The sequence below is a fragment of the Citrobacter sp. RHBSTW-00570 genome, assembly GCF_013739755.1.
Lineage (GTDB): Bacteria > Pseudomonadota > Gammaproteobacteria > Enterobacterales > Enterobacteriaceae > Citrobacter > Citrobacter braakii.
On sequence record NZ_CP056399.1, the window covers coordinates 1,497,776 to 1,555,253 of the forward strand.

General features: G+C 54.4%; 56 protein-coding genes (2 of these 56 cut by a window edge). 40 read left to right on the forward strand and 16 right to left on the reverse strand.

Annotated features, from left to right (window positions below; all coding sequences use genetic code 11):
• From ppx to purM, 4 genes are all read right to left on the reverse strand, one after another.
• Positions 1-31, reverse strand: partial view of an exopolyphosphatase gene (gene ppx, locus HV237_RS07025; protein WP_047358231.1) — the 5' end (the start) only. 1,511 nt of this gene lie to the left of the window's left edge; 31 of the gene's 1,542 nt are visible here — the first part of the coding sequence; its start codon is at positions 29-31; its stop codon lies beyond the left edge, outside the window.
• Positions 32-35: 4 nt separating this feature from the next.
• Positions 36-2,102 carry a polyphosphate kinase 1 gene (ppk1, locus tag HV237_RS07030; RefSeq protein ID WP_003835119.1) on the reverse strand — a complete coding sequence of 689 codons (2,067 nt, stop codon included), beginning with the start codon at positions 2,100-2,102 and terminating at the stop codon, positions 36-38.
• Between the two features lie 213 nt (positions 2,103-2,315).
• Complete coding sequence (purN, locus tag HV237_RS07035) at positions 2,316-2,957, reverse strand: phosphoribosylglycinamide formyltransferase (RefSeq protein WP_047358230.1); 642 nt, start codon at positions 2,955-2,957, stop codon at positions 2,316-2,318.
• A complete protein-coding gene (purM, locus tag HV237_RS07040; RefSeq protein ID WP_019077369.1) occupies positions 2,954-3,991 on the reverse strand; it encodes a phosphoribosylformylglycinamidine cyclo-ligase in 1,038 nt (345 codons plus the stop codon). The genes purN and purM overlap by 4 nt, the downstream gene beginning before the upstream one ends.
• Before the next feature lie 295 nt (positions 3,992-4,286).
• On the opposite strand from purM, the gene HV237_RS07045 reads away from it, so the two are divergent.
• From HV237_RS07045 to HV237_RS07060, 4 genes are all read left to right on the forward strand, one after another.
• A complete protein-coding gene (locus HV237_RS07045; protein ID WP_047358229.1) occupies positions 4,287-5,717 on the forward strand; it encodes a 6-phospho-beta-glucosidase in 1,431 nt (476 codons plus the stop codon).
• 182 nt (positions 5,718-5,899) lie between these two features.
• Positions 5,900-6,526, forward strand: coding sequence for a uracil phosphoribosyltransferase (gene upp, locus HV237_RS07050; protein ID WP_003835110.1), 627 nt, complete (start codon positions 5,900-5,902; stop codon positions 6,524-6,526).
• Positions 6,527-6,621: 95 nt separating this feature from the next.
• On the forward strand, positions 6,622-7,911 hold the full coding sequence (gene uraA, locus HV237_RS07055; protein ID WP_047358228.1) for a uracil permease: 1,290 nt from the start codon (positions 6,622-6,624) through the stop codon (positions 7,909-7,911).
• 95 nt (positions 7,912-8,006) lie between these two features.
• Positions 8,007-8,708, forward strand: coding sequence for a DnaA inactivator Hda (locus HV237_RS07060; protein ID WP_200049399.1), 702 nt, complete (start codon positions 8,007-8,009; stop codon positions 8,706-8,708).
• Positions 8,709-8,743: 35 nt separating this feature from the next.
• Here the strand turns inward: HV237_RS07060 and arsC are convergent, their stop codons facing one another.
• Positions 8,744-9,103 carry an arsenate reductase (glutaredoxin) gene (gene arsC, locus HV237_RS07065; RefSeq protein WP_046275209.1) on the reverse strand — a complete coding sequence of 120 codons (360 nt, stop codon included), beginning with the start codon at positions 9,101-9,103 and terminating at the stop codon, positions 8,744-8,746.
• A gap of 87 nt (positions 9,104-9,190) precedes the next feature.
• A complete protein-coding gene (gene bepA / locus HV237_RS07070) occupies positions 9,191-10,654 on the reverse strand; it encodes a beta-barrel assembly-enhancing protease (RefSeq protein WP_016157117.1) in 1,464 nt (487 codons plus the stop codon).
• A gap of 226 nt (positions 10,655-10,880) precedes the next feature.
• Here bepA and HV237_RS07075 point away from each other — a divergent pair, with 226 nt between their 5' ends.
• From HV237_RS07075 to iadA, 4 genes are all read left to right on the forward strand, one after another.
• Positions 10,881-11,945: an AI-2E family transporter gene (locus tag HV237_RS07075; RefSeq protein ID WP_016153975.1), complete on the forward strand. Its 1,065-nt coding sequence runs from the start codon at positions 10,881-10,883 to the stop codon at positions 11,943-11,945.
• A gap of 166 nt (positions 11,946-12,111) precedes the next feature.
• Entirely contained in the window at positions 12,112-12,771 is a 660-nt protein-coding gene (locus HV237_RS07080; RefSeq protein ID WP_019077365.1) for a nucleoside recognition domain-containing protein, read from the forward strand.
• Position 12,772: 1 nt separating this feature from the next.
• The gene (locus tag HV237_RS07085; RefSeq protein ID WP_003037948.1) at positions 12,773-13,234 is read left to right on the forward strand and encodes a YjiG family protein; all 462 of its coding nucleotides are present in this window, start codon (positions 12,773-12,775) and stop codon (positions 13,232-13,234) included.
• Between the two features lie 11 nt (positions 13,235-13,245).
• Complete coding sequence (iadA, locus tag HV237_RS07090; protein WP_047358227.1) at positions 13,246-14,409, forward strand: beta-aspartyl-peptidase; 1,164 nt, start codon at positions 13,246-13,248, stop codon at positions 14,407-14,409.
• A 115-nt stretch (positions 14,410-14,524) separates the two neighbouring features.
• Here iadA and bcp read toward each other — a convergent pair whose 3' ends face one another.
• Positions 14,525-14,995: a thioredoxin-dependent thiol peroxidase gene (gene bcp / locus HV237_RS07095; protein WP_003835095.1), complete on the reverse strand. Its 471-nt coding sequence runs from the start codon at positions 14,993-14,995 to the stop codon at positions 14,525-14,527.
• On the reverse strand, positions 14,995-15,567 hold the full coding sequence (locus HV237_RS07100; RefSeq protein ID WP_019077363.1) for a glycine cleavage system transcriptional repressor: 573 nt from the start codon (positions 15,565-15,567) through the stop codon (positions 14,995-14,997). Before HV237_RS07100 ends, bcp begins: the two co-directional genes overlap by 1 nt.
• 145 nt (positions 15,568-15,712) lie before the next feature.
• On the opposite strand from HV237_RS07100, the gene dapA reads away from it, so the two are divergent.
• From dapA to ypfH, 6 genes are all read left to right on the forward strand, one after another.
• The gene (gene dapA / locus HV237_RS07105; RefSeq protein WP_016153972.1) at positions 15,713-16,591 is read left to right on the forward strand and encodes a 4-hydroxy-tetrahydrodipicolinate synthase; all 879 of its coding nucleotides are present in this window, start codon (positions 15,713-15,715) and stop codon (positions 16,589-16,591) included.
• A 16-nt stretch (positions 16,592-16,607) separates the two neighbouring features.
• Positions 16,608-17,642, forward strand: a complete 1,035-nt coding sequence (gene bamC / locus HV237_RS07110; RefSeq protein ID WP_047358226.1) for an outer membrane protein assembly factor BamC — start codon at positions 16,608-16,610, stop codon at positions 17,640-17,642.
• A gap of 111 nt (positions 17,643-17,753) precedes the next feature.
• The gene (gene purC / locus HV237_RS07115) at positions 17,754-18,467 is read left to right on the forward strand and encodes a phosphoribosylaminoimidazolesuccinocarboxamide synthase (RefSeq protein WP_047358225.1); all 714 of its coding nucleotides are present in this window, start codon (positions 17,754-17,756) and stop codon (positions 18,465-18,467) included.
• A gap of 128 nt (positions 18,468-18,595) precedes the next feature.
• A complete protein-coding gene (locus tag HV237_RS07120) occupies positions 18,596-19,462 on the forward strand; it encodes a neutral zinc metallopeptidase (protein WP_016153970.1) in 867 nt (288 codons plus the stop codon).
• 15 nt (positions 19,463-19,477) lie between these two features.
• Entirely contained in the window at positions 19,478-21,493 is a 2,016-nt protein-coding gene (locus HV237_RS07125; RefSeq protein WP_047358224.1) for a GNAT family N-acetyltransferase, read from the forward strand.
• 73 nt (positions 21,494-21,566) lie between these two features.
• Entirely contained in the window at positions 21,567-22,265 is a 699-nt protein-coding gene (ypfH, locus tag HV237_RS07130) for an esterase (protein WP_047358223.1), read from the forward strand.
• A gap of 48 nt (positions 22,266-22,313) precedes the next feature.
• On the opposite strand, the gene HV237_RS07135 is transcribed toward ypfH, so the two are convergent.
• The 3 genes from HV237_RS07135 to HV237_RS07145 are packed head-to-tail and all read right to left on the reverse strand — an operon-like array spanning position 22,314 to position 24,029.
• Complete coding sequence (locus HV237_RS07135; RefSeq protein WP_003835080.1) at positions 22,314-22,514, reverse strand: YpfN family protein; 201 nt, start codon at positions 22,512-22,514, stop codon at positions 22,314-22,316.
• A 27-nt stretch (positions 22,515-22,541) separates the two neighbouring features.
• Positions 22,542-23,669, reverse strand: a complete 1,128-nt coding sequence (gene dapE, locus HV237_RS07140; RefSeq protein WP_016153967.1) for a succinyl-diaminopimelate desuccinylase — start codon at positions 23,667-23,669, stop codon at positions 22,542-22,544.
• A gap of 3 nt (positions 23,670-23,672) precedes the next feature.
• Positions 23,673-24,029 (reverse strand): ArsC family reductase, encoded by a 357-nt coding sequence (locus tag HV237_RS07145; protein ID WP_016153966.1) that lies wholly within the window; start codon positions 24,027-24,029, stop codon positions 23,673-23,675.
• A gap of 389 nt (positions 24,030-24,418) precedes the next feature.
• On the opposite strand from HV237_RS07145, the gene ypfM reads away from it, so the two are divergent.
• The gene (ypfM, locus tag HV237_RS07150) at positions 24,419-24,478 is read left to right on the forward strand and encodes a protein YpfM (RefSeq protein ID WP_001386977.1); all 60 of its coding nucleotides are present in this window, start codon (positions 24,419-24,421) and stop codon (positions 24,476-24,478) included.
• A 75-nt stretch (positions 24,479-24,553) separates the two neighbouring features.
• Here the strand turns inward: ypfM and acrD are convergent, their stop codons facing one another.
• Both acrD and narQ read right to left on the reverse strand, forming a co-directional pair.
• Positions 24,554-27,667, reverse strand: coding sequence for a multidrug efflux RND transporter permease AcrD (gene acrD, locus HV237_RS07155; RefSeq protein ID WP_016153965.1), 3,114 nt, complete (start codon positions 27,665-27,667; stop codon positions 24,554-24,556).
• Positions 27,668-27,851: 184 nt separating this feature from the next.
• Positions 27,852-29,549, reverse strand: coding sequence for a nitrate/nitrite two-component system sensor histidine kinase NarQ (gene narQ, locus HV237_RS07160; protein WP_016157109.1), 1,698 nt, complete (start codon positions 29,547-29,549; stop codon positions 27,852-27,854).
• Between the two features lie 263 nt (positions 29,550-29,812).
• Here narQ and aegA point away from each other — a divergent pair, with 263 nt between their 5' ends.
• From aegA to HV237_RS07175, 3 genes are all read left to right on the forward strand, one after another.
• Positions 29,813-31,792, forward strand: coding sequence for a formate-dependent uric acid utilization protein AegA (aegA, locus tag HV237_RS07165; RefSeq protein WP_016157108.1), 1,980 nt, complete (start codon positions 29,813-29,815; stop codon positions 31,790-31,792).
• A gap of 157 nt (positions 31,793-31,949) precedes the next feature.
• Complete coding sequence (gene nudK / locus HV237_RS07170; RefSeq protein WP_016157107.1) at positions 31,950-32,525, forward strand: GDP-mannose pyrophosphatase NudK; 576 nt, start codon at positions 31,950-31,952, stop codon at positions 32,523-32,525.
• A 123-nt stretch (positions 32,526-32,648) separates the two neighbouring features.
• Positions 32,649-33,692 carry a DUF1176 domain-containing protein gene (locus tag HV237_RS07175; protein WP_047358261.1) on the forward strand — a complete coding sequence of 348 codons (1,044 nt, stop codon included), beginning with the start codon at positions 32,649-32,651 and terminating at the stop codon, positions 33,690-33,692.
• On the opposite strand, the gene tkt is transcribed toward HV237_RS07175, so the two are convergent.
• Positions 33,682-35,676: a transketolase gene (gene tkt, locus HV237_RS07180; protein ID WP_047358222.1), complete on the reverse strand. Its 1,995-nt coding sequence runs from the start codon at positions 35,674-35,676 to the stop codon at positions 33,682-33,684. The two genes, HV237_RS07175 and tkt, sit on opposite strands and share 11 nt — an antisense overlap.
• A 280-nt stretch (positions 35,677-35,956) precedes the next feature.
• Here tkt and maeB point away from each other — a divergent pair, with 280 nt between their 5' ends.
• From maeB to eutR, 18 genes are all read left to right on the forward strand, one after another.
• On the forward strand, positions 35,957-38,236 hold the full coding sequence (maeB, locus tag HV237_RS07185) for an NADP-dependent oxaloacetate-decarboxylating malate dehydrogenase (protein ID WP_016153959.1): 2,280 nt from the start codon (positions 35,957-35,959) through the stop codon (positions 38,234-38,236).
• A gap of 160 nt (positions 38,237-38,396) precedes the next feature.
• Complete coding sequence (eutS, locus tag HV237_RS07190; protein ID WP_003037995.1) at positions 38,397-38,732, forward strand: ethanolamine utilization microcompartment protein EutS; 336 nt, start codon at positions 38,397-38,399, stop codon at positions 38,730-38,732.
• Between the two features lie 12 nt (positions 38,733-38,744).
• The gene (gene eutP, locus HV237_RS07195) at positions 38,745-39,224 is read left to right on the forward strand and encodes an ethanolamine utilization acetate kinase EutP (protein ID WP_016153958.1); all 480 of its coding nucleotides are present in this window, start codon (positions 38,745-38,747) and stop codon (positions 39,222-39,224) included.
• Entirely contained in the window at positions 39,202-39,906 is a 705-nt protein-coding gene (eutQ, locus tag HV237_RS07200) for an ethanolamine utilization acetate kinase EutQ (protein WP_047358221.1), read from the forward strand. Before eutP ends, eutQ begins: the two co-directional genes overlap by 23 nt.
• 9 nt (positions 39,907-39,915) lie before the next feature.
• Positions 39,916-40,719, forward strand: coding sequence for an ethanolamine utilization cob(I)yrinic acid a,c-diamide adenosyltransferase EutT (gene eutT, locus HV237_RS07205; protein ID WP_047358220.1), 804 nt, complete (start codon positions 39,916-39,918; stop codon positions 40,717-40,719).
• Entirely contained in the window at positions 40,716-41,732 is a 1,017-nt protein-coding gene (pta, locus tag HV237_RS07210) for a phosphate acetyltransferase (protein ID WP_016153955.1), read from the forward strand. Before eutT ends, pta begins: the two co-directional genes overlap by 4 nt.
• A gap of 36 nt (positions 41,733-41,768) precedes the next feature.
• A complete protein-coding gene (eutM, locus tag HV237_RS07215; RefSeq protein WP_003835054.1) occupies positions 41,769-42,062 on the forward strand; it encodes an ethanolamine utilization microcompartment protein EutM in 294 nt (97 codons plus the stop codon).
• Positions 42,063-42,176: 114 nt separating this feature from the next.
• A complete protein-coding gene (gene eutN, locus HV237_RS07220) occupies positions 42,177-42,464 on the forward strand; it encodes an ethanolamine utilization microcompartment protein EutN (protein ID WP_016153954.1) in 288 nt (95 codons plus the stop codon).
• An 11-nt stretch (positions 42,465-42,475) separates the two neighbouring features.
• Entirely contained in the window at positions 42,476-43,879 is a 1,404-nt protein-coding gene (locus HV237_RS07225) for an aldehyde dehydrogenase family protein (RefSeq protein ID WP_016153953.1), read from the forward strand.
• Between the two features lie 12 nt (positions 43,880-43,891).
• Complete coding sequence (gene eutJ / locus HV237_RS07230) at positions 43,892-44,731, forward strand: ethanolamine utilization protein EutJ (RefSeq protein ID WP_016153952.1); 840 nt, start codon at positions 43,892-43,894, stop codon at positions 44,729-44,731.
• On the forward strand, positions 44,721-45,908 hold the full coding sequence (eutG, locus tag HV237_RS07235) for an ethanolamine utilization ethanol dehydrogenase EutG (protein ID WP_016153951.1): 1,188 nt from the start codon (positions 44,721-44,723) through the stop codon (positions 45,906-45,908). The genes eutJ and eutG overlap by 11 nt, the downstream gene beginning before the upstream one ends.
• A 27-nt stretch (positions 45,909-45,935) precedes the next feature.
• On the forward strand, positions 45,936-47,168 hold the full coding sequence (gene eutH / locus HV237_RS07240) for an ethanolamine utilization protein EutH (protein ID WP_016153950.1): 1,233 nt from the start codon (positions 45,936-45,938) through the stop codon (positions 47,166-47,168).
• Positions 47,165-48,568: an ethanolamine ammonia-lyase reactivating factor EutA gene (gene eutA / locus HV237_RS07245; RefSeq protein ID WP_046275198.1), complete on the forward strand. Its 1,404-nt coding sequence runs from the start codon at positions 47,165-47,167 to the stop codon at positions 48,566-48,568. The genes eutH and eutA overlap by 4 nt, the downstream gene beginning before the upstream one ends.
• An 11-nt stretch (positions 48,569-48,579) precedes the next feature.
• The gene (gene eutB, locus HV237_RS07250; RefSeq protein WP_003038029.1) at positions 48,580-49,941 is read left to right on the forward strand and encodes an ethanolamine ammonia-lyase subunit alpha; all 1,362 of its coding nucleotides are present in this window, start codon (positions 48,580-48,582) and stop codon (positions 49,939-49,941) included.
• A 20-nt stretch (positions 49,942-49,961) separates the two neighbouring features.
• On the forward strand, positions 49,962-50,858 hold the full coding sequence (eutC, locus tag HV237_RS07255) for an ethanolamine ammonia-lyase subunit EutC (RefSeq protein WP_016153947.1): 897 nt from the start codon (positions 49,962-49,964) through the stop codon (positions 50,856-50,858).
• A 9-nt stretch (positions 50,859-50,867) separates the two neighbouring features.
• On the forward strand, positions 50,868-51,527 hold the full coding sequence (gene eutL / locus HV237_RS07260) for an ethanolamine utilization microcompartment protein EutL (RefSeq protein ID WP_016153946.1): 660 nt from the start codon (positions 50,868-50,870) through the stop codon (positions 51,525-51,527).
• 11 nt (positions 51,528-51,538) lie between these two features.
• Positions 51,539-52,069 (forward strand): ethanolamine utilization microcompartment protein EutK, encoded by a 531-nt coding sequence (gene eutK / locus HV237_RS07265; RefSeq protein WP_016157100.1) that lies wholly within the window; start codon positions 51,539-51,541, stop codon positions 52,067-52,069.
• 48 nt (positions 52,070-52,117) lie between these two features.
• Positions 52,118-53,170, forward strand: a complete 1,053-nt coding sequence (eutR, locus tag HV237_RS07270) for an HTH-type transcriptional regulator EutR (RefSeq protein ID WP_181541759.1) — start codon at positions 52,118-52,120, stop codon at positions 53,168-53,170.
• A 67-nt stretch (positions 53,171-53,237) separates the two neighbouring features.
• On the opposite strand, the gene hemF is transcribed toward eutR, so the two are convergent.
• Positions 53,238-54,137, reverse strand: coding sequence for an oxygen-dependent coproporphyrinogen oxidase (gene hemF / locus HV237_RS07275; protein ID WP_047358219.1), 900 nt, complete (start codon positions 54,135-54,137; stop codon positions 53,238-53,240).
• A gap of 2 nt (positions 54,138-54,139) precedes the next feature.
• On the reverse strand, positions 54,140-55,009 hold the full coding sequence (gene amiA / locus HV237_RS07280; RefSeq protein WP_016153942.1) for an N-acetylmuramoyl-L-alanine amidase AmiA: 870 nt from the start codon (positions 55,007-55,009) through the stop codon (positions 54,140-54,142).
• A gap of 211 nt (positions 55,010-55,220) precedes the next feature.
• Here amiA and HV237_RS07285 point away from each other — a divergent pair, with 211 nt between their 5' ends.
• The 4 genes from HV237_RS07285 to yfeX all read left to right on the forward strand — a co-directional run.
• Positions 55,221-55,646, forward strand: a complete 426-nt coding sequence (locus HV237_RS07285) for a GNAT family acetyltransferase (protein ID WP_003038048.1) — start codon at positions 55,221-55,223, stop codon at positions 55,644-55,646.
• Positions 55,633-56,082, forward strand: a complete 450-nt coding sequence (locus tag HV237_RS07290) for a DUF2919 domain-containing protein (protein WP_016157098.1) — start codon at positions 55,633-55,635, stop codon at positions 56,080-56,082. The genes HV237_RS07285 and HV237_RS07290 overlap by 14 nt, the downstream gene beginning before the upstream one ends.
• Positions 56,083-56,141: 59 nt before the next feature.
• Positions 56,142-56,717, forward strand: coding sequence for an RpoE-regulated lipoprotein (locus HV237_RS07295; protein ID WP_016153940.1), 576 nt, complete (start codon positions 56,142-56,144; stop codon positions 56,715-56,717).
• A gap of 94 nt (positions 56,718-56,811) precedes the next feature.
• Positions 56,812-57,478, forward strand: partial view of a porphyrinogen peroxidase gene (gene yfeX / locus HV237_RS07300; protein ID WP_047358218.1) — the 5' portion only. The gene runs 233 nt beyond the window's last position; the window shows 667 of its 900 coding nt (coding positions 1-667); the start codon lies at positions 56,812-56,814; its stop codon lies off the right edge, out of view.

Here is a 57,478-nt window from a genome sequence, read left to right on the forward strand (position 1 = left end):
GCGGTCGTGGAGTCTTGTCGTGTATTGGCATAGCGTTAGTCAGGTTGCTCGAGTGATTTGATGTAGTCGTATATCGCCAATTGTGACTGAACCTTACGGCGGTTTCCGCGCGGTACGTAGCGATTACTGAGTTCTTTATCGATGAAGCGAGCCTTCACCGTGTCGCTGAACAGGATATCGATAATATCCAGCACCCGTTGCTTAAGACGCGGGTCCAGCAGCGGTGTGGCGACTTCGATGCGATAGTCGATATTCCTGGTCATCCAGTCTGCGGAGGAGAGGTATACCTGCTTGTCGCCACCGTTTTCGAAGATATAAACCCGGTCGTGTTCAAGGTAGCGGTCAACTATGCTTATCACGCGAATATTGTCGCTAATGCCTTCCAGATTCGGAATCAAAGAGCACATACCGCGAATCAATAAATTGACTGGCACGCCTGAGCTTGAGGCCGCATAGAGACGATCAACCAGGCCTTTATCGACCAGGTTATTCAGTTTTAGGGTGATACCGGAAGGCTGTCCTTGCTGCGCGTTGGCGATTTCTTTGTCAATCATCGCGTACAGTAAACGGCGCGAGTTCTGCGGAGAAACCAGCAGATAATCGAACGTCACCGGACGATACGGGTTCTCGATGAAGTTGAACACCCGACGAACCTCGTTGGTAATGCGTGAGTCGGCGGTAAGTAACGAGTAGTCGGTATAGAGACGCGCCGTTTTTTCGTTGAAGTTCCCCGTCCCGATATGTGCATAGCGCACAACTTCATCACCTTCTTTACGCGAGATAAGGAACAATTTGGCGTGAATTTTCAGGCCCGGCGCGGAGAAGATGACGTGAACGCCAGCCTCGGTAAGACGCTTGGCCCAATGAATGTTGGCTTCTTCATCAAAGCGAGCCTGCAACTCCACCACCACGGTGACTTTCTTACCGTTGTGCGCAGCATGGATCATCGAATCAATGATGCGCGAGTCTTTGGCCACACGGTAGATGTTGATTTTTATCGCCAGCACGCTCGGGTCGAAAGAGGCCTGGCGCAACAGTTCAAGAACGTGCTCAAAAGTGTGATACGGATAATATAGCAGCACGTCGCGTTCGCGAACGGCGTCAAAGCCGTTACGAAACTTCTCGTTATCGAACCAGATATGGCGCAAACGCGGTAGCGGTTTGTTCACCAGGTTAGCTTTGCCAACGTTGGGGAAATTAATAAAGTCTTTGAAGTTATGGTAACGCCCGCCAGGAACAATCGAGTCGTAGCGAGAAATCGTCAGCTTTTCACGCAGTACCTCGACCAGCGCATTGGGCATGTCGCGCTGATAGACAAAACGTACAGGCTCTGCGGTCAGACGCTGTTTCAGACTGGACGACATCAGCTCCATCAGGCTCGATTCCATCTCGTGCACCAAATCGTATTCGGCGTCGCGAGTCATTTTCATCGAATAGGCGTTCAGCGCATCGTAATCAAAGAACCCTTTGAAAATGTCGTCAAGGCAGTAGCGTAAGATGTTGTCCAGCAGGATCATCGGTTTGCGACGGCGCGGGGTTTCCGGCGGTAGATTCACAAAACGGGGAACCTTGTCGGAAGGGATTTCCAGCAGCGCGTAGCGGATCGTATCGCCGCGGATAATTTCCACCGCCAGATAGGTGTAGTCATCTTTCAGAAACTGAACTAAATCCGTCTCGCGGTTGATCAGGATCGGTGTAATGTGCTGGCGAAGATATTGTTTGAAGTAGTGGCGTAACCAGCTCTGTTGATTGACCGACAACTGACGTTCATTGATAAGGAAAATCTGGTTGCGCGCCATCTCCAGCAGCAACTCGTTGTACAGGCCGTCAAATTCCTGATCGGCTTTTAATACGCGGGCCTGGATTTTACCTAACAGATGGCGGGAGTGAGAGTTTGAACCCTGTTCTTCGCTAATAATGATTCGGCGCTTCAGTTCGGCAAAACGAACCTTATAAAACTCGTCGAGATTATTGGAATAGATGCCTAAGAAACGCATCCGTTCGATCAACGGGTTTGACTTATCAGCAGCTTCCTGGAGTACACGTTCGTTGAACGCTAACCAACTGAGTTCTTTCTCGATGTATAGCTTTTCCTGACCCATTACCACTTTTACTCCGTTTCATTCACGGGACACTACCGATTTATTATGGCGAGCATTGCTCTCAGATGTCCAACAGTGCCAGAAAAATATGACAATAAACCGTCTGATAGCAAAGAGAAAGGGGGAGCGTAGATGAATACCGGAGATGTTAACCGGAAAAGGTATTTATGCCTGTAAACCGGATGATGAGATCCGGTTTACAGGTTGATTTTATTATTCGTCGGCGGCGTAGCCTTGTGGCGGCAGACGAACGCCGTCCAGCCATGCTGCGTTATCACGCATCTTCAGGCGACCATCAGTAAACCAGCTTACCACCAGCGGGTAAATGGTATGTTCCTGGGCCTGGACTCGTGCCGTGACATCATCTTCGCTGTCGCCTTCAAATACCGGAACCTTGGCCTGGAGAATAACCGGTCCGCCGTCCAGTTCATCGGTGACGAAATGGACGGAGGTGCCATGCTCTTCATCGCCGTTTTCCAGAACCTGACGGTGCGTGTGCAGGCCAGGATACTTCGGCAATAAAGACGGGTGGATATTCAGCAATCGTTCAGAATAGTGAGCAACAAACGCCGGACTTAGAATGCGCATATAACCGGCCAGCACCACGACATCGGGGGTATAAGCGTCGATCTCTTGTATCAGTTGCTGGTCGAATGCTTCGCGACTGGCAAACTGGGCGGCTTCCAGCGAGTGTGCAGGAATATTCGCTTCGCGTGCGCGCTCAAGGCCGAACGCATCGGCCTTGTTACTGAATACTGCACGTATGGTGCCATTGATTTTATTCTGTTCGCAGGCAGCTATTATCGCCTGCAAATTGCTTCCGTTGCCGGAAATGAGCACCACAATGTTTTTCATTCAATGACCACACGCTGTTCGGAATCAGAAGCTTTGATGATACCGATTTTCCATGCGTTTTCACCTTTCTCATTGAGCAAAGCAAGGGCTTTGTCCACTTCAGAAGCTGGCAGGGCGATAACCATGCCTACGCCGCAGTTAAAGGTGCGATACATCTCATGCTGGCTGACGTTACCCGCCGTTTGCAGCCAGTTGAAGACGGCTGGCCACTGCCATGAAGATTCGTCGATCACAGCCTGCGTGTTGTCTGGCAGAACGCGTGGAATATTTTCCCAGAAACCACCGCCGGTCAGGTGGGCAATGGCATGCACATCAACCTTCTCAATCAATTCCAGAATGGATTTGACATAAATGCGGGTCGGGGCCAGTAAGTGATCGGCCAGCGGCTTGCCTTCAAGCTCGGTGGTTTCCGGGTCACAACCGCTGACTTCAACAATTTTGCGCACCAGAGAGTAGCCGTTGGAGTGCGGACCGCTGGAGCCGAGTGCAATCAGTACGTCGCCGTCAGCCACTTTTGAACCGTCGATGATCTCTGATTTTTCGACGACGCCAACGCAGAAGCCTGCCACGTCGTAATCTTCGCCGTGGTACATCCCCGGCATTTCAGCCGTTTCCCCGCCGACAAGCGCACAGCCAGACTGCAGACAGCCTTCGGCAATACCGTTAATGACGCTGGCTGCGGTATCCACATCCAGTTTGCCGGTAGCATAGTAGTCGAGGAAAAACAGCGGCTCAGCGCCCTGAACCACGAGGTCGTTGACGCACATTGCAACGAGGTCAATGCCGATAGTGTCGTGGCGTTTCAGATCCATCGCCAGACGCAGTTTTGTGCCGACGCCATCAGTGCCGGAAACCAGTACCGGTTCACGATATTTTTGCGGCAATGCGCACAGCGCACCGAAGCCACCCAGACCACCCATAACTTCCGGACGACGAGTTTTCTTTACTACGCCTTTGATTCGATCAACCAGAGCATTACCTGCATCAATATCAACACCGGCATCTTTGTAGCTAAGAGAGGTTTTATCGGTCACTGCCTGCTTCCCCACATGTTTACTTGCAGTAAAAGTTAAATTCGGCGCAATTCTAACAGGGAAAGCAAACGTTTGCGAGCCTGCTCTGCATCAAGTTTTATGTGCTGATTTTTTCAGCATTTTACAATCATTTATCTATTTGTTTGAACTGCGCCACGAAAATGAAACCGGGTACAGTCTTGTGCTTGAAACCTGTCTGCTGAATACACAGTATCGTACTGAAACCGGTTTCTGTTTTCTGTTGCGGACTTCATCAACAGCGTTTTGCACAGAGTAATCACGATAGGGGAAGGGTATGTCAGGATTTAAAGCAGATTTCATGTGGGGTGGTGCCGTAGCCGCTCATCAACTGGAAGGTGGCTGGCAGGAAGGTGGAAAAGGAATTAGCGTTGCCGATGTCATGACGGCGGGGGCGCATGGCGTGGCGCGTGAAATCACTGACGGTGTGATTGCCGGTAAAAACTACCCTAACCACGACGCCATCGATTTTTATCACCGCTATAAAGACGACATTAAACTGTTTGCCGAAATGGGGTTTAAATGTTTTCGTACTTCGATTGCCTGGACGCGTATTTTCCCTTTAGGCGACGAAGCGCAACCCAATGAGGCTGGCCTGCAGTTCTATGATGACCTGTTTGACGAATGCCTGAAATATGGCATTGAACCGGTGATTACGTTGTCGCATTTCGAGATGCCATACCATCTGGTGACGGAATATGGCGGCTGGCGCAACCGCAAACTTATCGATTTCTTTGTCCGTTTTGCCGCAGTGGTTTTTACCCGTTACCAGCACAAAGTGAAGTACTGGATGACGTTTAATGAAATTAACAACCAGGCAAATTATCACGAAGACTTCGCGCCTTTTACTAACTCTGGCCTGAAATACCAGCCCGGTGAAGACCGCGAGCCGGTTATGTACCAGGCGGCGCACTATGAACTGGTGGCAAGCGCACTGGCGGTAAAGGCTGCGCGTGAGATTAACCCGGCATTGCAGATAGGGTGCATGATTGCCATGTGTCCTATCTATCCACTGACCTGCGCGCCGGACGATATGATGATGGCGATGAACGCCATGCACCGGCGTTACTGGTTTACCGATGTCCATGTGCGCGGCAAATACCCGCAGCATCTTCTCAACTACTTTGCCCGGCGTGGCTTTGATCTTGATATCACCGAGGAAGACCGTCAGGCGCTGACCGAGGGTTGTGTCGATTACATCGGCTTTAGCTACTATATGTCTTTCGCAACGCAGGCCACGGCAGACAACCCACAGCTGGACTACGACGAGTCGAAAAGCCTGGTTTCCAACCCGTACGTGCAGAAATCGGACTGGGGCTGGCAGATTGATCCCGTTGGTCTGCGCTATTCGCTGAACTGGTTCTGGGATCATTACCAACTGCCGCTGTTTATCGTCGAAAACGGCTTTGGTGCGATTGACGTGCAGCAGGCCGACGGCTCGGTAGATGATTCCTATCGTATTGACTATATGGCCGCACATATCAGCGAAATGAAAAAAGCGGTAGTGGAAGATGGCGTGGACCTGATGGGCTATACCCCGTGGGGCTGCATTGATTTAGTCTCGGCCGGGACGGGGGAGATGAAAAAACGCTACGGCTTTATCTATGTTGATAAAAATAATGACGGAAGCGGAACGTTAGCACGCTCGCCGAAGAAATCTTTTTCATGGTATCAAAACGTTATCCAGACCAATGCTGAATATCTATAAAATTCATAGTATTGACAGCCAGCCCCGCCAATAATGCGGGGCTTGTTTTATACTCATCATCCAGACGCAAACGACTTTGGTTGATCCATATCAAGCGTATCCAGTGTTGCGCCAGAGACGAAAAGCGGTATAATCCGGCGATTTTTTTGTGGTTGCCACTCGTCTGAGGAAAGGAGAAGAGTATGAAGATCGTGGAAGTCAAACACCCACTCGTCAAACACAAGCTGGGACTGATGCGTGAAAACGACATCAGCACTAAACGCTTTCGTGAACTCGCCTCGGAAGTTGGCAGCCTGCTGACTTATGAAGCAACCGCTGGTCTGGAAACCGAAAAGGTGACCATTGAAGGCTGGAACGGTCCGGTTGAAGTTGACCAAATCAAAGGTAAAAAAATCACCGTTGTGCCAATCCTGCGTGCGGGCCTGGGCATGATGGAAGGCGTACTGGAAAACGTTCCGAGCGCGCGTATCAGCGTGGTTGGTATGTACCGTAACGAAGAAACGCTGGAGCCGGTTCCGTACTTCCAGAAGCTGGTATCTAACATCGATGAGCGTATGGCGCTGATCGTTGACCCGATGCTGGCAACCGGCGGTTCCGTTATCGCCACCATCGACCTGCTGAAAAATGCAGGCTGCACCAGCATTAAAGTGCTGGTCCTGGTTGCGGCACCGGAAGGTATCGCGGCACTGGAAAAAGCGCACCCGGATGTTGAGCTGTACACGGCCTCCATCGATCAGGGGTTGAACGAGCACGGATACATTATTCCGGGGCTCGGCGATGCCGGCGATAAGATTTTTGGTACCAAGTAAACGAATAAGTGAAAAGAAGCCGACTTTAAGAGTCGGCTTTTTTTTGAATATAACAACCCAAGGCTAATAACAAACAACACTCAGAGGAAAACACTATGACGCGCCGTGCTATCGGGGTGAGTGAAAGACCGCCGCTTTTACAGACAATCCCGCTTAGTTTGCAGCACCTGTTCGCCATGTTTGGCGCAACGGTACTGGTGCCAGTCCTGTTCCACATCAACCCGGCTACCGTTCTGCTGTTTAACGGCATTGGTACGTTGCTGTATCTCTTTATCTGTAAAGGTAAAATTCCTGCGTATCTGGGTTCCAGCTTCGCATTTATTTCCCCGGTACTGCTGTTGCTGCCGTTAGGGTATGAAGTGGCGCTGGGTGGTTTCATTATGTGCGGCGTTCTGTTCTGCCTGGTTTCTTTCATCGTTAAGAAAGCAGGAACCGGCTGGCTGGATGTCATGTTCCCTCCTGCGGCGATGGGAGCAATCGTTGCCGTCATCGGTCTGGAGCTGGCTGGCGTCGCTGCGGGCATGGCGGGGTTACTGCCAGCAGAGGGGCAATTACCGGATTCAAAAACCATCATCATCTCAATGGTGACGCTGGCGGTTACGGTATTTGGCTCTGTACTGTTCCGCGGTTTTATGGCGATTATCCCGATTCTGATTGGGGTGCTGGCCGGCTACGCGCTCTCCTTCGTGATGGGGGTCGTGGACACCACGCCGATTGCGCAGGCCCACTGGTTTGCTCTGCCAACGTTCTACACGCCGCGCTTTGAATGGGTTGCCATTCTGACCATCCTGCCGGCGGCGCTGGTGGTCATCGCTGAACACGTTGGACACCTGGTGGTAACGGCGAATATCGTGAAAAAAGATTTGATTCGCGATCCTGGCCTGCATCGTTCTATGTTTGCCAACGGCCTGTCTACGGTTATCTCTGGTTTCTTCGGCTCTACGCCGAACACCACGTACGGCGAAAACATTGGCGTAATGGCGATTACCCGTGTTTACAGTACCTGGGTTATCGGCGGCGCGGCAATTTTTGCCATTCTGCTCTCCTGTGTGGGCAAACTGGCTGCGGCGATCCAAATCATTCCACTGCCGGTCATGGGTGGCGTATCGCTGCTGCTGTACGGCGTGATTGGTGCTTCTGGTATTCGCGTACTGATCGAGTCAAAAGTTGACTACAACAAAGCGCAAAACCTGATCCTGACCTCGGTTATTTTGATCATCGGCGTGAGTGGTGCGAAAGTTCACATTGGCGCCGCTGAGCTGAAAGGCATGGCGCTGGCGACCATTGTTGGCGTTTGTCTGAGCCTGATTTTCAAAGTTATCAGCCTGCTGCGTCCGGAAGAAGTCGTGCTTGACGCGGAAGATGCCGACAGTACGCAACAGTAAATCTCTTACCGGGTGGCGATGCTGCCCGGTTCTATCACGACGTATTTCTGTGTTAAACTCAACGCGATTTTATGAAATCCTGGGTTGAGGTATCTCTGAACACACCGGCACAGCTCTCTTTGCCACTTTATCTTCCTGACGACGAAACTTTCGCAAGTTTCTGGCCGGGGGATAACTCCTCTTTACTGGCTGCACTGCAAAACGTGCTGCGTCAGGACCATAGCGGGTATATTTATCTCTGGTCGCGTGAAGGCGCTGGCCGTAGTCATTTGCTGCATGCAGCCTGTGCGGAACTGTCCGCGCGCGGCGATGCGGTAGGCTATGTGCCGCTCGACAAGCGTACCTGGTTCGTCCCCGAGGTGCTCGACGGTATGGAGCATTTATCGCTGGTATGCATCGATAACATCGAATGTGTGGCCGGGGATTCACTGTGGGAAATGGCGATCTTTGATCTCTACAACCGCATCCTGGAGTCGGGGAAAACGCGTCTGCTGATCACCGGCGATCGCCCGCCAAGACAGCTGAATCTGGGGTTGCCGGATCTCGCCTCGCGCCTGGACTGGGGACAAATCTACAAGCTGCAGCCGCTTTCCGATGAAGATAAGCTGCAGGCGTTGCAATTACGCGCCAGACTTCGTGGGTTTGAACTGCCGGAAGATGTGGGACGCTTCCTGCTCAAGCGTCTGGATCGAGAAATGCGTACGCTGTTTATGACGTTGGATCAGCTTGATCATGCATCGATCACCGCCCAGCGTAAGCTGACCATTCCATTCGTAAAAGAGATACTGAAGCTGTAAGCGCCGCAGCCGAAGAGACTGCGGCAGGTTTCAGGTTAACCGATGATTTCCAGTACCTGCTCCGGCGGGCGTCCAATTCGCGCCTGGCCTTTGGCAACCACAATCGGGCGCTCCATCAATTTCGGGTTTTCCACCATTGCCTGAATCAGCGCATCTTCACTCAGATTTACGTCCGCCAGATTAAGTGACTTATAGAGATCTTCTTTCTGGCGCATCAGCTCGCGCGCGCTGGACATGCCCAGCATCTGCAGCAATTCACGCAGGGTTGTGGCGTCAGCCGGGGTTTCCAGATACAACACCACTTCCGGGTCCACACCGTTAGACTTCAGTAACTCCAGCGTTTCACGGCTCTTGGAGCAGCGTGGGTTATGGTAGATTTTAATCGCGTCTGACATGACTTCTCCTTGCATAACAATCCTGCCGGATGGCGACCAAAAGACCTTATCTGGCCTACATATCGCCATCCGGCAAGGGTTCGATAATTACATTTTCGTATACGGTTTAAAGCGCTCTTGCAGTTGGCGTAGCTGGTCGATACGGGCATCGTATCTGGCCTGCTGCTGGCTACCCAGCTTGACTTGTGAGCTTGCGCTGCTGAGCATCGAAATCGCCTGATCCAGACGTCCTGCGAGGGCATATCCTTCCGCGCGGGCTGCCAGTTCCTGATCACGGTTGTTCAGGTTGGCTTCCGTTTGCGCTAACAGATCCCAGCCGTTAGGGTCGTCCTTATGGTTAAACGTATAGCGATTCAGGATGGTCGCCGCCTCTTTGGCTTGCCCGGCCTGTAAATACGCATTTGCCAGGTTGAGCTGCAGTACCGGGTTGGTGCGCAGGTCGCGGGCGTTTTTCAACCGATTAATGGCATCGCTGGTTTTCTTCTGGCCGAGATCGATATCCGTTGCCAGGTCGAGATACCAGGCATTGTTAGCATCTGCCGCCAGCAGTGGTTGCAGTGCTTTACGTGCCTCGTCATATTTACTGGCCTCCATTGCCTGCAATGCCCGGCCATACTGCGCCGCACGTTGCTCACGTATGTTGCCTTTTGACCAGTTACTCAGCAGGTCATCGGTCAGCTGGTTGCGACCAGAGTTGTACATGCCTAAGGTGCGTGCCTTGGCCAGATAAAAATCTTCTGAAGACTGGACGACAGCCGGACGCATTTGGTTGGCGCGGTTACGGGCATCCGACAGACGGCTTTCTGGCAGGGGGTGAGTCAGCAAAATTTCTGGTGGACGCGAAGAGTAACGGGCCTGATCGAGCAATTTTTCCAGAAACGTCGGCATGGCCTGGGGATCGAATCCCGAGCGTTGCAGTACCTGAATACCGATGCGGTCTGCTTCCTGTTCGTTTTGCTGCGTAAAGCTAATCATCCCCTGACGTGTACCCGCCAGCGTACCGGTCAGCGCCGCCATACCCGCCTGCGGGCTGGCCATCGCCAATAAAATTGACCCTAACGCACCCACCCACGTTAGCGGCGCGCTGCGTTTCTGGTCTTCCATTGCACGCGCCAGGTGACGCTGCGTAACGTGGGAAATTTCGTGCGCCATAACCGATGCCAGTTGGCTTTCGTTATCGGAATAGCGGAACAGTGCGGAGTGCAAAACAACGTTGCCGCCAAAGAAAGCAAAGGCGTTGATTTCATCGTTGTTAATCAAAAAGAAGGTGAAGGGCGTTTTTACCGAGTCGGCGTGCGAGACCAGACGCATCCCCAGCGCATTAATGTATTGCGTCAGCAACGGATCGTTAATTAATGGCGCACTGCCGCGCAGCTGGCGTACATAATAATCGCCCATCTGCATTTCCTGTCCTATGGAAAGCGTACTCCCTGCCGAGGTTCCCATATCAGGCAGGGTGTCCGCGGTTTCGGCAAATGCGGGCGCAACCTGACCGATGGTCAGTGCAGCAATGAGGGTAGCAACCAGGTTTTTTTTCAACTGCCTGAACATAACCTCTGTCCTGTATTCTTTTTTGAGATAGCCATTTGACCAATGCCGTGAAGTTTCGTTCACACTCCGCAAGCTTAGGGAGTGTAACTGCGAAACCTGACGATGAACACCCAGGAAAAATGACTTTTCACTTTGCGTAATCCGCTATAAAAAGCGAAGTCTTTTTTGTGACATTTCGATACAATTCGGGATCGCAATCCCGCTATTGGATTCATGGAAGGGTTTTATGCTCGAAATGTTGATGCAATGGTATCGCCGCCGCTTTAGCGACCCCGAAGCCATCGCCTTGCTGATTATTCTGGTTGCCGGTTTTGGCATCCTGTTCTTTTTTAGCGGTCTTTTGGCGCCGCTGCTGGTCGCCATTGTGCTGGCGTACCTGCTCGAATGGCCGACAGTACGGCTGGAACATATTGGTTGTTCACGGCGTTGGGCGACATCGATTGTGTTGGTGGTGTTTGTCGGTATTTTGCTGCTGATGGCGTTTGTGGTAATGCCCGTTGCATGGCAACAGGGGATCTACCTGATCCGCGATATGCCCGGCATGCTCAATAAATTGTCTGATTTTGCCGCCACCTTACCGCGGCGTTATCCGGCGCTGATGGATGCGGGCATTATTGATGCGATGGCGGAGAATATGCGCTCGCGAATGCTCACCATGGGCGATTCGGTGGTGAAATATTCGCTAGCTTCACTGGTCGGATTGCTGACGCTGGCGGTCTATCTGATTCTCGTCCCGTTGATGGTGTTCTTCCTGATCAAAGATAAAGGACAAATGCTGAACGCTGTGCGTCGGGTGCTGCCGCGTAATCGCGGACTGGCGGGGCAGGTGTGGAAAGAGATGAACCAGCAAATCACCAACTATATCCGCGGCAAGGTGCTGGAAATGGTGGTGGTTGGCGTGGCGACCTGGCTCGGCTTCCTGCTGTTTGGCCTCAACTATTCGCTGCTGCTGGCGGTGCTGGTAGGCTTCTCCGTGCTGATCCCGTATATCGGCGCTTTCGTGGTCACTATTCCGGTGGTCGGTGTGGCATTGTTCCAGTTCGGGCTTGGCACCGAGTTCTGGAGCTGTTTTGCCGTATACCTGATAATCCAGGCGCTGGACGGTAATTTGCTGGTGCCGGTGCTGTTCTCCGAGGCGGTAAATCTGCATCCGCTGGTGATTATTCTCTCAGTGGTGATATTCGGCGGCCTGTGGGGATTCTGGGGCGTATTCTTTGCGATTCCTCTGGCGACGTTAATCAAAGCGGTAATGCATGCCTGGCCGGATGGTCAGGTCGTTGATGAACCCTAATCTGTTTGCTCCGGCGATGCAATGTCGCCGGAGCCGAACTTGTCTGACCTCTATCCACACATTCTGAATAATCTCCTCTGGTGTCGTTTTTCTCTGCGTTTGTCTTTAACTTGACCCGCGTGATGTCTTTAAGTCACGCAAGGAATAAGGCCAACAGGAGAACAAAATGGGTCACAACACACACACGCAGCAGAAGGTGGAATGGGGCGGTTATCTCGCTTTTTTTATTACTATTATTCTTTTTTCCGGCATGTTTGCGAAAAGTACCGAATGGTGGCGAGTCTTTGATTTCACCGTTCTCAACGGTGCGTTTGGGCAGATTAATGCGGCGGGGGACACGGCGGTCTCTTTTCGCGGCACGGGCGGTATGGGCGCAAAAGACGGCTTCTTATTCGCGCTTGAGCTGGCGCCTTCCGTCATTCTTTCACTCGGGATAATTTCCGTCACCGAAGGGCTGGGAGGGTTGCGTGCGGCACAGCAACTGATGACGCCAGTCCTGCGCCCGTTACTCGGTATTCCGGGTATTTGCTCGCTGGCGCTGATTGCGAATTTGCAAAATACCGATGCTGCGGCAGGGATGACTAAAGAAATGGCGGAAGAGGGCATTATCACTGAACAGGAACGTGCCATTTTTGCCTGCTGGCAAACCAGCGGCAGTGCGTGTATTACCAACTATTTTTCTTCGGGTGCCGCGTTGTTTACGATGGTTACCGTTCCGGTGATTACGCCGCTGGCGGTGATCCTTGTCTTCAAATTTGTGGGTGCGAACCTGCTGCGTTTGTGGATTGCGCAGCTGGAAAATCGCCGTACGCAGCAGGAGGCGTGAGATGACAACGCAAGTACGTAAAAACGTCATGGATATGTTTATCGATGGCGCACGGCGCGGATTCACTATTGCAACAACCAGCCTGTTGCCTAACGTGGTAATGGCGTTTGTGATTATTCAGGCGCTGAAGGTGACGGGACTGCTCGAGATTGTCGGGCGGGTATGTGAGCCGGTAATGGCGCTGTGGGGACTGCCGGGGGAATCTGCTACCGTACTGCTGGCGGCGGTGATGAGTATGGGAGGCGGCGTCGGTGTTTGCGCCAGCCTGGTTGTCGCCGGTACGCTTTCGGGACATGATGCTACGGTGCTGTTACCGGCTATCTACCTGATGGGCAATCCGGTGCAAAATGTGGGACGCTGTCTGGGTACCGCGGGAGTCCATCCCCGTTATTACCCGCTTATTATTGCGGTATGCGTAATTAATGCGCTGCTCTCTATTTGGGTTATGCAGGTTATTGCCTGACAAGGAAGGTTATGAACTGTTCCATTCTTAATTTGACGTTGTTCCTGCAGGGACACGTGTACGCGCCGGAAGATTTAGGACGCCAGGATATACTGGTGTCTGACAGCAAAATTGTTGCCATCGCGCCGTCGATTTCCCCTGACGATTTTCCTGGCTGCGAGTGTATCAATCTTAACGGTGCGATTGTGTGCCCAGGATTTATCGATCAACACGTCCATCTGATTGGCGGCGGTGGAGAAGCGGGGCCGCACACCCGCACGCCGGAAGTGCGCTTGTCGCGGCTGGTTGAAGCTGGCGTCACCTCGGTGGTGGGATTGCTGGGGACAGATGGTATTACCCGTCACCCTGAATCGCTGCTGGCGAAAACCCGCGCGCTGGAATTTGAAGGCATCAGCGCATGGATGCTGACCGGGGCGTATTCTCTGCCTTCTCCGACCATCACCGGCAGTATCGATCGCGATGTGGCGCTGATCGATAAAATCATTGGCGTGAAATGTGCTGTTTCGGACCATCGTTCTTCAGCCCCGGACACCTCGGCGCTGGCAAACATGGCGGCGCAGTCGCGCGTTGGCGGATTGTTAGGGCACAAGCCGGGGATTAGCGTCTTCCATATGGGCGACAGCCCGCGCATGCTGGAGCCGTTGCATCAGATCCTCGACAGCTGCGATGTACCGATTACCAAGCTGCTGCCCACACACGTCAATCGTGCGGAACCGCTGTTTCAGTCGGCGCTGGAGTATGCCCGCAAAGGCGGTTATATCGACATTACCAGCAGCATTGATGAACCCGTCGACCCGGCCACGGCTATCGCCACGGCGCTACGCCAGAACGTGCCGCTGTCGCGTATTACCTTGAGTTCGGATGGCAACGGTAGCCAGCCGGAATTTGATGACTACGGTAATCTTACCGGCATCGGTGTCGCAGGGTTTGAATCACTGGCTGAAACAGTGCGCCAGTTGGTGAAGGTTCATGCCATACCGCTGGAACTGGCGCTGTGTCCGCTGACGCGAACGGTCGCAGAATTTTTGGGACTGGAGCATAAAGGGCGTCTGGCGGTGGGATGCGATGCCGACATTCTGGTGCTCAATGATGCGCTTGAAGTTCATCACCTGTGGGCGAAGGGAAAAGTCGTCGTCAGAGAGAAAAAAGCCTGTGTAAAAGGGACGTTTGAATAAACGACGTTGATGCCGGATGGCGGCGTAAACGCCTTATCCGGCTACGGAGTTATGCGGATGGTGGCCTGATAAGACGCGTGGCGTCACCATCAGGCGCTATCCGGCAAAATGTAAATCAGGCGTTCTCTTTCAGCCAGTTCATTACCACGTCGTGGTGGTTGCTGGTTTTGAAGTCATCAAACACATGCTCAATTTTCCCTTCAGCATCAATCAGGAAGCTGATGCGGTGGATGCCATCATAGGTTTTGCCCATAAATGACTTCTCACCCCAGACGCCGAACTGCTCGCAAACCTGGTGATCTTCGTCGGACAGGAGCGTGAAGTTAAGGACTTCTTTCTCCGCGAATCGGGAAAGCTTCTCTGGTTTATCGGTGCTGATTCCCAGCACTTCAACACCTGCTTTTTTTAACTCATCCATGTTATCGCGCAGGCCGCAGGCCTGTACGGTACAGCCGGGTGTCATGGCTTTCGGGTAAAAATAAACCAGAACACGCTGTCCCTGGAAGTCGGTTAAATTTACTTGTTCTCCGTCTTGATCCGGCAAGCTAAATTTCGGTGCGATATCACCGGCTTTCAGTGGGTTCATTACTTAACTCCATCCTGTTCATCATGCTGTGAGTAATTGACGACGTTAATACTGCCTTGCGCATTGAGTTCTGTACAGAGTGCTTTAAACGCATCTTCAATATTTGCCGAATCATGTGACGCAGGACTATGTGCGGTAATTTGAATAAACAGCTGTGCCGCCTTTTCGTTCTCAGCCGGTTGCGTGCGTGAAACCAGTTCCGCAATATTCATTTGGTGGCTGTCAAACAGGGCGGTAAAGCGTTCAATCAAATGCGGAGAATCAGGAACATCGACCTGCACCCATACCGTAGCGGGCATCGCCGGACGGGGGCGTGCGGTCGTGCGCTTCATCACAATCAGTAAATCCAGCTCTGCACCTTTCAACGGCAAGGTTGATTCAATTAGGGTTATGGCATTCCAGGTGCCCGACAGCAACATGATAAACGTGAACTCGTCACCCAGCATGGCCAGTCGGCTGTCTTCGATATTACAGCCGCAACTGCTGACATGACGTGTGATGGTGTTCACAATTCCCGGGCGGTCAGCACCCAGCGCAGTAATGACCAGATAGTGTTGCGATGACGATGTCAAACCTGTTCTTCCTTTGAGCGGTGAGGTAATCATAAGGAAAGCATAAAAAAAACATGCATACAACAATCAGAACGGCTCTGGTCGCTTGCTTTTATTGTCGTACCAAACGTACCATTGAGACACTTGTTTGCACAGAGGATGGCCCATGTTCACGGGAAGTATTGTCGCGCTTGTTACGCCGATGGATGAGAAAGGTAAAGTCTGCCGGTCGAGCCTGAAAAAACTGATTGATTATCATGTCGCCAGCGGCACCTCGGCGATCGTTTCGGTTGGCACCACCGGTGAGTCTGCCACCCTGAGTCATGATGAGCATGGCGATGTGGTGATGATGACCCTGGAGCTGGCCGACGGGCGTATTCCGGTGATTGCCGGAACCGGCGCTAATGCGACCGCGGAAGCCATTAGTCTGACGCAGCGTTTCAACGACAGTGGTGTTGTCGGCTGCCTGACGGTGACGCCTTACTACAACCGCCCAACCCAGGAAGGTTTGTTCCAGCATTTCAAAGCCATCGCTGAACATACTGACCTGCCGCAAATTCTGTATAATGTACCGTCCCGTACCGGCTGCGATATGTTGCCGGAAACCGTTGGTCGCCTGGCGAAAGTAAAAAATATTATCGCTATTAAAGAGGCCACGGGGAACTTAAGTCGCGTTCACCAGATCAAAGAGCTGGTTTCAGACGACTTTATTCTGCTCAGTGGTGATGACGCGACCGGACTGGATTTTATGCAGCTCGGTGGTCATGGTGTGATTTCCGTGACGTCTAACGTTGCGGCACGCGATATGGCCGAAATGTGCAAACTGGCGGCAGCCGGGAACTTTGCCGAGGCGCGGGTGATTAACCAGCGTCTGATGCCGTTACACAACAAACTATTTGTCGAACCCAATCCTATCCCAGTGAAATGGGCGTGTAAGGAGTTGGGACTTGTGGCGACCGATACGCTACGTCTGCCGATGACGCCAATCACGGATAATGCTCGTGAAATCGTCAAAGCGGCGCTTAAGCATGCCGGTTTGCTGTAAAGTTTAGGGAGATTTGATGGCTTACTCAGTACAAAAGTCGCGCCTGGCCAAGGTTGCGGGTGTTTCGCTTGTTATGTTGCTCGCGGCCTGTAGTTCTGACTCGCGTTATAAGCGCCAGGTGAGCGGTGATGAATCCTATCTGGAGGCCGCACCGCTTGCTGAGCTTCACGCTCCAGCTGGGATGATTCTGCCGGTTATGTCGGGTGACTATAATATCCCGGTCACCAACGGCAGCGGTGCCGTTGGTAAAGCGCTGGACATTCGCCCGCCGGCTCAGCCGTTAGCATTAGTCACCGGCGCTCGCACTCAGATCGCGGGTGATACGTCGACATTGCTGGTGGAAAATGGTCGTGGCAACACGCTGTGGCCACAGGTCGTTAGCGTCATTCAGTCTAAAAACTACACGATCACCAAACGTGATGATGCCAGCCAGACGTTGACCACCGACTGGGTTAACTGGAACCGTCTGGATGAAGACGAGCAGTACCGTGGACGTTATCAAATCTCGGTTAAACCGCAGGGTTATCAGCAAGCGGTAACGGTGAAACTGATTAACCTCGAGCAGGCGGGTAAACCCGTAGCTGATCCAGCATCAATGCAGCGTTACAGCGCTGAGATGATAAACGTTATCTCCGCAGGTCTGGATAAGAACGCCACTGATGCCGCGAATGCCGCGCAGAACCGCTCTGCCGCCACCATGGATGTTCAGAGTGCTGCCGATGACACCGGTTTACCGATGCTGGTGGTACGTGGACCGTTCAACGTGGTATGGCAGCGTCTGCCGGCAGCGCTTGAGAAAGTGGGGATGAAAGTGACCGACAGCACCCGTTCTCAGGGCAGCATCGCCGTGACCTACAAACCACTGTCTGATAGTAACTGGCAGGAGCTGGGCGCAAGCGATCCGGGTCTGGTATCCGGCGACTATAAACTGCAGGTCGGTGATTTAGACAACCGCAGTAGCTTGCAGTTTATCGATCCGAAGGGGCATACCCTGACGCAAAGCCAGAACGACGCGCTGGTCGCCGTCTTCCAGGCAGCGTTCAGTAAGTAAAAATAAAGGGCTGGATAACTCCAGCCCTTTTTTTCTGATATGATACGCAAACGTGTGCGTCGGCAGAAAAACGCAATATTTATCGTTAATTCACACCCAGGAGTAATAAAGATGCAAAAGCAAGCTGAGTTGTATCGTGGTAAAGCGAAGACCGTATACAGCACGGAAAACCCGGACCTGTTGGTGCTCGAATTCCGCAATGATACGTCAGCAGGGGATGGCGCGCGCATTGAACAGTTTGATCGTAAAGGCATGGTGAACAACAAGTTCAACCATTTCATTATGATTAAACTGCAAGAAGCGGGCATTCCTACCCAGATGGAGCGACTGCTTTCCGATACTGAATGTCTGGTGAAAAAACTGGAGATGGTACCGGTTGAATGTGTGGTTCGTAACCGCGCAGCAGGCTCCCTGGTTAAGCGTTTAGGCGTTGAGGAAGGTATTGAACTGAATCCGCCGCTGTTTGATCTGTTCCTGAAAAACGATGCTATGCACGATCCAATGATTAACGATTCCTATTGTGAAACTTTTGGTTGGGTGAGCAAAGAGAATCTGGCGCGTATGAAAGAGCTGACCTACAAAGCCAACGACGTGCTGAAAAAGATGTTTGATGATGCCGGTCTGATTCTGGTCGACTTCAAACTTGAGTTTGGTTTGTATAAAGGTGAAGTGGTCCTGGGCGATGAGTTCTCACCGGACGGTAGCCGTCTGTGGGACAAAGAAACGCTGGATAAAATGGACAAAGATCGCTTCCGCCAGAGCCTGGGCGGCCTGATCGAAGCCTATGAAGCCGTCGCGCATCGTCTGGGTGTGAAGTTAGACTAACCCTCCCCTGAGCCGGCGATCGCTCTCCGGCTCATCAATCCCGCCGATTTTGATTACTGTTTCTTATGGTAATCCTGTTCCGAACCGCCTACGATCATCATCATAATGAATAAAAAGTTGAGGTGATTATGCGCTGGCAAGGGCGTCGTGAAAGTGACAATGTGGAAGACAGACGAAATAGCTCCGGTGGCGGCCCTTCTATAGGCGGCCCTGGTTTTCGTTTGCCCAGTGGTAAAGGCGGCATCATCCTGCTGATTGTGGTGCTGGTGGCGGGATATTATGGCGTGGATCTCACCGGATTAATGACCGGCCAGCCAGTTTCCCAACAGCAATCATCACACTCCATCAGCCCAAATGATGATGAAGCAGCAAAATTTACCTCGGTGATTCTGGCCACCACGGAAGATACCTGGGGGCAGCAGTTTGAAAAAATGGGCCGGACCTACCAACAGCCGAAGCTGGTAATGTATCGCGGAGCGACGCGTACCGGCTGTGGCGCAGGTCAGTCGGTGATGGGGCCGTTTTACTGCCCGGCGGATGGTACCGTGTATATCGACCTCTCATTTTATGATGACATGAAAAATAAGCTGGGCGCCGATGGTGATTTTGCTCAGGGCTATGTTATCGCCCATGAAGTGGGCCACCACGTGCAGAAACTGCTGGGTATTGAACCGAAAGTTCGCCAGATGCAGCAGAATGCCTCACAGGCTGAGGTGAACCGTCTTTCCGTACGTATGGAACTGCAGGCGGACTGCTTTGCCGGCGTCTGGGGCAACAGTATGCAGCAGCAGGGCGTGCTGGAGTCCGGCGACCTGGCTGAAGCGCTGAACGCCGCTCAGGCTATTGGCGACGATCGCCTGCAGCAGCAGGGACAAGGACGCGTTGTGCCGGACAGCTTTACCCACGGCACTTCTGAGCAGCGGCTTAGCTGGTTCAAACGCGGTTTTGACAGCGGCGATCCGGGACAATGTAATACTTTTGGTAAAGGCATTTAAGCTACTGAGGCAGGGATGTCTGATAACACGGCGCTGAGCGCGTTAACCGAACAGATGGCCCGCGAAGGGATCCGTCGTCTGCTGATTATCAGTGGTGAGGGGAACTGGTGTCAGGAGCGGGCTTTAGCGCTACGCGACACGTTACCCGGCGACTGGTTATGGGTGGGCGCACAAGCCCCTGCTGAGCCGAACTGTACGCCACAGGCGCTGCAAACATTATTAGGCCGCGAGTTTCGTCATGCGGTTTTTGACGCCGGGCAGGGATTTGACGCTGCGGCGTTTGCCGCCTTAAGCGGAACGCTGATCGCCGGGAGCTGGCTGGTTTTGCTGACTCCCCCCTGGCATACCTGGCACACGCATCCGGACGTGGATTCACTGCGCTGGAGCGACTGTGCTGAACCTATCCCAACACCACACTTTGTTGAACATGTCAAACGGGTGATTTCCCGTGACGGACAGGCTCTGCACTGGCAGCAGCATCACGCAGTTTCCAGCCCGTGTTTTCCTGTTCGTGCAGTCTGGCACGCGGCAACCGGTGATCCTCAGCCTGAACAGGCGATGATTTTAACCCAGTTGCTGGATATGCCTCCCGGCGTGGCTGCGGTCACAGCTGCACGTGGCCGGGGCAAATCGGCTCTGGCAGGGCAACTGATAGCACGTATCAACGGGACCGCGATTGTCACCGCGCCTGCTAAAGCGGCAACGGATGTGCTGGCGCAATTTGCCGCAGAGCGTTACCGCTTTATGGCCCCGGATGCGCTGTTAAGCAGTTCTGCAACCGCAGACTGGCTGGTTGTGGATGAAGCTGCCGCGATCCCCGCGCCGCTGCTGCACCAACTGGTTGCGCGTTTCCCTCGTACGCTGTTAACCACCACCATACAGGGCTACGAGGGAACCGGCAGAGGCTTTTTGCTGAAATTCTGCGCCCGCTTTCCCCATCTTCGACGCTATGAGTTGCAACAACCCGTGCGCTGGGCGCAGGGATGTCCGCTGGAGAAAATCGTCAGCGATGTGCTGGTGTTTGACGACGAAACCTTTGCGCATGCCCCCTTGGGGGAGCTTAACTTCTCGGCATTTGATCAACTCTCATGGCAGACAAACCCGGCGCTGCCGTTAGCGGTATATCAGCTACTTTCCGGTGCGCATTATCGCACCTCGCCACTGGATCTGCGGCGAATGATGGACGCGCCGGGTCAGCATTTTCTTCAGGCTTCGGCTGCTGACTCGGTGGCGGGCGCCGTCTGGCTGGTCGACGAGGGGGGATTATCCGCAGAATTAAGCCAGGCCGTCTGGGCCGGATATCGCCGACCAAGAGGAAATTTGGTTGCGCAGTCACTGGCGGCGCACGGCGGAGACCCATTGGCAGCGACGCTCGTCGGGCGGCGGGTCAGTCGAATTGCGGTTCATCCCGCACGTCAAAGAGAAGGTATTGGGCAACAGCTGATTCTGCAGGCCCGGCACTATTGCACGCAGTGCGACTATCTGTCCGTCAGCTTTGGTTATACGGCTGAATTATGGCGTTTCTGGCAGCGCTGCGGTTTTGTCCTGGTACGGATGGGTAATCATCGGGAAGCCAGCAGCGGCTGTTATACCGCTATGGCGGTGCTGCCCATCAGCGAAGCGGGAAAATGCCTTGCCCGGCGGGCGCACCTGCGCCTGCGACGGGATGCGGAGATTCTTGCTCAGTGGAACGCAGAGCGCATTCCGCTGGTACCGCTGAAAGAGACTACGCTTAATGAGGATGACTGGGGTGAGCTGGCTGGGTTTGCCTTCGCGCATCGACCATTACTTACATCATTAGGTTGTCTGAGTCGTTTGCTTGAGCACAGCGAGTTGCCTCTTCCGGCATTACGCGGGCGTATACAGGCTCAACGCAGCGATGCTGAATTGTGCCAACAGCTGAAAATATCGGGTCGCAAAGCGCTGTTGGCAGTTCAGCGCGCCGAGGCGGCGCAGGCCTTAAAACAGCTGGATGCTGAACGTGAACAACGGCTACATAATCGCATTATGCAATGGCAATTTTTTCACTGACTTCTTCAATTTCCTGGCATGGTCATTGCGGTTAAGCGGCGTAGAATGATTCTCATCAGTTAAGGAGATCGCCATGAAACATGACCATTTTGTTGTTCAAAGTCCCGATAAACCCGCTCAACAGCTCTTGTTGCTGTTTCATGGCGTCGGCGATAACCCGGTTGCCATGGGCGAAATTGGCTCCTGGTTTGCGCCGCTGTTTCCAGATGCGCTAATCGTCAGCATTGGCGGGGCAGAGCCTTATGGTACAACTTCCGGGCGTCAGTGGTTTTCTGTACAGGGGATAACGGAAGAGAACCGCCAGGCGCGTATTGACGCGATTATGCCGGTCTTTATCGAAACCGTTCGCTACTGGCAGAAGCAAAGCGGCGTTTCGCCTCAGGCGACCGCGCTGATTGGTTTTTCTCAGGGCTCGATTATGTCGCTTGAGAGTATTAAAGCCGAGCCTGGGCTGGCGTCGCGGGTCATCGCCTTTAATGGTCGCTATGCCACGTTGCCGGAGGTTGCAACTACCGCGACGACGGTGCATTTGATTCACGGCGGTGAAGACCGGGTGATTGAGTTATCTCATGCCGTTGCCGCGCAGGAGGCGTTAATACGCGCCGGTGGGGATGTGACGCTGGATATCGTCGAAAATCTGGGGCACGCCATTGATGAATGCAGTATGCAGTTTGCGCTCGACCACCTGCGTTTTACCGTACCGAAGCACTACTTTGATGAAGCGCTGAGCGGCGGTAAGCCTCACGATGATGATGTGATTGAGATGATTTAACCCGCAGGCCGGATGGCGATGTGAAACCGCCATTCGGCCTGCGTTGGCTTATTTCTTCGGTTGATCCTTGTTTGGCCAATCGTCGTCGTCATCCCATTTATCGTTAAAATCACGATGCGGGGGAAGCTCCGGCTTATTGGCAAGAAATTTCTTGTGGTCGACGCGCTTGAGATCTTTAATCACGTTCAGCAATACGCCTACCAGAAACACCAACACCAGAATCCACCAGTATTTTGCCAGCCAGTCCATGCTCATTTCCTCTTACAGGAACACTCATCAGGCGACGAGTTGCTCCATGATACGTTGATACATACGGGCAAGCAGCTGCAGGTCGGCGGCATTAACACATTCATTAATTTTATGAATGGTCGCGTTGACCGGCCCCAGTTCTACTACCTGTGCCCCCATGCGGGCAATAAAACGCCCGTCGGACGTCCCGCCTGTAGTCAGTAACTGCGGTTTAATCTCATTATAGTGCTCAATGGCGTTCACCACCGCATCCACCAGTTTACCGCGTGCGGTCAGGAACGGCTGACCGGAAAGCCACCAGTCGACGGTATAACGCAGCTGATGTTTCTCCAGCAGCTCCAGCACCCGGGACTTAATCATTTCATCGTTTAATTCGGTGCTGAAACGGAAGTTGAACTGGATAAACAGTTCGCCGGGAATAACATTGTTGCTGCCGGTTCCTGCCTGAATATTGGCAATCTGCATGCTGGTAGCCGGGAAGAATTCGTTGCCCTGATCCCACTCAATCGCCACCAGTTCATTGAGCATTGGCGCCGCGCGGTGTACCGGATTATCGGCCAGATGCGGGTAGGCTACGTGGCCCTGCACGCCGTGAATGGTCAGATTGCAGGTCAGTGAACCACGACGCCCATTTTTCACCACGTCGCCAACGATTTCCGTGCTGGACGGCTCGCCAACCAGACAATAATCCAGTCGTTCATTGCGCGCCATAAGTGCTTCAACCACTTTTACGGTGCCGTTTTGGGCGCTGGCCTCTTCGTCAGAGGTTATCAAAAACGCCAGACGACCCTGATGGTTCGGATGCTGGGCGACAAAACGTTCTGCGGCCACGACCATTGCCGCCAGTGAGCCTTTCATATCGGCTGCGCCACGCCCGAACAACATGCCATCGCGAATGGTCGGTTCGAACGGTGGATTAATCCAACGATCGACATCGCCGACAGGCACTACGTCAGTGTGACCGGCAAATGCCAGAGTCTCACCTTTGCCGCGCCATGCCCAAAAATTCTGTGTGTCACCAAAATCCATACGCTCAACGGTAAAACCTACCGCGCGCAGGCGTTCAATCATTAACGCCTGGCACCCGGCATCATCCGGGCTCAGGGAAGGACGGCGAATAAGCTGCTGTGTCAGCTCAATAACCGGGCACGACATAGACTATACCTCATTAAAAAACTGCGTATAACTGGATTCACTAAAGCCAAGCAGCATAGGCTTACCCGGCGCGCAGAGCAATGGGCGTTTGATAATTGCAGGCATTTCAATCATCAATGCAGCAGCAGAGGACGCATCGGTGATTTGGTTACGTGTGGCTTCATCCAGTTTGCGCCAGGTGGTTCCACGTGTATTGAGCAGCGCCTCCCAACCTAATTCGCTGATAAAGGCGTGTAATAACGCGTTGTCCAGGCCGTCGACGCGATAATCATGGAAGCGGTAGTCGACCCCATTGTCTTCCAGCCAGCGTCTGGCTTTTTTAATCGTATCGCAATTCTTAATGCCGTAGAGGGTGATCATTTGAATCCTTATTGACGTAATTTGAATATTTATTCTCGTGTTCTATAAACATGAATAATACATATTGTCATCGAACCGTTATAGAAAAATATAACATTGTTGTTGAATGGTGAATAATGATTCCTGAAAGTTCCAAAATTCACGGGGAACTGAAAATCAGATTTTGCCTGTTTGCATCAGCCTGTTTTTCCATCAGAATTGCCAAAGTCGTAGATGATGTATGAATATTTCAAAATATTGCAGTAAGTCACATAAAATTTATGGGGTTAGCGCATAGTGATTACATATACCCCCGAACACTGGAGGATGTAATCGCAACCATTGGTTAAATGATCTTCTTTTTATGATGATGATTTCGTAGAATGCCCATAATAATAAGAGAGGTTGTTATGATTGAACGTGAACTGGGGAACTGGAAAGACTTTATCGAAGTGATGCTTCGTAAATAATTTTCTGGAAGAAATTCATATCCTGCAAAGGATAATAAAAGGCGACTCAACGTAAGTCGCCTTTTTTGTGTCCGATTATTCTGGGCGTGGCTTCAACGGGAAGCGTCTGCGTACCAGCACAAAGAACAGAGGAACGAAGTAAATCGCAAGGACTGTGGCTGAAATCATCCCGCCCATTACACCAGTCCCCACCGCATGCTGACCGCCGGAACCTGCGCCACTGCTGATGGTCATCGGCAACACCCCAAAGATAAACGCCAGTGACGTCATCAGAATTGGGCGTAAGCGTTGGCGACAGGCATGCAGCGTGGCGTCGAGCAAGTCGTGACCTTTCTCGTTCATCTCATTGGCGAATTCAACAATCAATATTGCGTTCTTCGCCGAAAGCCCGATCACGGTGAGTAACCCGACCTGAAAGTACACGTCGTTTTCCAGGCCGCGCATCCAGGTAGCGAGCAGCGCGCCAATGACCCCCAGCGGTACAACCAGCATGACGGAGAAGGGAACCGACCAGCTTTCGTACAGAGCCGCCAGACACAGGAACACCACCAGCAAAGAAATGGCGTACAGGGCTGGCGCCTGAGAGCCCGACAGCCGTTCCTGGTAAGACATCGCGGTCCATTCGAGTCCGAATCCGGTCGGCAACTGGTGGACCAGCGATTCCATAATGTCCATCGCCGTACCGGTACTGACGCCTGGGGCGGCTTCGCCAACAATCTCGACGGCGGAGTAGCCGTTATAGCGTTCCAGACGCGGTGAACCCGTTTCCCAGCGCGACGTGGCAAAGGCCGAGAAAGGCACCATGCCGCCGCTATTATTGCGGACGTACCACAGATTGATGTCGTCCGGGAGCATGCGATATTTTGCTGCCGCCTGTACGTAAACCTTCTTCACACGACCCCGGTCCATAAAGTCATTGACGTAGCTGGAGCCCCAGGCCGTTTGCAAGGTGTCGTTGATGTCATCAATGGAAACGCCCAGCGCCTGGGCTTTGCGCTGATCGATATCAATTTGCAACTGCGGGCTGTCGTCCAGACCATTATGACGAACGCGGGTCAGAGACGCGTCTTTCCCGGCCAGCTCAATCAGCTTGTCGCGCGCGGCCATTAACGCATCATGGCCCGCACCGGCGTGATCTTGCAGCTCCATATCGAAACCGGCAGAGCTCCCGAGACCGCTAATCGCCGGAGGACTGCTGGCGAAGACGCGGGCTTCCTTAATCTTATTAAAGGCTTTAGTCGCGCGCTCGATGATGGCGAAAGAGGTTCCGGTGGTGGTGTCGCGATCATCCCAGTCTTTTAAGCGGACAAACATCCGCGCCACGTTTTGACCGTTCCCGCCAGGGCCGGAACCGACCGTGGAAAAGACCGACGTAATGTTGTCTTTCTCATGGGTGAAGTAATACTTCTCCACTTCCTCAACTACTTTCAATGTTTGCTGCTGGGTCGAGCCGCTGGGCAACTGTATCGAGGTGGTAAACATGCCGCGGTCTTCGAGCGGCAGGAAGGAGGTTGGCAGGCGCAGGAACAGGAAAACCATACCGCCGAGCAGCAGGCCGTAAATCAGTATCCAGCGCAGGCTGCGGTGCAGGATCCTGGCGACGCCTTTTTCGTAGCGTTCGGCGTTGCGGTTAAACATCCGGTTAAACCAGCCAAAGAAACCGGTTTGTCCGTGATGCTCGCCTTTATGTAGCGGTTTGAGCAGAGTGGCGCACAGGGCAGGGGTGAGGATCATCGCCACCAGAACTGAAAGAACCATTGCGGAGACGATGGTAATCGAGAACTGGCGGTAGATAGCCCCGGTAGTGCCGCCGAAGAAGGCCATCGGGATAAACACCGCCGATAGCACCATGGCGATACCGACCAGCGCGCCCTGGATTTGCCCCATCGATTTCCGCGTCGCTTCCCGCGGCGAGAGGCCTTCCTCACTCATAATTCGCTCGACGTTTTCCACCACCACAATGGCATCATCGACCAGCAGGCCGATCGCCAGCACCATCGCAAACATCGTCAGGGTGTTAACGCTGTAGCCAAAGGCGTAGAGGACGGAAAAAGTACCCATCAGGACGACGGGTACGGCGATTGTAGGAATCAGCGTGGCGCGGAAGTTTTGCAGGAACAGGTACATCACAAGGAATACCAGCGCGATCGCTTCCAGCAGCGTTTTCACCACGTCGATGATTGAGGCTTTGACAAAGGAGGTAGTTTCATACGCCACCTTGTATTCCAGCCCGTGCGGAAAATACTGAGAGAGCTCATTCAGGCGGTCGATAACCAGCTCCGCCGTTGCCATTTCATTGGCACCGGAGGCCAGTTTTACCCCCAGACCGGAAGCCGGGTGGCCGTTGAAGCGGCTGAGATAGTCATACTTTTCCGCACCCATTTCGACCGTCGCCACATCTCCCAGTTTAACTTCTGAGCCGTCCTGGTTGACGCGTAGCGTAATCGCGCGGAATTCATCCGGAGTCTGCAGCAGCGACTGGGCGTTGATCGTTGCATTCAGCGCTTGTTTGTCCACCGAAGGCGTGCCGCCAAGTTGCCCGACGGCAATCTGCGCATTCTGTGACTCGATAGCATCGGTCACATCTTTGGCGGTCATCTGGAAGCTGTTAAGTTTGACCGGGTCGAGCCAGATACGCATGGAATATTGTGAACCGTAGGCGTCAATATCGCCCACGCCGTTTATACGACTGAGCGGATCCTGGATATTACTGGCGACGTAGTCGGCGATGTCCTGCTTATCCATTGAGCCATCGGTGGAGACGAAGGCGATGGTCAGAATATTGGTGTCACCGGTCTTGCGCACCGTGACCCCTTGATTCTGTACCGCCTGCGGCAGCTTACGCATTGCCGATTGCAGCTGGTTTTGCACCTGCTGGACGGCTTCATCAGGATCGGTTCCCGCGAGGAAGCTCAGCGTAACCGACGCCTGGCCTGTCCCGCTGCTCTGCGACGACATGTACATCAGATTATCGAGACCAGTCATGTTCTGCTCGATAACCTGGGTGACGGTATTTTCCAGGGTTTGTGCGGACGCGCCAGGGTAGTTCGCGGTTACCCGCACGTTTGGCGGTGCCAGATCGGGGTATTGCTCAACGGGCAGCGAAAAAATAGCCAGGGCTCCTGTCAGGCACAACAGGATTGCTAACACCCAGGCAAAAATGGGGCGATCGATGAAAAAATTCGCCATTAAAAGGGGACCTCGTGTTTCTGCGTATCGTTATGGGTGTGAATTGCTTCACTTTAGCGGCAAGGTACGGGGCAAACGTGGAGAAAAAAAGAAGATAATGTAAATTATCATGCCCGTTTACAGCATACCTTTCGCGCCAACGCCGTCAGGCCTGGATCGAGAACCGACGGCGCTTTGCGGTTCTTTACGTTAGCTCACCGTCGGATTCTGCCGAACGAAAACTGATGCTCACCAGCGTTCCCCCTCCGGAGGGTTGAGAGAAAGTCAGCGTGCCGCTCAGCCTTTCCGCCCGCTCGCGCATAATATTTAACCCATAGTGCCCCGAAGGCTCATGCGGCTCGCCAATGCCGATGCCGTTATCGCGAATATAAACCGTGTGATTACCATCCGGCGCGGTCACGCAACTGACGGCAATTTCGGTTGCACTGGCATGTTTAATCGCGTTCAGCACCGCTTCACGGACGATCTGCAGCAGATGCACCTGCATTTGCGCGTCCAGCGCCAGGGTTGGTAACCGGCAATCAAGCGTCAGTTTAGCCGAGGTCTGATTTTGCAGCGTTTCCAGCATTTCATGCAGGGCGGAGGGGAGATCGGCCTGCTGTAAAGTCAGGCGGAAGGTGGTGAGCAGTTCGCGTAGCTGGCGGTAGGCGTCGTTCAGCGCCTGAGAAAAATCCGCCATAATGCTTTGCGCTGGGGCGTTATCTTCGGGAATCGAACGCTTCAGCAGCGTGAGCTGAATGCGTAAATAAGAGAGCACTTGCGCCAGCGAGTCGTGCAGCTCGCGCGCAATCGTCGCCCGTTCCTCCATTAACAACAGCTGCTGAAAATGTTTTTGCGCCTGGTTGAAGTACAACCCGCGACCCAGCATCGAGGAGACGCTGTTGAGCAGAGGGGTAGAAGCATTGACGTTCGGGCTTTGCCAGTGCAGTTCACCGTAGACGGTTTCCTGCATGGTGACCGGCAGGATCTGCATCGGCAGCTCGGGGCTTTTTGCGCCTTCGCTAATTCGCCAGTTATCTCCGACGGTGAGTTCCAGGAAATAGGCGGCGTCATGCTCGCGGACGATCTGTAAAATATGGCGGAAGCAGTACACATCAATCTGACTGGTATTTAACGCCTGAGAGCACTGATACAACACTTCCAGACGACGATTAGCTTCGTGGAGATCGTGGGTCTTCTCAGCGACAGACGCTTCCAGCGAGCGGTACAGCTTGTGTAATTCACTCGACATCTGGCTGAAGGTCTTGCCCAACAACCCGAGTTCGTTGGGCAAATCAGTATCCAGCGACGGGATGTCAAACTGACCGTGTTCAATGTGCTGGCTGGCCACCACCAGCTTATTCAGCGGACGCACCACCTGCTGGCGAATACGCCGCAAGGTAAAGAAAACGAGGGTGAAAATGCCGATCCCGCCCGCCAGTGAAATACCAAAAACCAGCATCACTTTGCGTTCGGCATAATGTTGCAGCGCCAGCACGAAGAGATCGATTTGATCGACATAGTTATTGATATTGCTCTGGTACCAATTTAAATCGCCATCGATCAGACGGGCGTTCATTTCCAGCCAGTTTGCATGTAGACGTCCATAGCGACTTTTTACCGCTTGAGGCACGTACCACGCGTTCAGGTTCTGTAGTGCTGGCGAATTTAGCGCCTGCTGGAAAAGCTGGCGGTGAGCGTTAAGCTGCGGACTTTGGCTTTGCAGATCGTAACCCAGACGGTAACTTTGCATGCGCAATGAGCCAGCCACGTTGATGGCTTCGGCATCTCGTAAGCTGCTGGTCAGCGTGAGCAGCGCAATACCCGTTGAGAGAATCGACAACAGCACTATGTAGAAAAAAGCTTTAGCCAGACTGGCCGAGACCGGACGCTTTACCGTCACTTGTGCATCCTCACACAATACACGTCGCGCCTTAAAACAGCCCGAACGATGCGGTGTATTTGATAAATGTTAATAAAACGCCATGAAACTGGATGGTAACTGAAACACAATTTCATATGCGGTGAAATAAATTGATCTGCCACAGGTTCTGGATAAATAGTTGTGCTTCCTGGGCAAATGAACATTGCCGCTTCCTTCCGTGTCGGTTAATAACAACACTCATATAAAGAATAAGGTTTTTGCAACCAAAAAAGAAGGAAGCCATGAATCGTTTTATTATGGTTAATAGCCAGCAGTGCCTGGGATGCCATGCCTGTGAGGTCGCCTGCGTCATGGCTCACAATGGCGAGCAGCATGTCCTGAGTCAACGGCATTTCCAGCCCCGAATTACCGTCATCAAGCATCAGCAGCAGCGCAGTGCGGTAACCTGCCATCACTGTGAAGATGCGCCCTGCGCCAGAAGTTGCCCGAACGGGGCAATCAGCCATGATAACGACAGCGTTCAGGTGAACCCGAAAAAGTGTATTGGCTGTAAATCGTGCGTCGTTGCTTGTCCTTTCGGCACGATGCAGATCGTACTCACTCCTGTCGCTAAAGGGAAGGTGAAAGCCACTGCGCACAAATGCGATTTGTGTCAGGGACGCGAACAGGGACCCGCCTGCGTAGAGAACTGTCCGGCGCAAGCGTTACAACTGGTGACGGAAAATTCGCTTACTGGTCTGTCAAAAGCGCGCAGGCTACGCACCGCCAGTCTGGAAAGTCAGCCCTGGCATGCCAACGCCACCGATTTCGTTTCGCATAAAATTACCAAACGTGAGCAAATGCAGGCGACGCCTGCGCGTGGTGAGCCGGATAAGCTGGCAATTGAGGCCCGTAAAACCAGCTTTGAGGAGATCTATCTGCCGTTTCGTACGGCGCAGGCGGAACGGGAAGCATCCCGCTGCCTGAAATGCGGCGACCACAGTATTTGCGAATGGACCTGCCCATTGCATAACCATATTCCGCAGTGGATTGAACTGGTCAAAGCCGGGAATATCGATGCGGCGGTTGAGCTTTCTCACCAGACCAACTGCCTGCCGGAAGTGACCGGGCGCGTATGTCCGCAGGACCGACTTTGCGAAGGGGCATGTACGGTGCGTAGCGAGCATGGGGCGGTCACTATCGGAAATATTGAGCGTTACATCTCTGATCGGGCCCTGAGCAAAGGATGGCGACCGGACTTAAGCCACGTGCAGAAAGTGGATAAGCGCGTTGCTATCATCGGCGCGGGTCCGGCGGGTCTGGCCTGCGCGGATGTGCTGGCGCGCAGCGGAGTCAGCGCCACCGTATACGATCGCCACCCTGAAATCGGCGGTTTGCTGACGTTCGGCATTCCGGCCTTCAAGCTGGACAAATCGCTGCTGGCCCGCCGCCGTGAAATCTTCAGCGCCATGGGTATTCATTTCGAACTTAACTGTGAAGTGGGTAAGGATGTGGCGCTGTCGGCGCTGCTGGAGGATTACGATGCCGTGTTCGTGGGCGTAGGAACCTATCGTTCCATGAAGGCGGATCTGCCGAATGAAGACGCGCCTGGCGTTTATGACGCGTTACCGTTCCTGATTGCCAACACCAAGCAGGTGATGGGGCTGGATGAACTGCCTGAAGAGCCGTTCATCGACACCGCCGGACTGAACGTGGTTGTACTGGGCGGAGGCGATACGGCAATGGACTGCGTGCGTACCGCGCTGCGTCATGGCGCACGCCAGGTGACCTGCGCTTATCGTCGTGATGAAGCCAACATGCCCGGTTCGAAAAAAGAGGTGAAGAACGCCCGGGAAGAGGGGGCTAACTTCGAGTTTAACGTCCAGCCGGTTGAGCTGGTGTTACATGATGATGGGCGAGTCAGCGGCGTGCGTTTTTTACGTACCCAGCTTGGCGAGCCGGACGCGCAGGGGCGTCGTCGCCCGGTTCCCCTCGCCGGGAGTGAGTTTGTCATGCCCGCAGATGCGGTGATCATGGCGTTTGGTTTTCACCCACATGGCATGCCGTGGCTGGAGACGCATGGGGTTAAGGTCGATAACTGGGGGCGCATTGCCGCCAATGTTGAAAGCGCATACCGTTATCAAACCAGTAACCCGAAAATCTTCGCCGGTGGTGATGCGGTACGCGGTGCGGATCTGGTGGTTACGGCCATGGCGGAAGGACGGCATGCCGCCCAGGGGATCGTCGACTGGCTGGGCGTAAAATCAGTCAAATCTCATTAAGTCGCTAAGAAGGCCGGATAAGGCGCGTTAGCATTGCTATCCGGCTCTGTGCCGCATAATTGCCTGATGGCGCTTCGCTTATCAGGCCGACATTGCACCAAGACAAACCCGGTTTCACGGCGTAGTATTATTTCTCACTTCTTGCTGTGGAGCCGGTATGTCGCAAAAAATTACCCTCATCAAAGATAAAGTCCTTTCCGATAACTACTTCATCCTGCGCAATATCACCTATGACCTGACCCGTAGCAATGGAGAGGTGATTCGTCACAAACGCGAGGTTTACGATCGCGGCAACGGCGCCACTATCCTGCTGTATAACCCGGAGAAGAAAACGGTGGTGCTCATCCGCCAGTTTCGCGTCGCCACCTGGGTCAATGGTAATGAAAGCGGTCAACTGATTGAAACCTGCGCCGGGCTGCTGGATAACGACGAACCGGAAGCGTGCATTCGGAAAGAGGCCATTGAAGAGACCGGCTTTGAAGTGGGTGAAGTGCGTAAGCTGTTTGAACTCTATATGTCGCCGGGCGGCGTGACGGAGATAATTCATTTCTTTATTGCGCAATACAGCGACAGCCAGCGGGCAAATGCCGGCGGAGGGGTGGAAGATGAAGATATTGAGGTTCTGGAGCTGCCGTTCACCCAGGCGCTGGAAATGATTAAAACAGGTGAAATCCGTGACGGTAAGACGGTGCTATTGCTGAACTATTTGCAGTCGTCGCATCTCATGGACTAATGCGCGGGATTTATATTTCTTTACAAATTTTCGGCCAATCCGACGATTCTTATTGAGCCACATCAGTCGCGCAAGGAAGATACCGCTTAGGCTGTGTGTTTTGACTTCGGGGTTGTACCGTCCATGCGCTATCGCGTTATTTTACTTTTCCTGCTCGGGTTGTTACCCGTCCGTTTGCTGTGGGCCGCGCCCGCGCAACAGACGTTTTCTGACTGGCAGGTGACGTGCAATAACCAAAACTTTTGCGTGGCGCGCAATACCGGAGAACATCACGGCCTGGTCATGACCTTGAGCCGCAGTGCCGGGGCACATACCGACGCCGTGTTGCGTATTGAACTGGGTGGGCTGGAATCGCCCACAGCCAAAGAGAGCGATATTGCGCCACGTCTGCTACTGGATGGCTCAGCGCTCCCGCTTCGCGGTGAACACTGGCGTATTACCCCCTGGCAGCTGATGACCGATGATCCGGCCACCATCAGCGCATTTTTAACAACCGTACAGGACGCGAAGGCGATAACCCTGCAAAAAGGGACGCAAAACCTGTCCCTGGTCGGGCTAAAAGCCGCGCTGCTTTTTATCGACGCCCAGCAAAAACGGGTCGGCAGCGAAACCGCATGGATTGAAAAAGGCGACGAGCCTCCGCTCAGCGTACCTCCCGCTCCTGCTTTAAAAGGCGTGGCTGTGATTAACCCAACGCCAACGCCTCTCACGCAACAAGAGCGCAGTGAATTGCTGGATTACGGTAACTGGCGGATCAACGGTATTCGCTGTTCGATCGATCCGCTGCGTCGCGAGATGCGCGTCACGGCCTTAACGGATGATAAAGCGCTGCTGATGATCGGCTGTGAAGCCGGGGCATATAACACCATCGATCTGGCGTGGGTGGTTTCACGTACTACCCCGTTGACGTCACGGGCGGTACGGCTAAGCCTGCCTTTTAAAACGGATGCGGAAAGTCGCGATATGGAGCTGACCAACGCCACGTTTGATGAGAAGTCGCGCGAGCTGGTAACCCTCGCTAAAGGACGAGGGTTGGCAGATTGCGGTATCCAGACTCGCTGGCGCTACGACGGCCAGCGTTTTCGTCTGGTGCGCTATGCCCAAGAGCCAAGCTGCGATAACTGGCATGGGCCAGATGCCTGGCCCACGCTGTGGATCACACGTTAAGCACCTTATGCGCTTTGTCGACAATGTTATCCACCGTAAAGCCGAAGAACGGGAACAGCTTGTCTGCCGGAGCCGACTCCCCATAACCCGTCATACCGACAATCGCCCCTTTCAGCCCAACATATTTGTACCAGTAGTCGGCAATTCCTGCTTCTACCGCCACGCGCGCGCTGACGTTTGAGGGGAGGACCGATTCCCGATACGCCTCATCCTGGGCGTCGAAGATATCGGTTGAGGGCAGAGAAACCACCCGCACGTTACGACCTTCACCGGTCAGTTTTTCCGCCGCCAGCAGCGTGATTTCCATTTCTGAACCGGTAGCAATCAGAATAACATCCGGCTTACCACCACCATCCTTCAGCACATAGCCGCCGCGGGCAATCTGCTGCACTTGCTCAGGCGTCCGCTCAACCTGCGCCAGATTTTGCCGCGAGAGGATCAGCGCCGTTGGCCCGTCATGGCGTTCGACCGCCAGCTTCCAGCCTACCGCCGCTTCAACCTGATCGCAGGGTCGCCAGGTGCTGAAATTAGGCGTCAGACGCAGGCTGGCGAGCTGTTCGACGGCCTGGTGCGTGGGACCATCTTCCCCAAGGCCAATCGAGTCGTGGGTATAAACCATGATTTGTCGGGCTTTCATCAGCGCCGCCATGCGTGCGGCATTACGGGCATATTCGACAAACATCAGGAATGTTGCAGTGTACGGTACGAAACCCCCGTGGTGAGCGATACCGTTGGCAATCGCGGTCATGCCAAATTCCCGCACGCCGTAGTGGATGTAGTTTCCTGCATGATCCTCTTTAAGAGAAGTGGAGCCTTTCCAGATGGTCAGGTTGCTGGGCGCCAGATCCGCCGAACCGCCAAGCAGCTCAGGCAGTATCGGCCCGTAAGCGTTCAGGGTATTTTGCGAGGCCTTACGGGTGGCGATTTTGGCCGGATTGGCCTGCAGCTCGGTGATATATTTCTGGGTCGTTTCTTCCCACTCTTCCGGCAGTCCACCGCTCATCCTGCGGGTAAACTCTGCCGCCAGGTCCGGATGCGCATGTCGATAAGCGGCGAATTTCTCATTCCAGCTCTGTTGGGCTTTCTCGCCTTTTTCACGAGCGTCCCACGCCCGGTAAATCTCTTTGGGGATTTCAAAGGCAGGATGATGCCACCCCAACTTCTGCCGGGTCAGCGCCACTTCTTCTTCACCCAGCGCCGCGCCGTGCGCTTCTTCTTTCCCGGCTTTATTCGGTGAACCAAAACCAATCACCGTGCGGCAGATAATCAGCGACGGTTTATCGGTAACGGCCTGTGCTTCCTGAATTGCTTTTTTCACCGCCTCAGGGTCATGACCGTCAATCTCGTGCACCACATGCCAGTGATAGGCCTCAAAGCGTTTCGCGGTATCGTCGGTAAACCAGCCGTCGGTTTCGCCATCAATTGAGATGCCGTTGTGATCGTAAAAGCCGATGAGTTTGCCAAGTCCCAGGGTGCCCGCCAGCGAGCACACTTCGTGAGAAATGCCCTCCATCAGACAGCCGTCGCCCATAAAGACCCAGGTATAGTGATTAACAATCTCGTGGTCTGGCTGGTTAAACTGCGCCGCCAGCGTGCGTTCTGCAATCGCCATTCCAACAGCGTTGGCTAAACCCTGACCCAACGGTCCGGTGGTGGTATCCACGCCCGGCGTATAGCCAATTTCCGGGTGTCCTGGCGTCTTCGAATGGAGCTGGCGGAAGTTCTTTAACTCTTCGAGCGGCAGGTTGTAGCCGGAAAGATGCAACAGGCTGTAAAGCAGCATTGAGGCGTGGCCATTGGACAAAATAAACCGGTCACGATCGTACCAGGTGGGATCGGACGGGTTATGGCGCAGGAAATCGTTCCACAGTACTTCGGCGATATCAGCCATCCCCATTGGTGCGCCAGGGTGGCCAGAGTTAGCTTTTTGGACGGCATCCATACTTAGCGCACGAATGGCATTGGCAAGCTCTTTACGGGTCATAGGAAATACTCCTTGAAAAGTAAAGTGTTAGATGCGTGTTGTGATTCACACTTTTGAGATAATTGCGGGCGTTGTCAGCAAAAAGCATAGCAGACAAGCATGGTATTGCTGGCTTAAGCAGGTAACATAGATGTTATAAATTGATAACAAATTCTTTCTTTGAATGGTGAGAGTATGGGGACCTTCAAAGTTTGTGCCGTTGACTGAGGTGATAATGTGCGGCTCAGTAGAATGGTTACCCGCGCCACTTTTTTGATAGATACGTGAAAGGAACAACAAGATGGATGACCAGTTAAAACAAAGCGCCCTCGATTTCCACGAATTTCCGGTACCCGGTAAAATCCAGGTTTCTCCGACCAAGCCTCTGGCAACCCAGCGCGACCTCGCGTTGGCCTACTCGCCGGGCGTGGCTGCACCGTGTCTTGAAATTGAAAAGGACCCGCTGGCAGCCTACAAATACACCGCACGCGGCAACCTGGTTGCGGTTATTTCCAACGGTACTGCGGTTCTGGGCCTGGGTAATATTGGCGCGCTGGCCGGTAAACCAGTGATGGAAGGTAAAGGCGTTCTGTTTAAGAAATTCGCCGGGATTGACGTGTTCGACATCGAAGTTGATGAACTCGATCCGGATAAATTTATCAACGTGGTAGCGGCGCTTGAACCAACGTTTGGCGGCATTAACCTCGAAGATATCAAAGCGCCGGAGTGCTTCTACATTGAGCAAAAACTCCGTGAGCGCATGAATATTCCGGTATTCCATGATGACCAGCACGGCACGGCAATCATCAGTACTGCCGCAATCCTTAACGGTCTGCGGGTGGTTGAGAAAAATATCTCTGATGTGCGCATGGTGGTGTCCGGTGCAGGTGCGGCGGCGATTGCCTGTATGAACCTGCTGGTGGCGCTGGGTATGCAGAAACACAACATTGTGGTCTGCGACTCCAAAGGGGTGATTTACAAAGATCGTGAACCAAACATGGCGGAAACCAAAGCGGCTTACGCAGTGGTGGATGACGGTAAGCGTACGCTGGATGATGTCATTGACGGCGCGGATATTTTCCTCGGTTGCTCGGGTCCGAAAGTGCTGACGCAGGAAATGGTTAAGAAGATGGCGCGTGCGCCAATGATCCTGGCCCTCGCCAACCCGGAACCGGAAATCCTGCCGCCGCTGGCGAAAGAGGTGCGTTCTGACGCCATCATTTGCACCGGCCGTTCCGACTACCCGAACCAGGTTAACAACGTTCTGTGCTTCCCGTTCATCTTCCGCGGCGCGCTGGACGTCGGCGCTACTGCCATCAACGAAGAGATGAAACTGGCTGCGGTACACGCCATTGCTGAGCTGGCGCACGCCGAGCAGAGCGAAGTGGTGGCCTCCGCCTATGGCGACCAGGACCTGAGCTTCGGGCCGGAATACATTATTCCGAAACCGTTCGACCCGCGTCTGATCGTCAAAATCGCCCCTGCGGTGGCGAAGGCGGCGATGGATTCCGGTGTGGCAACGCGTCCGATTGCCGACTTTGACGCTTACATCGATAAGCTGACCGAATTCGTCTACAAAACCAACCTGTTCATGAAGCCGATTTTCTCCCTGGCACGCAAAGCGCCGAAGCGCGTGGTGCTGACTGAAGGGGAAGAGGCGCGTGTACTGCATGCCACGCAGGAGCTGATCACTTTAGGTCTGGCGAAACCGATCCTGATCGGTCGTCCGAGCGTTATCGAAATGCGTATCCAGAAACTGGGTCTGCAGATCAAAGCGGGCGTCGATTTTGAGATCGTCAACAATGAGTCAGATCCGCGCTTTAAAGAGTACTGGAGCGAGTACTACCAGATTATGAAACGTCGTGGTATTACCCAGGAGCAGGCGCAGCGTGCGGTAATTGCCAACACCACGGTGATCGGCGCGATCATGGTGCAGCGCGGCGAAGCGGATGCGATGATCTGCGGTACGATAGGCGACTACCATGAGCACTTCAGCGTGGTGAAAGAGGTGTTTGGTCATCGCGATGGCGTGCATACTGCCGGGGCGATGAACGCCTTGCTGCTGCCAAGCGGTAACACCTTTATCGCCGATACCTACGTTAACGACGATCCTACGCCGGAGCAACTGGCGGAAATCGCCGTGATGGCGGCAGAAACTGTGCGTCGCTTTGGTATCGAACCGAAGGTAGCGCTGCTGTCGCACTCCAACTTTGGTTCATCTAACTGTCCGTCGGCCAGCAAAATGCGCGAAGCGCTGGAGCTGATTAAGGCGCGTGCGCCAGAGTTGATGATTGATGGCGAAATGCACGGCGATGCCGCGTTGGTGGAAAGCATCCGTCATGACCGCATGCCGGACAGTCCGCTGAAAGGCTCAGCGAATATTCTGGTGATGCCGAATATGGAAGCTGCCCGTATTAGTTACAACTTACTACGCGTTTCCAGCTCTGAAGGCGTAACGGTCGGCCCGGTGCTGATGGGGGTTGCGAAACCGGTTCACGTATTAACGCCAATCGCATCTGTTCGTCGTATCGTTAATATGGTGGCGCTGGCGGTCGTAGAAGCCCAAACTCAACCGCTGTAATTTCACTTTAATTTATTTCCGGCGCGGGTTTCTCCCGCGCCTTTTTATTTCCCCTTTCTTAGTGATCCACTTCACCTTTTAAACATGGTTGCCGAATTTTGTTATTTACTCTGACAAAAAATTGCCACGATGAGGGCAGTTTTAGCGGAGGCGGTGAGCAATGGAAAAAGAACGCATTATTCAGGAATTTGTGCCGGGGAAACAGGTTACGCTGGCGCATCTCATTGCGCACCCTGGTGAGGAACTGGCGAAAAAGATCGGCGTTCCCGAAGCGGGCGCCATCGGCATCATGACGCTGACGCCAGGCGAAACCGCGATGATTGCCGGTGACTTAGCGATGAAGGCGGCAGATGTACATATCGGCTTTCTCGATCGATTCAGCGGTGCGCTGGTCATCTACGGCTCGGTAGGCGCGGTAGAAGAAGCGTTATTACAGACGGTAAGCGGTCTGGGTCGGTTATTAAATTTCACTTTGTGCAACCTGACAAAAAGTTAACCAGAGGCGGCGATGAAACGTATTGCGTTTGTCGGTACGGTGGGGGCGGGGAAAACAACGCTCTTTAATGCGCTACAGGGAAATTATTCCCTCGCCAGAAAAACACAGGCCGTGGAGTTTAATGAAAATGGCGATATCGACACGCCAGGAGAATATTTTAGCCATCCGCGCTGGTATCACGCCTTAATTACTACGCTGCAGGATGTTGATACGTTGATTTATATACACGCGGCAAATGATAAAGAAAGTCGCTTACCTGCCGGGCTGTTGGATATCGGCGCCAGTAAACGACAAATCGCCGTTATCAGCAAAACGGACATGCCGGATGCCGACGTCGCCGCAACGCGACAACTACTTCGCGGGATAGGGTTCCAGGAGCCGATTTTCGAACTCAACAGCCATGACCCGCGCAGCGTGCAGCACCTGGTGGATTATCTGACTGAGCTCAGCCAAAAGGAGGAAAGGGCAGGTGAAAAAACTCATCACAGCTAACGATATTCGTGCGGCCCACGCACGCGGCGAACAGGAAATGTCGGTTGTTCTGCGCGCCAGCATCATCACCCCGGAGGCGCGCGAAGTTGCGGAGCTGCTGGGCGTCACCATCAGTGAATGCGATGAATCCGTGCCAACCGCTGCTGCTGTCGCACCGGCTGCGGTGGATGATGGCAAAACGGAAAGCCAGCGCATTCGCGAAACCATCATTGCGCAGTTACCGGAAGGGCAGTTTACCGAAAGCCTGGTCGCCCAACTGATGGACAAAGTCATGAAGGAGAAACAGTCGCTGGAGCAGGGCGGAATGCAGCCGAGCTTTAACTCGGTGACCGGCAAAGGCGGCGTCAAAGTCATCGACGGCAGCAGCGTGAAGTTTGGTCGTTTTGACGGCGCACAGCCGCACTGCGTGGGTTTAACCGATCTGGTGACCGACCAGGACGGTAGCAGCATGGCCGCCGGGTTCATGCAGTGGGATAACGCTTTTTTCCCATGGACGCTGAACTACGACGAAATCGACATGATTCTGGAAGGCGAGCTGCACGTTCGCCACGAAGGCGAAACCATGATTGCTAAAGCCGGGGACGTGATGTTTATCCCGAAAGGCTCCAGCATCGAATTTGGTACGCCATCGACGGTGAAATTTCTGTATGTGGCCTGGCCTGCGAACTGGCAGTCCTGCTAAGGCGGATGTATGAAGGATTTCATTACCGAAGCATGGCTCAGAGCGAATCATACGCTCAGCGAAGGGGCTGAAATTCATCTCCCCGCTGATGCTCGCCTGACGCCATCTGCCCGGGAATTACTGGAAAGCCGACATCTGCGCATTAAGTATATCGACGAGCAGGGCAGCCTGTTTATTGATGACGAAGAACAGCAGCCGCAGCAGGTGCATGGTTTAACCAGCAGCGATACGCATCCACAGGCCAGTTGCGAACTGTGTCATCAACCGGTGGTGAAGAAAGCAGACACGCTGACGCATCTGACAGCGGACAAGATGGTCGCTAAAAGTGACCCGCGCCTGGGATTTCGCGCCGCGCTGGACAGCACCATCGCCCTGGCCGTGTGGTTGCAGATAGAGCTGGCGGAACCGTGGCAGCCGTGGCTGGCGGATATCCGTTCGCGTCTGGGCAACATTATGCGCGCCGACGCTATCGACGAGCCGCTGGCAGCACAAGCTATCGTCGGGTTAAGCGACGAAGATTTACACCGGCTTTCGCATCAGCCGCTGCGCTATCTGGACCACGACCATCTGGTGCCTGAAGCCAGTCATGGCCGTGATTGCGCGTTGCTTAATCTGCTGCGTACCAAAGTCCGTGAAACGGAGACGGTGGCGGCCCAGGTATTCATCACCCGTAGTTTTGACGTGATGCGACCGGACATCATGCAGGCGCTCAATCGCCTTTCCAGTACGGTCTACGTGATGATGATACTGAGCGTAGCGAAGCATCCACTGACGGTTAGCCAAATTCAACAGCGACTGGGGGAGAAGAAATGATCATTGAACGTGCTCGTCAACTCGCCCAGCGCTCACCTGCACGGGTGGTGTTCCCGGATGCGCTGGATGTTCGGGTGTTGAAAGCGGCAAATTACCTGCATCAGCACGGTCTGGCACATCCTGTTCTCGTCGCCAGTCCGTTTGCGCTGCGCCAGTTTGCCCTCAGCCATCGGGTGGCGATGGATGGCATTCAGGTTATCGACCCGCAAAGCAACCAGTCCATGCGTGAAGAGTTTGCGCTGCGCTGGCTGGCCCGCGCGGGAGATAAAACGCCTGCAGATGCGCTGGAAAAACTCAACGATCCGCTGATGTTCGCCGCCGCTATGGTTAGCGCGGGTAAAGCTGACGTCTGTATTGCGGGCAATTTGTCGTCGACAGCAAACGTGCTGCGTGCTGGGTTACGCATTATTGGGCTACAGCCTGGCTGTAAAACGCTGTCGTCAATTTTCCTGATGCTGCCGCAGTACCTCGGGCCGGCATTAGGGTTTGCCGATTGCAGCGTCGTGCCGCAGCCTACAGCCGCACAGCTGGCGGATATTGCGATTGCCAGCGCGCAGACATGGCAGGCGATCACCGGTGAAGAACCGCGCGTGGCCATGCTGTCGTTTTCAAGTCAAGGCAGCGCTCGTCATCCTAACGTCGCTAACGTGCAGCAGGCTACGGAGATCGTTCGTGAGCGTGCCCCGCAGCTTACCGTGGATGGGGAACTGCAATTTGATGCCGCCTTTGTTCCGGATGTCGCCGCGCAAAAAGCGCCCGCCAGTCCGTTAAAGGGCAATGCCAATGTGATGGTCTTCCCATCGCTGGAGGCAGGCAATATTGGCTACAAAATCGCCCAGCGTCTGGGAGGGTATCGTGCCGTAGGTCCGTTGATCCAAGGGCTTGCCGCACCGCTTCATGACCTCTCTCGCGGCTGTAGCGTACAGGAAATTATCGAACTGGCGTTGGTGGCAGCAGTGCCGCGTCAGACTGACATGAGTCGTGAAAACGCCTCACACACACTGGTTGTTTAGGTCCCGTTCTGGACCCCTTAATGAGAGGAAAACACAATGGAAGCATTAGGAATGATTGAAACCCGGGGCCTGGTTGCACTGATTGAGGCTTCTGACGCAATGGTTAAAGCGGCACGCGTGAAACTGGTCGGCGTGAAGCAGATCGGCGGCGGTCTGGTTACTGCAATGGTCCGTGGCGACGTAGCGGCATGTAAAGCCGCAACGGATGCTGGTGCTGCTGCTGCACAGCGTATTGGTGAGCTGGTTTCCGTACACGTAATCCCGCGTCCGCATGGCGATCTGGAAGAAGTGTTCCCGATCAGCTTTAAAGGCGACAGCAACGACATGTAAGTCGTCCATGTGACGCCACAGACTTCATTGCTGGCGTCACCCTCTCTCCTTTTCACATTACCTTCTGCGGAGGGTAGGGGGAGGTTTTACCTGAAATATGCCACGGAGGCGCGTATGAAACTGGCAATCGTCACAGGACAAATTGTTTGTACCGTACGCCATCAGGGGCTCGCGCACGACAAGTTGCTGATGGTGGAAATGATTGATGCCTGCGGAAATCCCGACGGGCAATGTGCTGTTGCTATCGACAGCATTGGGGCGGGAACCGGAGAGTGGGTGCTGCTGGTCAGCGGAAGCTCAGCCCGTCAGGCGCACCGTAACGAATCATCACCTGTCGATCTGTGCGTGATTGGCATTGTTGATGAAGTGGTGGCAGGTGGTCAGGTGATCTTCCATAAATAAGGCAGAAAATAATGAATCAACAGGATATTGAACAGGTCGTGAAAGCGGTACTGCTGAAAATGAAAGACAGCAGCCAACCCGTCAGTGCCGTTCAAGAAATGGGCGTTTTTGCCTCCCTGGATGACGCAGTGGCGGCAGCAAAACTGGCCCAGCAAGGGCTGAAAAGCGTTGCCATGCGCCAACTGGCTATCACGGCTCTACGTGAGGCGGGCGAAAAACATGCCCGAGAATTAGCGGAACTTGCCGTCACAGAAACCGGCATGGGACGCGTTGAAGATAAATTTGCCAAAAATGTGGCGCAGGCACGCGCCACGCCGGGCGTGGAATGCCTGTCTCCACAGGTTCTGACCGGTGATAACGGCCTGACGCTGATTGAAAACGCGCCGTGGGGTGTGGTGGCCTCGGTGACACCGTCCACCAACCCGGCTGCGACCGTTATTAACAACGCCATCAGCCTGATTGCGGCTGGCAACAGCGTGGTCTTCGCACCGCATCCGGCTGCCAAGGGCGTGTCTCAGCGCGCTATCACTCTGCTTAACCAGGCGGTAGTTGCTGCAGGCGGACCGGCAAACCTGCTGGTTACCGTGGCCAATCCGGATATTGAAACCGCCCAGCGTCTGTTTAAGTACCCAGGCATCGGCCTGCTGGTGGTGACCGGCGGTGAAGCCGTAGTGGATGCCGCGCGTAAGCACACCAACAAACGTCTGATTGCCGCCGGTGCGGGAAATCCGCCGGTGGTGGTTGATGAAACGGCTGATCTGGCACGCGCAGCCCAGTCGATCGTCAAAGGCGCTTCGTTTGACAACAACATTATCTGCGCCGACGAAAAAGTGCTGATCGTGGTCGATAGCGTCGCTGATGAGCTGATGCGTCTGATGGAAAGCCAGCATGCAGTCAAGCTGACCACGGCTCAGGCCGAACAGCTGCAACCGGTGCTGCTTAAAAATGTCGATGAACGCGGTAAAGGCACGGTCAGTCGTGACTGGGTAGGCCGCGACGCAGGAAAAATCGCTGCGGCGATTGGTCTGAACGTACCGGAGCAAACCCGGCTGTTGTTCGTCGAAACCTCTGCGACTCACCCGTTTGCCGTAACCGAACTGATGATGCCGGTTCTGCCGGTCGTGCGGGTCGCCAACGTCGATGAGGCCATTGAACTGGCGGTCAAGCTTGAGGGCGGTTGTCACCATACGGCGGCGATGCACTCGCGCAATATCGACAACATGAACCGCATGGCAAACGCCATTGATACCAGCATTTTCGTTAAGAACGGACCGTGCATTGCCGGTCTTGGACTCGGCGGCGAAGGCTGGACCACGATGACCATTACCACGCCAACCGGGGAAGGGGTGACCAGCGCACGCACATTTGTGCGTCTGCGTCGCTGTGTGTTGGTGGACGCCTTCAGAATTGTATAAGGAGTGAACGACATGGCGCACGACGAACAACGTTGGCTGACACCCAGATTACTAAAAGCGGCAACGCTATGTAACCAGACGCCCGTAAAGAGCGATTCACCGCTGTGGCTGGGCGTGGATTTGGGGACGTGTGATGTGGTGTCGATGGTTGTCGACAGTGACGGACAGCCGGTTGCAGTTTGCCTGGACTGGGCCGACGTCGTGCGCGATGGCATCGTCTGGGATTTCTTCGGTGCGGTGACCATCGTTCGTCGCCATCTCGATACGCTCGAACAACAGTTGGGTTGCCGCTTTACCCACGCGGCAACCTCGTTTCCACCGGGAACTGACCCACGGATCTCGATCAACGTGCTGGAATCTGCCGGGCTTGAAGTCAGTCATGTGCTCGACGAACCGACCGCGGTGGCAGACCTGTTGCAGCTTGATAACGCTGGCGTGGTGGATATCGGTGGCGGTACCACCGGGATTGCGATTGTGAAGCGAGGCAAGGTGACTTACTCCGCCGATGAAGCGACCGGCGGGCACCACATTTCTCTGACGCTTGCCGGGAACCGTCGCATCCAGTTGGAAGAGGCGGAGCAGTACAAACGCAGCAACGGTAAAGAAATTTGGCCGGTGGTTAAGCCGGTCTACGAAAAAATGGCGGAAATTGTGGCTCACCATATTGCCGGACAGGGCGTGGCTGATTTATGGCTGGCCGGTGGTTCCTGTATGCAGCCGGGCGTTGATGAACTGTTTCGTAAGCGTTTCCCGGAACTGCAGGTGCATTTACCCCAGCACAGCCTGTTTATGACCCCGCTGGCGATTGCAAATAGCGGAAAAGAAAAAGCGGAAGGAATCTATGCAAGCTGAATTGCAGACCGCGCTCTTTCAGGCATTCGATACCCTGAATCTGCAACGCGTAAAAACGTTTAGCGTTCCACCGGTTACGTTGTGTGGACTGGGAGCGCTCAGTACCTGCGGACAGGAAGCACAAACGCGCGGCCTGACGCATATGTTCGTCATGGTCGACAGTTTCCTGCACCAGGCGGGGATGACCGCCGCACTGGAACGCAGCCTGGCGATGAAAGGCGTGGCGATGACGCTGTGGCCATGTCCGGTGGGCGAACCGTGCATTACGGACGTCTGCGCGGCGGTCGCGCAACTGCGTGAATCGAAGTGCGATGGCGTAGTGGCCTTTGGTGGCGGTTCCGTATTGGATGCCGCAAAGGCTGTGGCGTTGCTGGTGACCAATCCTACCCAGACGCTGGCAGACATGGATGAGAGCAGCGCGTTACGCCCGCGTCTGCCGCTGATTGCCGTACCGACTACCGCCGGAACGGGTTCAGAAACCACTAATGTCACGGTGATTATCGACGCCGCGACCGGGCTTAAAAAAGTGCTGGCCCACGCAACCCTGATGCCGGATGTGGCGATTCTTGACGCCGCGCTGACGGAAGGTGTGCCCGCACACGTAACGGCGATGACCGGGATCGATGCGCTGACGCACGCCGTTGAAGCGTATAGCGCTCTGAACGCGACGCCGTTTACCGACAGTCTGGCGATTGGCGCGATTGCGATGATAGGTAAATCGCTGCCGAAGGCCGTTGGCTATGGTCAGGATCTGGCGGCGCGAGAAAGCATGCTACTGGCTTCCTGTATGGCCGGGATGGCGTTTTCCAGCGCGGGGCTGGGCCTGTGTCACGCGATGGCGCACCAGCCGGGTGCGACGCTGCACATCCCACATGGACAGGCTAACGCCATGCTGCTGCCCACAGTAATGGGTTTCAACCGCATGGTGTGTCGTGAGCGTTTCAGCCATATCGGACGGGCGCTAACCAACAAGAAGTCGGACGATCGCGATGCCATCAACGCCGTCAGCGAGCTGATTAGCGAAGTGGGCCAGACCAAACGACTCTCTGACGTTGGGGCGAAGCCCGAGCATTACAGCGCATGGGCTCACGCCGCGCTGGAGGATATTTGTATTCGCAGTAACCCACGCACCGCCACGCAGGCCGACATTATCGCGTTGTATGCGGCGGCACAATAAATACACATATGACAGGGAGTGAAGGTTATGGGAATTAACGAAATCATCATGTACATCATGATGTTCTTTATGCTGATTGCCGCCGTGGACAGGATCCTGTCGCAGTTCGGCGGTTCGGCACGCTTCCTCGGTAAGTTCGGGAAGAGTATTGAGGGATCGGGCGGCCAGTTTGAAGAAGGTTTTATGGCGATGGGCGCGCTGGGTCTGGCGATGGTCGGTATGACCGCGCTGGCACCGGTACTGGCGCATGTGCTCGGGCCGGTGATTATTCCACTGTACGAAATGTTGGGTGCTAACCCGTCGATGTTTGCCGGAACGCTGCTGGCGTGCGATATGGGCGGCTTCTTCCTGGCGAAGGAACTGGCGGGCGGCGACGTTGCGGCGTGGCTGTACTCCGGCCTGATCCTCGGGGCGATGATGGGGCCGACGCTGGTCTTCTCTATTCCGGTTGCGCTGGGGATTATTGAGCCGTCCGACCGTCGTTATCTGGCGCTGGGCGTGCTGGCTGGGATCGTCACCATTCCGATTGGCTGTATTGCGGGTGGTTTGATCGCGATGTACTCCGGTGTCGAAATCAACGGGCAGCCGGTGGAGTTCACCTTCGCACTGATCCTGATGAACATGATCCCGGTGCTGATCGTTGCCGTGCTGGTGGCGCTGGGACTGAAATTCATCCCGGAAAAAATGATCAACGGCTTCCAGATCTTCGCGAAATTCCTGGTGGCGCTGATCACCATCGGTCTGGCGGCAGCGGTGATCAAATTCCTGCTCGGCTGGGAACTGATTCCGGGTCTTGATCCTATCTTCATGGCACCGGGTGACAAGCCGGGTGAAGTGATGCGCGCCATCGAAGTTATCGGTTCTATCTCCTGCGTGCTGCTGGGTGCGTACCCAATGGTACTGCTGCTGACCCGCTGGTTTGAAAAGCCGCTGATGAGCGTTGGTAACCTGTTAAAAATCAATAACATTGCGGCTGCGGGCATGGTGGCGACGCTGGCGAACAACATCCCAATGTTCGGCATGATGAAGAATATGGATACCCGCGGCAAAGTGATCAACTGCGCTTTTGCGGTCTCCGCAGCCTTCGCTCTGGGTGACCACTTAGGTTTCGCCGCGGCCAACATGAACGCGATGATCTTCCCAATGATTGTCGGCAAGCTGATTGGCGGCGTGACGGCGATTGGTGTGGCTATGCTGTTGGTACCGAAAGACGAAGATGTTCCGGCACCAGCAGAAACCAACCCGGAGGCGCAATCGTGAATACTCGCCAGCTACTCAGCGTCGGTATCGATATCGGCACCACCACCACTCAGGTCATCTTCTCGCGCCTTGAGCTGGTCAACCGTGCGGCAGTGTCGCAGGTGCCGCGTTACGAATTCATCAAACGCGAAATTAGCTGGCAAAGCCCGGTGTTCTTTACCCCCGTTGATAAGCAGGGCGGGTTGAAAGAGGCCGAACTTAAGGCGCTGATCCTCGCCCAGTATCAGGCGGCGGGAATTGCGCCTGAGACCGTCGATTCCGGCGCGATCATCATTACCGGAGAAAGTGCCAAAACCCGCAACGCGCGACCTGCGGTGATGACGCTCTCTCAGTCGCTGGGGGACTTCGTGGTTGCCAGCGCCGGTCCGCATCTGGAATCAGTGATTGCCGGTCACGGCGCAGGGGCTCAAACCCTGTCAGAGCAGAAGTTGTGCCGCGTACTGAATATCGACATCGGTGGCGGGACGTCGAACTACGTCCTGTTCGATGCCGGAAAAGTCAGCGGTTCGGCCTGCCTGAACGTCGGCGGACGACTGCTGGAAACGGACGGTCAGGGGCGGGTGGTGCATGCGCATCAGCCAGGACAGATGATTGTTGATGACGTATTTGGCCCTGGCACCGACGCCCGGACCCTCAATGCAGCGCAGCTTGTTCAGGTGGCCCGACGGATGGCGGCGCTGATCGTTGAGGTGATTGACGGCACGCTGTCACCGCTCGCGCAGGCGCTGATGCAAACCAGTCTGTTGCCGACGGGTGTGAAGCCGGAAGTGATTACGTTGTCCGGCGGGGTGGGTGAGTGCTACCGCAACCAGCCTGCCGATCCATTCTGTTTTTCCGATATTGGGCCGCTGTTAGCGACGGCGCTGCATGAACATCCGCGCCTGCGTGAGATGAACGTGCAGTTCCCGGCGCAAACCGTGCGAGCCACGGTGATTGGCGCCGGTGCGCATACGCTGTCGCTTTCGGGCAGCACCATCTGGCTGGAAGGTGTGGCGCTTCCGCTGCGCAATCTGCCGGTGGCGATTCCGGTTGATGAGGCTGATTTGGTGGCCGCCTGGCAACAAGCGCTGATGCAGCTCGATCTGGACCCGCAAACAGACGCTTACGTGCTGGCGCTGCCCGGTTCACTGCCGGTGCGCTACGCCGCGCTGTTAACGGTTATTGATGCGCTACTGGCCTTTGTCGCGCGCCATCCGAATCCGCATCCCCTGCTGGTGGTAGCCGAGCAGGATTTTGGTAAAGCCCTGGGCATGCTGTTACGCCCACAGTTACAGCAACACCCGCTGGCAGTCATCGATGAGGTGGTTGTCCGGGCGGGGGACTATATCGACATTGGTACGCCTCTTTTTGGCGGATCGGTTGTGCCGGTGACGGTGAAATCACTCGCATTTCCTTCCTGAGGGAACGACTTATGAAACTAAAGACCACATTGTTCGGCAATGTTTATCAGTTTAAGGATGTTAAAGAGGTGCTGGCAAAAGCCAACGAACTGCGTTCGGGGGATGTGCTGGCAGGGGTAGCTGCAACCAGTTCGCAAGAGCGAGTGGCGGCCAAACAGGTGCTGTCGGAAATGACGGTAGCGGATATCCGCAACAACCCGGTGATTTCCTATGAAGAGGACTGCGTGACGCGTCTCATTCAGGACGACGTCAACGAAACGGCCTATAACCGCATCAAAAACTGGAGTATCAGCGAGCTGCGCGAGTACGTGCTGAGCGATGAAACCTCCGTTGATGACATTGCGTTTACGCGCAAAGGATTAACGTCGGAAGTGGTCGCAGCGGTTGCAAAAATCTGCTCTAACGCGGACCTGATCTACGGCGGTAAGAAAATGCCGGTGATCAAAAAGGCCAACACCACCATTGGTCTGCCGGGCACCTTCAGCTGTCGTTTACAGCCGAACGACACCCGTGATGACGTGCAGAGTATTGCGGCACAAATCTACGAAGGGCTGTCCTTCGGGGCGGGCGATGCGGTGATTGGCGTTAACCCGGTAACCGATGACGTGGAAAACTTAAGCCGCGTACTTGATACCGTGTACGGCGTCATCGACAAATTCAATATCCCGACCCAGGGCTGCGTCCTGGCGCACGTTACTACCCAGATCGAAGCCATTCGTCGCGGCGCGCCGGGTGGGCTGATTTTCCAGAGTATCTGCGGCAGCGAGAAAGGCTTAAAAGAGTTTGGCGTTGAGCTGGCCATGCTGGATGAAGCGCGTGCAGTGGGCGCTGAGTTTAACCGTATCGCCGGGGAAAACTGCCTGTACTTCGAAACCGGACAAGGGTCTGCGCTTTCTGCTGGCGCTAACTTCGGCGCCGATCAGGTGACGATGGAAGCACGTAACTACGGTCTGGCGCGTCACTACGATCCGTTCCTGGTGAACACCGTTGTCGGCTTTATCGGGCCGGAGTATCTCTACAACGACCGTCAGATTATTCGCGCGGGTCTGGAAGATCACTTTATGGGCAAGCTGAGCGGCATCTCAATGGGCTGCGACTGCTGCTATACCAACCATGCTGATGCTGACCAGAACCTCAACGAAAACCTGATGATTCTGCTCGCCACCGCTGGCTGCAACTACATCATGGGCATGCCGCTCGGTGACGACATCATGCTCAACTATCAGACCACCGCCTTCCACGACACCGCGACCGTGCGCCAGTTGCTGAACCTGCGTCCGTCGCCGGAGTTTGAACGCTGGCTGGAAACCATGGGCATTATGGCAAACGGTCGCCTGACCAAACGGGCGGGCGATCCGTCACTGTTCTTCTGATGACGCGGGGATGACACACGATGGATCAAAAACAGATTGAAGAAATTGTACGCAGCGTGATGGCGTCAATGGGTGAGTCGCAGCCGCAGGCTCAAGCGCCGGCAGTACAAGCGCAATGCAGCACCACCCAGTGCGCCGCGCCGACCGGTGAAAGCTGTGCGATGGATTTAGGCTCAGCCGAGGCTAAAGCGTGGATTGGCGTTGAGAATCCACACCGCGCAGAGGTGTTGACTGAACTGCGTCGCAGCACTGCGGCGCGTGTATGTACCGGTCGAGCCGGTCCACGTCCGCGTACCCAGGCGCTGCTGCGCTTCCTGGCCGACCACTCGCGTTCGAAAGATACGGTATTGAAAGAAGTGCCTGAAGAGTGGGTAAAAGCCCAGGGGCTGCTGGAAGTGCGCTCGGAAATCAGTGACAAAAACCTGTATCTGACGCGTCCGGATCTGGGGCGCCGTCTGAGTGCGGAAGCCATTGAAGCGCTGAAATCACAGTGTGTAATGAACCCGGATGTGCAGGTGATTATCTCTGATGGCCTGTCTACGGACGCTATCACCGCTAACTACGAAGAGATTCTGCCGCCGCTGTTGTCTGGCTTAAAACAGGCCGGATTGAAGGTCGGGACGCCGTTCTTTGTTCGCTATGGTCGCGTGAAAATCGAAGATCAGATCGGCGAACTGCTGGGCGCGAAAGCGGTGATCCTGCTGGTTGGGGAACGTCCGGGCCTGGGCCAGTCGGAAAGCCTTTCTTGCTACGCCGTCTATTCGCCGCGTGTGGCGACGACCGTTGAAGCTGACCGTACCTGTATCTCGAACATTCACCAGGGCGGTACGCCACCGGTTGAAGCGGCGGCGGTCATTGTGGATTTGGCCAAGCGCATGCTGGAGCAAAAAGCATCCGGCATCAATATGACCCGTTAAGGAGGCATCATGCCAGCATTAGATTTGATTAGACCTTCAGTCACCGCAATGCGCGTGATTGCCTCGGTAAATGACGGTTTTGCCCGTGAACTTAAATTACCGCCACATATACGTAGCCTCGGACTCATCACAGCAGATTCTGATGACGTGGCGTATATTGCCGCAGACGAAGCGACAAAACAGGCAATGGTGGAAGTGGTTTATGGCCGCTCGCTGTATGCCGGCGCGGCGCACAGTCCCTCTCCAACTTCGGGTGAAGTGCTGATTATGCTCGGTGGACCCAACCCGGCAGAAGTTCGCGCAGGTCTGGACGCGATGGTAGCCAATATTGAAAGCGGCGCGGCGTTTCAGTGGGCGAATGACGCAGAAGATACCGCCTTCCTGGCGCATGTGGTTTCGCGTACCGGCTCGTATCTCTCGGCGACCGCAGGATGCCGGCTTGGCGATCCGATGGCGTATCTGGTGGCGCCGCCGCTGGAAGCGACATTTGGTATTGATGCTGCGCTGAAATCGGCCGATGTACAACTGGTGACTTACGTTCCGCCGCCGTCAGAAACCAACTATTCGGCTGCGTTTATGACCGGTAGCCAGGCCGCTTGTAAAGCTGCATGTAACGCCTTTGCCGATGCCGTTCTGGATATTGCCCGTAACCCAATCCAGCGCGCGTAAGAGAGGTTGTGATGATCAATGCACTGGGATTACTGGAAGTGGATGGCATGGTCGCTGCCGTGGATGCGGCGGATGCCATGCTGAAAGCCGCGAACGTGCGCCTGCTTAGCCACGAAGTGCTCGATCCTGGCCGGTTGACGCTGGTGGTGGAAGGCGATCTGGCGGCGTGCCGCGCAGCGCTGGATGCCGGTAGCGCCGCTGCTGCGCGTACAGGCCGTGTTATCAGCCGTAAGGAAATCGGCCGACCGGACGATGATACCCAGTGGCTGATCGGCGGTTTTAAGCGCCAGCCGAAGAAACCAGAACAGAAGCCAGAAGTGAAAACAGATGTAAAAACGCAGAAGACGCAGGACGCCCCGTTGACGCCTGAATCCTCTGATCAACTTCTGACGCTGTTGGCATCGGTCCGTCAAGGAATGACGGCAGGGGAAGTGGCTGCCCACTTTGGCTGGTCACTTGATGAAGCCAGAAAGGCGCTGGAACAGCTCTTTTCTGACGGAGCGTTGCGTAAACGCAGTAGTCGCTATCGCTTAAAAAATTAACCTGTCGGAGGGCCGGGGGCTTCGTTGAAGCTTCCGGCTTAAAAGATCATGAAAAAGAACCGTACTGCAAACCTGCACCATCTTTATCATGAAGCATTACCCGAAGACGTTAAACTTACGCCGAAAGTGGAGGTGGACAACGTTCACCAGCGGCGAACAACGGATGTGTATGAGCATGCGCTGACGATTACCGCATGGCAGCAGATCTACGACCAGTTACATCCGGGAAAATTTCATGGCGAGTTCACGGAAATCCTGCTCGATGATATTCAGGTGTTCCGTGAATACACCGGACTGGCGTTGCGCCAGTCGTGTCTTGTCTGGCCGAATTCTTTCTGGTTTGGTATTCCGGCCACGCGCGGCGAACAGGGATTTATTGGCACCCAGTGTCTGGGGAGCGCTGAAATTGCCACCCGCCCTGGCGGGACAGAGTTTGAACTGAGTACGCCGGATGATTACACCATTCTGGGTGTCGTCATTTCGGAAGAGGCGATTGCCCGTCAGGCCAACTTCCTGCATAACCCGGAAAGAGTGCTGCATATGCTGCGCAACCAGTCGGCGCTGGAAGTTAAAGAACAACACAAAGCCGCGTTATGGGGCTTTGTGCAGCAGGCGCTGGCGACGTTTAGCGAAAATCCGGAAAACCTCCATCAACCTGCGGTACGCAAAGTGCTGGGCGATAACCTGCTGCTGGCGATGGGCACTATGTTGGAGGAGGCGAAGCCGATTATCACGGCTGAGAGCATCAGCCATCAGAGCTATCGTCGCCTGCTGTCGCGTGCGCGGGAATATGTGCTGGAAAATATGTCAGAACCGCTGACTGTGCTCGATCTGTGTAATCAACTGCACGTCAGCCGCCGGACGTTGCAAAACGCCTTTCACGCGATCCTTGGTATCGGTCCGAATGCCTGGTTAAAACGCATTCGCCTGAACGCCGTACGTCGCGAGCTGATAAGCCCGTGGTCGCAGAGTACGACGGTGAAAGACGCCGCCATGCAGTGGGGGTTCTGGCATTTAGGGCAGTTTGCCACTGACTACCAGCAGCTGTTTGCGGAAAAACCTTCATTGACGCTGCATCAGCGCATGCGCCAGTGGGCATGATGCGATGAATGTGCCGGATGTGACGCAAATGCGTTTTATCCGGCCTGGGGGCTGGTATTGTCTGGGGTTACACCCAGTCGCGAACCTGAATAAACGCGCTAAGGGCGGCTTCCGGGCTGTTCGCTTCCGGCTGCCAGTCATACTCCCAGCGCACCAGCGGCGGCATCGACATCAGAATCGATTCCGTACGGCCGCCGGTCTGCAGACCGAATAACGTGCCGCGATCCCACACCAGGTTAAATTCCACATAGCGTCCGCGACGGTAAAGCTGAAAATTGCGTTCACGTTCGTCCCAGCTCATTGCTTTGCGGCGCTCAACGATGGGCAGATACGCTTCGGTATAGCCTTGACCTACCGCCTGCATAAAGGCGAAGCTGTGGTCGAAATCCGGCGTATTCAAATCATCGAAAAACAGCCCGCCAATGCCGCGCTGTTCGTTGCGATGCTTGAGGAAGAAGTAGTCATCGCACCACTTCTTGTAACGGGGATAAACGTCTTCGCCGAACGGCTGGCACAGATCTCGCGCCGTGCGGTGCCAGTGAACCGCATCCTCATCAAAGCCGTAGTAGGGCGTTAAGTCAAAGCCGCCGCCAAACCACCAGACCGGGTCAGTGCCCGGTTTTTCCGCGATAAAAAATCGCACGTTGGCATGACTGGTCGGAATGTAGGGATTCTGCGGATGTACCACCAGCGAGACGCCCATGGCCTCAAAGCTGCGTCCCGCAAGCTCGGGGCGATGGGCGGTAGCCGAGGCCGGCATTGCCTCGCCGTGAACGTGGGAGAAGTTGACGCCCGCTTGCTCGAAAATACCGCCGTTACGCAGCACCCGGCTGCGCCCGCCACCGCCTGCTTCACGTTGCCAGTTATCCTCAACAAACTCGGCGCCGTCTACGGCGGATAACTGCTGGCAAATATCATCTTGCAGGCTGAGCAGGAACTGTTTTACGCGCTGTGCATCGGGCTTCATGGTTAACGTTTCTTCGAGTGTGCTTTCTGGTTATCAAACCAGTGGAAATAGCTGATGATGCCATTGGCGATAGCGGTGGCGATTTTCTGGCGAAATGCCGCCGTGCCTAGCAGACGTTCTTCTTCCGGGTTGGTAATGAACGAGGTTTCGACCAGTACCGACGGAATTGATGGTGATTTTAGCACCACGAAGGCGGCTTGTTCCGTGCTGCGACTGTGAAGACGATGTACCGGCTTGATCTTCTTGAGAATATGCGAGCCTAACGTCAGGCTGTTTTTAATGGTATCCGTTTGCACCAGATCGAACAGCACCTGCTGCAGCAAATGGTCTTTATCGGTGGTCTTCTTCCCGGCCACTTCATCGGCCCGGTTTTCACGATCGGACAGATACTTCGCCATGGCGCTACTGGCACCGCGATTGGACAACGCAAAGACCGACGCACCTGCAGCGCTCGGATTGGTAAAACCGTCGGCGTGGATCGACATGAACAGGTCAGCGCCATGCTTATGAGCGATCTCGACGCGATCGTAAAGCGGAATAAATGTATCGCCGGAGCGCGTCAGGCGCGCATCAATCCCCTGGTTGCGTAGAATCGAGCGCACGTTTTTGGCAATCGCCAGTACCACGTGCTTTTCCTTCGACCCATTGCGACCAATTGCGCCGGTATCAATCCCTCCGTGACCCGGATCAAGGACAACAACGCGCTTAGCGCCGGCTTTTTTCGCTTTCGGTTTGCTGTGTCCATTGCTGGTCTTAAGCGCTTCTTCTTTAGCGATGGCTTGCGACATGCCTGACAGCGTTAGGGCGGCCAGCCCGGCTTTCAACACCTGGCGGCGCGATGTGAGTGTTTTTAGTGGTTTAAAAGTGCTCATACGGCCTGAGTTGTAAAAAAAGGTTCTAAACGTTATATCGTATCGCGTTGTCCGTTGCGACGGATCGGGATAAGAATTGTTTTACTTTTCATTTCAATACGTGACAATTCCGTATTATGCCATTTTTTCCGCCGCTTCGCGTCAGATATTGGCTAAATCAGCCGTTCGCGCCATAATCGCTTTTTAACGTCCTGAAAAGGTACCCAATACCATGGAAATACGCGTTTTTCGCCAGGAAGATTTCGAAGAGGTGATCACCCTCTGGGAGCGCTGTGATTTGCTGCGTCCATGGAACGACCCTGAAATGGACATTGAGCGTAAAGTCAATCATGACGTCAGCTTGTTCCTGGTCGCTGAAGTGAATGGCGAGGTGGTCGGTACGGTGATGGGCGGATATGACGGGCATCGCGGCTCGGCCTATTACCTGGGCGTGCATCCTGAGTTTCGCGGTCGCGGCATTGCCAATGCGCTGCTCAACCGGCTGGAGAAAAAGCTCATTGCCCGCGGTTGTCCGAAGATTCAAATCATGGTGCGTGACGATAATGACGTCGTACAGGGTATGTATGAACGTCTGGGTTATGAACATGCGGATGTACTCAATCTGGGCAAGCGTTTGATCGAAGATGAAGAGTACTGAGTTTCATCCGGCCGACTATGACGCTCATGGGCGTCTGCGCCTGCCTTTTCTCTTCTGGTGCGTGCTGCTGCTGCAGGCGCGCACCTGGGTTCTGTTTGTGATTGCCGGTTCTTCCCGTGAGCAAGGCAACACGCTGCTGAATCTGTTTTATCCCGATCACGACGCTTTCTGGCTGGGTTTGCTTCCCGGCGTTCCTGCGGTATTGGCATTTTTACTCAGCGGGCGACGCTTTGCGTTTCCGGTGGTATGGCGCTGGCTGCGCGGGTTACTGATCCTCGCTCAACTGGTGCTGCTGTGCTGGCAGCCGGTGATGTGGCTGGCAGGCGATCCGGTCAACGGCGTCGGGCTGGCGCTGCTGGTGGCGGATGTCGTTGCGCTGATCTGGCTGTTAACTAATCAACGTCTGCGCGCCTGTTTTTCCCTCGAGAAAGAATAACGGCACTTTTTGGCGAAACCGGACTCCAAGCAACGTTGATAAATAAGGAAGGAAGTGAAATGAAATCACTGCGTTTGACTTTATGCGCGATGCCGCTGCTATTGACCGGGTGTTCAACGTTGTCATCGGTGAACTGGTCTGCCGCCAATCCGTGGAACTGGTTTGGTTCTTCAACGCAGGTCACTGAGCAGGGCGTCGGAGCGTTGACTGGCGCAACCCCGCTGGATGAAAAAACCATTGCTGATGCGCTGGACGGTGATTACCGCCTGCGTAGCGGGATGAAGACCGATAACGGTAATGTGGTGCGCTTTTATGAAGCGATGAAAGATGACAAGCTGGCGATGGTCATCAATGGCAATCAGGGAACGATTAGCCGTATTGATGTAGTCGACAGCGATATTCCCTCTTCTGCGGGTGTCGAAATCGGTACACCGTTTAGCGACCTTTACACTAAAGCCTTTGGTAATTGTCAGAAGGCGACTGGCGATGACAGCGCGGGCGTTGAATGCAAAGCTGAGGGAAGTCAACATATTAGCTACGTCTTTTCCGGTGAGTGGAGCGGGCCTGAGGGCTTAATGCCGTCTGACGATACGTTGAAAGCATGGAAAGTAAGCAAAATTATCTGGCGGCGTTAATTTGCGTCTGAACAAATCGGCTTGTTAAAAAAACAGGTAGAATAGCGCCCATCAATGCCACGATGTCGTGGCATCTTTTTTTTCAGGAGGAACAATGTCTCAGGTTCAGAGTGGCATTTTGCCAGAACATTGCCGTGCGGCGATTTGGATTGAAGCCAATGTTAAAGGCGACGTTGAGGCCCTGCGTGGGGCCAGCAAAACCTTCGCCGATAAGCTGGCGACCTTTGAAGCGAAGTTCCCGGATGCGCATCTGGGCGCGGTTGTTGCTTTTGGCAACAACACCTGGCGTACACTGAGCGGCGGCGTTGGCGCAGAAGAGTTAAAAGACTTTATCCCTTACGGTAAAGGTCTTGCGCCAGCCACCCAGTATGATGTGCTGATTCATATTCTCTCTTTGCGTCATGACGTGAATTTCTCCGTTGCACAGGCGGCAATGGAAGCCTTTGGCGACTGTATTGAAGTCAAAGAAGAGATCCACGGTTTCCGTTGGGTTGAAGAGCGCGATCTCAGCGGCTTTGTTGACGGAACGGAAAACCCGGCAGGCGTTGAAACGCGCCGTGAAGTCGCGGTTATTAAAGATGGCGTGGATGCTGGTGGCAGCTATGTGTTTGTGCAGCGTTGGGAACATAACCTGAAGCAGCTTAACCGCATGAGCATTCATGACCAGGAAATGATGATTGGGCGTACCAAGGAAGACAACGAAGAGATCGACGGTGATGACCGTCCGGTTACTTCTCACCTGAGCCGCGTCGATCTCAAAG

Bases quoted from the DNA above. Each gene is read 5' to 3' on its own strand.
- ppk1 (WP_003835119.1), bottom strand. From the start codon at position 2,102: ATGGGTCAGGAAAAGCTATACATCGAGAAAGAACTCAGTTGGTTAGCG.
- purN (WP_047358230.1), bottom strand. From the start codon at position 2,957: ATGAAAAACATTGTGGTGCTCATTTCCGGCAACGGAAGCAATTTGCAG.
- HV237_RS07045 (WP_047358229.1), top strand. From the start codon at position 4,287: ATGTCAGGATTTAAAGCAGATTTCATGTGGGGTGGTGCCGTAGCCGCT.
- upp (WP_003835110.1), top strand. From the start codon at position 5,900: ATGAAGATCGTGGAAGTCAAACACCCACTCGTCAAACACAAGCTGGGA.
- uraA (WP_047358228.1), top strand. From the start codon at position 6,622: ATGACGCGCCGTGCTATCGGGGTGAGTGAAAGACCGCCGCTTTTACAG.
- arsC (WP_046275209.1), bottom strand. From the start codon at position 9,103: ATGTCAGACGCGATTAAAATCTACCATAACCCACGCTGCTCCAAGAGC.
- bepA (WP_016157117.1), bottom strand. From the start codon at position 10,654: ATGTTCAGGCAGTTGAAAAAAAACCTGGTTGCTACCCTCATTGCTGCA.
- HV237_RS07075 (WP_016153975.1), top strand. From the start codon at position 10,881: ATGCTCGAAATGTTGATGCAATGGTATCGCCGCCGCTTTAGCGACCCC.
- HV237_RS07080 (WP_019077365.1), top strand. From the start codon at position 12,112: ATGGGTCACAACACACACACGCAGCAGAAGGTGGAATGGGGCGGTTAT.
- HV237_RS07085 (WP_003037948.1), top strand. From the start codon at position 12,773: ATGACAACGCAAGTACGTAAAAACGTCATGGATATGTTTATCGATGGC.
- iadA (WP_047358227.1), top strand. From the start codon at position 13,246: ATGAACTGTTCCATTCTTAATTTGACGTTGTTCCTGCAGGGACACGTG.
- bcp (WP_003835095.1), bottom strand. From the start codon at position 14,995: ATGAACCCACTGAAAGCCGGTGATATCGCACCGAAATTTAGCTTGCCG.
- dapA (WP_016153972.1), top strand. From the start codon at position 15,713: ATGTTCACGGGAAGTATTGTCGCGCTTGTTACGCCGATGGATGAGAAA.
- bamC (WP_047358226.1), top strand. From the start codon at position 16,608: ATGGCTTACTCAGTACAAAAGTCGCGCCTGGCCAAGGTTGCGGGTGTT.
- purC (WP_047358225.1), top strand. From the start codon at position 17,754: ATGCAAAAGCAAGCTGAGTTGTATCGTGGTAAAGCGAAGACCGTATAC.
- HV237_RS07120 (WP_016153970.1), top strand. From the start codon at position 18,596: ATGCGCTGGCAAGGGCGTCGTGAAAGTGACAATGTGGAAGACAGACGA.
- HV237_RS07125 (WP_047358224.1), top strand. From the start codon at position 19,478: ATGTCTGATAACACGGCGCTGAGCGCGTTAACCGAACAGATGGCCCGC.
- ypfH (WP_047358223.1), top strand. From the start codon at position 21,567: ATGAAACATGACCATTTTGTTGTTCAAAGTCCCGATAAACCCGCTCAA.
- HV237_RS07135 (WP_003835080.1), bottom strand. From the start codon at position 22,514: ATGGACTGGCTGGCAAAATACTGGTGGATTCTGGTGTTGGTGTTTCTG.
- dapE (WP_016153967.1), bottom strand. From the start codon at position 23,669: ATGTCGTGCCCGGTTATTGAGCTGACACAGCAGCTTATTCGCCGTCCT.
- HV237_RS07145 (WP_016153966.1), bottom strand. From the start codon at position 24,029: ATGATCACCCTCTACGGCATTAAGAATTGCGATACGATTAAAAAAGCC.
- acrD (WP_016153965.1), bottom strand. From the start codon at position 27,667: ATGGCGAATTTTTTCATCGATCGCCCCATTTTTGCCTGGGTGTTAGCA.
- aegA (WP_016157108.1), top strand. From the start codon at position 29,813: ATGAATCGTTTTATTATGGTTAATAGCCAGCAGTGCCTGGGATGCCAT.
- nudK (WP_016157107.1), top strand. From the start codon at position 31,950: ATGTCGCAAAAAATTACCCTCATCAAAGATAAAGTCCTTTCCGATAAC.
- HV237_RS07175 (WP_047358261.1), top strand. From the start codon at position 32,649: ATGCGCTATCGCGTTATTTTACTTTTCCTGCTCGGGTTGTTACCCGTC.
- tkt (WP_047358222.1), bottom strand. From the start codon at position 35,676: ATGACCCGTAAAGAGCTTGCCAATGCCATTCGTGCGCTAAGTATGGAT.
- maeB (WP_016153959.1), top strand. From the start codon at position 35,957: ATGGATGACCAGTTAAAACAAAGCGCCCTCGATTTCCACGAATTTCCG.
- eutS (WP_003037995.1), top strand. From the start codon at position 38,397: ATGGAAAAAGAACGCATTATTCAGGAATTTGTGCCGGGGAAACAGGTT.
- eutP (WP_016153958.1), top strand. From the start codon at position 38,745: ATGAAACGTATTGCGTTTGTCGGTACGGTGGGGGCGGGGAAAACAACG.
- eutT (WP_047358220.1), top strand. From the start codon at position 39,916: ATGAAGGATTTCATTACCGAAGCATGGCTCAGAGCGAATCATACGCTC.
- pta (WP_016153955.1), top strand. From the start codon at position 40,716: ATGATCATTGAACGTGCTCGTCAACTCGCCCAGCGCTCACCTGCACGG.
- eutM (WP_003835054.1), top strand. From the start codon at position 41,769: ATGGAAGCATTAGGAATGATTGAAACCCGGGGCCTGGTTGCACTGATT.
- eutN (WP_016153954.1), top strand. From the start codon at position 42,177: ATGAAACTGGCAATCGTCACAGGACAAATTGTTTGTACCGTACGCCAT.
- HV237_RS07225 (WP_016153953.1), top strand. From the start codon at position 42,476: ATGAATCAACAGGATATTGAACAGGTCGTGAAAGCGGTACTGCTGAAA.
- eutJ (WP_016153952.1), top strand. From the start codon at position 43,892: ATGGCGCACGACGAACAACGTTGGCTGACACCCAGATTACTAAAAGCG.
- eutG (WP_016153951.1), top strand. From the start codon at position 44,721: ATGCAAGCTGAATTGCAGACCGCGCTCTTTCAGGCATTCGATACCCTG.
- eutH (WP_016153950.1), top strand. From the start codon at position 45,936: ATGGGAATTAACGAAATCATCATGTACATCATGATGTTCTTTATGCTG.
- eutB (WP_003038029.1), top strand. From the start codon at position 48,580: ATGAAACTAAAGACCACATTGTTCGGCAATGTTTATCAGTTTAAGGAT.
- eutC (WP_016153947.1), top strand. From the start codon at position 49,962: ATGGATCAAAAACAGATTGAAGAAATTGTACGCAGCGTGATGGCGTCA.
- eutL (WP_016153946.1), top strand. From the start codon at position 50,868: ATGCCAGCATTAGATTTGATTAGACCTTCAGTCACCGCAATGCGCGTG.
- eutK (WP_016157100.1), top strand. From the start codon at position 51,539: ATGATCAATGCACTGGGATTACTGGAAGTGGATGGCATGGTCGCTGCC.
- eutR (WP_181541759.1), top strand. From the start codon at position 52,118: ATGAAAAAGAACCGTACTGCAAACCTGCACCATCTTTATCATGAAGCA.
- hemF (WP_047358219.1), bottom strand. From the start codon at position 54,137: ATGAAGCCCGATGCACAGCGCGTAAAACAGTTCCTGCTCAGCCTGCAA.
- amiA (WP_016153942.1), bottom strand. From the start codon at position 55,009: ATGAGCACTTTTAAACCACTAAAAACACTCACATCGCGCCGCCAGGTG.
- HV237_RS07285 (WP_003038048.1), top strand. From the start codon at position 55,221: ATGGAAATACGCGTTTTTCGCCAGGAAGATTTCGAAGAGGTGATCACC.
- HV237_RS07290 (WP_016157098.1), top strand. From the start codon at position 55,633: ATGAAGAGTACTGAGTTTCATCCGGCCGACTATGACGCTCATGGGCGT.
- HV237_RS07295 (WP_016153940.1), top strand. From the start codon at position 56,142: ATGAAATCACTGCGTTTGACTTTATGCGCGATGCCGCTGCTATTGACC.